General features: G+C 33.0%; 54 protein-coding genes and 1 other RNA gene (1 of these 55 cut by a window edge). 40 read left to right on the forward strand and 15 right to left on the reverse strand.

Annotation, left to right across the window (positions count from 1 at the left end):
• The 4 genes from AR685_RS14785 to rpoN all read left to right on the forward strand — a co-directional run.
• Window positions 1-2,439, forward strand: the 3' portion of a protein-coding gene (locus AR685_RS14785; protein ID WP_059125009.1) for a hypothetical protein. 282 nt of this gene lie to the left of the window's left edge; 2,439 of the gene's 2,721 nt are visible here — the last part of the coding sequence; the start codon falls outside the window, past its left edge; its stop codon occupies window positions 2,437-2,439.
• A gap of 1 nt (window position 2,440) precedes the next feature.
• The gene (locus AR685_RS14790; protein WP_059125010.1) at window positions 2,441-2,974 is read left to right on the forward strand and encodes a hypothetical protein; all 534 of its coding nucleotides are present in this window, start codon (window positions 2,441-2,443) and stop codon (window positions 2,972-2,974) included.
• 9 nt (window positions 2,975-2,983) lie between these two features.
• Entirely contained in the window at window positions 2,984-3,559 is a 576-nt protein-coding gene (locus tag AR685_RS14795; RefSeq protein ID WP_059125011.1) for a hypothetical protein, read from the forward strand.
• 1,315 nt (window positions 3,560-4,874) lie between these two features.
• Window positions 4,875-6,338: an RNA polymerase factor sigma-54 gene (gene rpoN / locus AR685_RS14800; protein ID WP_059125012.1), complete on the forward strand. Its 1,464-nt coding sequence runs from the start codon at window positions 4,875-4,877 to the stop codon at window positions 6,336-6,338.
• Between the two features lie 58 nt (window positions 6,339-6,396).
• Here rpoN and AR685_RS14805 read toward each other — a convergent pair whose 3' ends face one another.
• Window positions 6,397-7,071 (reverse strand): hypothetical protein, encoded by a 675-nt coding sequence (locus AR685_RS14805; protein WP_047442406.1) that lies wholly within the window; start codon window positions 7,069-7,071, stop codon window positions 6,397-6,399.
• Window positions 7,064-7,555: an RNA polymerase sigma factor gene (locus AR685_RS14810; RefSeq protein ID WP_047442405.1), complete on the reverse strand. Its 492-nt coding sequence runs from the start codon at window positions 7,553-7,555 to the stop codon at window positions 7,064-7,066. Before AR685_RS14810 ends, AR685_RS14805 begins: the two co-directional genes overlap by 8 nt.
• 177 nt (window positions 7,556-7,732) lie before the next feature.
• Between AR685_RS14810 and rnpB the strand changes: the two genes are divergently transcribed.
• Window positions 7,733-8,061, forward strand: an RNA gene (rnpB, locus tag AR685_RS14815) — RNase P RNA component class A.
• 69 nt (window positions 8,062-8,130) lie between these two features.
• Here the strand turns inward: rnpB and AR685_RS14820 are convergent.
• A complete protein-coding gene (locus tag AR685_RS14820) occupies window positions 8,131-9,000 on the reverse strand; it encodes a PPK2 family polyphosphate kinase (protein ID WP_059125013.1) in 870 nt (289 codons plus the stop codon).
• 132 nt (window positions 9,001-9,132) lie between these two features.
• Entirely contained in the window at window positions 9,133-9,600 is a 468-nt protein-coding gene (locus AR685_RS14825; protein ID WP_059125014.1) for a DUF1573 domain-containing protein, read from the reverse strand.
• A gap of 215 nt (window positions 9,601-9,815) precedes the next feature.
• On the opposite strand from AR685_RS14825, the gene AR685_RS14830 reads away from it, so the two are divergent.
• The 7 genes from AR685_RS14830 (at window position 9,816) to AR685_RS14860 (ending at window position 16,979) form a co-directional block, all read left to right on the forward strand.
• Window positions 9,816-12,431: a valine--tRNA ligase gene (locus AR685_RS14830; RefSeq protein WP_059125015.1), complete on the forward strand. Its 2,616-nt coding sequence runs from the start codon at window positions 9,816-9,818 to the stop codon at window positions 12,429-12,431.
• A gap of 96 nt (window positions 12,432-12,527) precedes the next feature.
• Entirely contained in the window at window positions 12,528-13,004 is a 477-nt protein-coding gene (locus AR685_RS14835) for a hypothetical protein (protein WP_059125016.1), read from the forward strand.
• A gap of 44 nt (window positions 13,005-13,048) precedes the next feature.
• Window positions 13,049-13,690, forward strand: a complete 642-nt coding sequence (locus AR685_RS14840) for a DUF4241 domain-containing protein (RefSeq protein ID WP_059125017.1) — start codon at window positions 13,049-13,051, stop codon at window positions 13,688-13,690.
• Window positions 13,691-13,792: 102 nt separating this feature from the next.
• Window positions 13,793-14,683, forward strand: coding sequence for a ribokinase (locus tag AR685_RS14845; protein WP_059125018.1), 891 nt, complete (start codon window positions 13,793-13,795; stop codon window positions 14,681-14,683).
• Window positions 14,684-14,772: 89 nt separating this feature from the next.
• Window positions 14,773-15,615, forward strand: a complete 843-nt coding sequence (locus AR685_RS14850; RefSeq protein ID WP_059125019.1) for a serine aminopeptidase domain-containing protein — start codon at window positions 14,773-14,775, stop codon at window positions 15,613-15,615.
• 84 nt (window positions 15,616-15,699) lie between these two features.
• On the forward strand, window positions 15,700-16,344 hold the full coding sequence (locus AR685_RS14855; RefSeq protein WP_059125020.1) for an HD domain-containing protein: 645 nt from the start codon (window positions 15,700-15,702) through the stop codon (window positions 16,342-16,344).
• Window positions 16,345-16,382: 38 nt separating this feature from the next.
• Complete coding sequence (locus AR685_RS14860) at window positions 16,383-16,979, forward strand: hypothetical protein (protein WP_082002061.1); 597 nt, start codon at window positions 16,383-16,385, stop codon at window positions 16,977-16,979.
• Here the strand turns inward: AR685_RS14860 and AR685_RS14865 are convergent, their stop codons facing one another.
• From AR685_RS14865 to AR685_RS14905, 9 genes are all read right to left on the reverse strand, one after another.
• Window positions 16,980-17,546 carry a hypothetical protein gene (locus AR685_RS14865; protein ID WP_059125021.1) on the reverse strand — a complete coding sequence of 189 codons (567 nt, stop codon included), beginning with the start codon at window positions 17,544-17,546 and terminating at the stop codon, window positions 16,980-16,982.
• A gap of 12 nt (window positions 17,547-17,558) precedes the next feature.
• Window positions 17,559-18,449 (reverse strand): DUF72 domain-containing protein, encoded by an 891-nt coding sequence (locus AR685_RS14870; protein WP_047442395.1) that lies wholly within the window; start codon window positions 18,447-18,449, stop codon window positions 17,559-17,561.
• 38 nt (window positions 18,450-18,487) lie between these two features.
• Complete coding sequence (locus AR685_RS14875; RefSeq protein ID WP_059125022.1) at window positions 18,488-19,057, reverse strand: hypothetical protein; 570 nt, start codon at window positions 19,055-19,057, stop codon at window positions 18,488-18,490.
• Window positions 19,058-19,093: 36 nt separating this feature from the next.
• Window positions 19,094-19,294: a helix-turn-helix transcriptional regulator gene (locus tag AR685_RS14880; RefSeq protein WP_059125023.1), complete on the reverse strand. Its 201-nt coding sequence runs from the start codon at window positions 19,292-19,294 to the stop codon at window positions 19,094-19,096.
• The gene (locus AR685_RS14885) at window positions 19,291-19,740 is read right to left on the reverse strand and encodes a hypothetical protein (protein WP_131777637.1); all 450 of its coding nucleotides are present in this window, start codon (window positions 19,738-19,740) and stop codon (window positions 19,291-19,293) included. Before AR685_RS14885 ends, AR685_RS14880 begins: the two co-directional genes overlap by 4 nt.
• A gap of 115 nt (window positions 19,741-19,855) precedes the next feature.
• A complete protein-coding gene (locus AR685_RS14890; RefSeq protein WP_131777638.1) occupies window positions 19,856-20,464 on the reverse strand; it encodes a hypothetical protein in 609 nt (202 codons plus the stop codon).
• A gap of 130 nt (window positions 20,465-20,594) precedes the next feature.
• A complete protein-coding gene (locus tag AR685_RS14895; protein WP_047442391.1) occupies window positions 20,595-22,253 on the reverse strand; it encodes a ribonucleoside-diphosphate reductase subunit alpha in 1,659 nt (552 codons plus the stop codon).
• A 440-nt stretch (window positions 22,254-22,693) separates the two neighbouring features.
• Window positions 22,694-22,981: a hypothetical protein gene (locus AR685_RS14900; RefSeq protein WP_047442390.1), complete on the reverse strand. Its 288-nt coding sequence runs from the start codon at window positions 22,979-22,981 to the stop codon at window positions 22,694-22,696.
• Window positions 22,982-23,256: 275 nt separating this feature from the next.
• Window positions 23,257-24,231 (reverse strand): ribonucleotide-diphosphate reductase subunit beta, encoded by a 975-nt coding sequence (locus AR685_RS14905; protein WP_047442389.1) that lies wholly within the window; start codon window positions 24,229-24,231, stop codon window positions 23,257-23,259.
• Window positions 24,232-24,660: 429 nt separating this feature from the next.
• Here AR685_RS14905 and AR685_RS14910 point away from each other — a divergent pair, with 429 nt between their 5' ends.
• The 5 genes from AR685_RS14910 to AR685_RS14925 all read left to right on the forward strand — a co-directional run bounded on the left by AR685_RS14910 (window position 24,661) and on the right by AR685_RS14925 (window position 30,047).
• Entirely contained in the window at window positions 24,661-25,350 is a 690-nt protein-coding gene (locus AR685_RS14910; protein WP_047442388.1) for an ABC transporter ATP-binding protein, read from the forward strand.
• A 172-nt stretch (window positions 25,351-25,522) separates the two neighbouring features.
• On the forward strand, window positions 25,523-25,756 hold the full coding sequence (locus tag AR685_RS17900) for a four helix bundle protein (RefSeq protein WP_262483881.1): 234 nt from the start codon (window positions 25,523-25,525) through the stop codon (window positions 25,754-25,756).
• A gap of 204 nt (window positions 25,757-25,960) precedes the next feature.
• A complete protein-coding gene (locus tag AR685_RS14915; protein WP_059125026.1) occupies window positions 25,961-27,190 on the forward strand; it encodes an ABC transporter permease in 1,230 nt (409 codons plus the stop codon).
• Window positions 27,191-27,272: 82 nt separating this feature from the next.
• Complete coding sequence (locus AR685_RS14920) at window positions 27,273-28,541, forward strand: ABC transporter permease (RefSeq protein ID WP_047442386.1); 1,269 nt, start codon at window positions 27,273-27,275, stop codon at window positions 28,539-28,541.
• Window positions 28,542-28,850: 309 nt separating this feature from the next.
• On the forward strand, window positions 28,851-30,047 hold the full coding sequence (locus AR685_RS14925; protein WP_047442385.1) for an efflux RND transporter periplasmic adaptor subunit: 1,197 nt from the start codon (window positions 28,851-28,853) through the stop codon (window positions 30,045-30,047).
• Window positions 30,048-30,165: 118 nt separating this feature from the next.
• Here AR685_RS14925 and AR685_RS14930 read toward each other — a convergent pair whose 3' ends face one another.
• Window positions 30,166-30,459, reverse strand: coding sequence for a hypothetical protein (locus tag AR685_RS14930; RefSeq protein ID WP_047442384.1), 294 nt, complete (start codon window positions 30,457-30,459; stop codon window positions 30,166-30,168).
• Window positions 30,460-30,736: 277 nt separating this feature from the next.
• Between AR685_RS14930 and glyA the strand changes: the two genes are divergently transcribed.
• The 23 genes from glyA (at window position 30,737) to rfbA (ending at window position 56,966) form a co-directional block, all read left to right on the forward strand.
• Window positions 30,737-32,002: a serine hydroxymethyltransferase gene (gene glyA / locus AR685_RS14935; RefSeq protein ID WP_059125027.1), complete on the forward strand. Its 1,266-nt coding sequence runs from the start codon at window positions 30,737-30,739 to the stop codon at window positions 32,000-32,002.
• A gap of 214 nt (window positions 32,003-32,216) precedes the next feature.
• Window positions 32,217-32,684, forward strand: a complete 468-nt coding sequence (locus tag AR685_RS14940) for a regulatory protein RecX (protein WP_059125028.1) — start codon at window positions 32,217-32,219, stop codon at window positions 32,682-32,684.
• 470 nt (window positions 32,685-33,154) lie between these two features.
• Window positions 33,155-35,152, forward strand: coding sequence for a polysaccharide biosynthesis protein (locus tag AR685_RS14945; RefSeq protein WP_059125029.1), 1,998 nt, complete (start codon window positions 33,155-33,157; stop codon window positions 35,150-35,152).
• A 176-nt stretch (window positions 35,153-35,328) separates the two neighbouring features.
• On the forward strand, window positions 35,329-36,138 hold the full coding sequence (locus AR685_RS14950; RefSeq protein WP_059125030.1) for a polysaccharide biosynthesis/export family protein: 810 nt from the start codon (window positions 35,329-35,331) through the stop codon (window positions 36,136-36,138).
• 24 nt (window positions 36,139-36,162) lie between these two features.
• A complete protein-coding gene (locus tag AR685_RS14955; RefSeq protein WP_059125031.1) occupies window positions 36,163-38,544 on the forward strand; it encodes a GumC family protein in 2,382 nt (793 codons plus the stop codon).
• Between the two features lie 3 nt (window positions 38,545-38,547).
• Entirely contained in the window at window positions 38,548-39,516 is a 969-nt protein-coding gene (locus AR685_RS14960) for an SDR family oxidoreductase (protein ID WP_059125032.1), read from the forward strand.
• The gene (locus AR685_RS14965) at window positions 39,516-41,351 is read left to right on the forward strand and encodes an acyltransferase family protein (protein ID WP_059125033.1); all 1,836 of its coding nucleotides are present in this window, start codon (window positions 39,516-39,518) and stop codon (window positions 41,349-41,351) included. Before AR685_RS14960 ends, AR685_RS14965 begins: the two co-directional genes overlap by 1 nt.
• A complete protein-coding gene (locus AR685_RS14970; protein ID WP_059125034.1) occupies window positions 41,344-42,657 on the forward strand; it encodes a nucleotide sugar dehydrogenase in 1,314 nt (437 codons plus the stop codon). The genes AR685_RS14965 and AR685_RS14970 overlap by 8 nt, the downstream gene beginning before the upstream one ends.
• Window positions 42,658-42,669: 12 nt before the next feature.
• The gene (locus AR685_RS14975; RefSeq protein WP_059125035.1) at window positions 42,670-43,575 is read left to right on the forward strand and encodes a hypothetical protein; all 906 of its coding nucleotides are present in this window, start codon (window positions 42,670-42,672) and stop codon (window positions 43,573-43,575) included.
• Between the two features lie 9 nt (window positions 43,576-43,584).
• The gene (locus AR685_RS14980; RefSeq protein ID WP_059125036.1) at window positions 43,585-44,187 is read left to right on the forward strand and encodes a hypothetical protein; all 603 of its coding nucleotides are present in this window, start codon (window positions 43,585-43,587) and stop codon (window positions 44,185-44,187) included.
• A 1-nt stretch (window position 44,188) separates the two neighbouring features.
• A complete protein-coding gene (locus AR685_RS14985; protein WP_059125037.1) occupies window positions 44,189-45,598 on the forward strand; it encodes a lipopolysaccharide biosynthesis protein in 1,410 nt (469 codons plus the stop codon).
• Window positions 45,595-46,770, forward strand: a complete 1,176-nt coding sequence (locus AR685_RS14990) for an EpsG family protein (protein ID WP_059125038.1) — start codon at window positions 45,595-45,597, stop codon at window positions 46,768-46,770. The genes AR685_RS14985 and AR685_RS14990 overlap by 4 nt, the downstream gene beginning before the upstream one ends.
• A 1-nt stretch (window position 46,771) precedes the next feature.
• Complete coding sequence (locus tag AR685_RS14995; RefSeq protein WP_059125039.1) at window positions 46,772-47,944, forward strand: right-handed parallel beta-helix repeat-containing protein; 1,173 nt, start codon at window positions 46,772-46,774, stop codon at window positions 47,942-47,944.
• The gene (locus AR685_RS15000; RefSeq protein ID WP_059125040.1) at window positions 47,941-49,092 is read left to right on the forward strand and encodes a glycosyltransferase family 4 protein; all 1,152 of its coding nucleotides are present in this window, start codon (window positions 47,941-47,943) and stop codon (window positions 49,090-49,092) included. Before AR685_RS14995 ends, AR685_RS15000 begins: the two co-directional genes overlap by 4 nt.
• A 79-nt stretch (window positions 49,093-49,171) precedes the next feature.
• Entirely contained in the window at window positions 49,172-50,335 is a 1,164-nt protein-coding gene (locus tag AR685_RS15005; protein WP_059125041.1) for an acyltransferase family protein, read from the forward strand.
• A 47-nt stretch (window positions 50,336-50,382) separates the two neighbouring features.
• On the forward strand, window positions 50,383-51,174 hold the full coding sequence (locus tag AR685_RS15010; RefSeq protein WP_059125042.1) for a glycosyltransferase family 2 protein: 792 nt from the start codon (window positions 50,383-50,385) through the stop codon (window positions 51,172-51,174).
• Between the two features lie 2 nt (window positions 51,175-51,176).
• The gene (locus AR685_RS15015; RefSeq protein WP_059125043.1) at window positions 51,177-51,773 is read left to right on the forward strand and encodes an acetyltransferase; all 597 of its coding nucleotides are present in this window, start codon (window positions 51,177-51,179) and stop codon (window positions 51,771-51,773) included.
• A complete protein-coding gene (locus tag AR685_RS15020; protein ID WP_059125044.1) occupies window positions 51,773-52,600 on the forward strand; it encodes a glycosyltransferase in 828 nt (275 codons plus the stop codon). The genes AR685_RS15015 and AR685_RS15020 overlap by 1 nt, the downstream gene beginning before the upstream one ends.
• 367 nt (window positions 52,601-52,967) lie before the next feature.
• Window positions 52,968-53,873, forward strand: a complete 906-nt coding sequence (locus AR685_RS15025; RefSeq protein ID WP_059125045.1) for an NAD-dependent epimerase/dehydratase family protein — start codon at window positions 52,968-52,970, stop codon at window positions 53,871-53,873.
• Window positions 53,874-53,892: 19 nt separating this feature from the next.
• Complete coding sequence (locus tag AR685_RS15030; protein WP_059125046.1) at window positions 53,893-54,441, forward strand: sugar transferase; 549 nt, start codon at window positions 53,893-53,895, stop codon at window positions 54,439-54,441.
• 9 nt (window positions 54,442-54,450) lie between these two features.
• The gene (gene rfbB / locus AR685_RS15035; RefSeq protein ID WP_059125047.1) at window positions 54,451-55,533 is read left to right on the forward strand and encodes a dTDP-glucose 4,6-dehydratase; all 1,083 of its coding nucleotides are present in this window, start codon (window positions 54,451-54,453) and stop codon (window positions 55,531-55,533) included.
• A gap of 1 nt (window position 55,534) precedes the next feature.
• Window positions 55,535-56,092 (forward strand): dTDP-4-dehydrorhamnose 3,5-epimerase, encoded by a 558-nt coding sequence (gene rfbC / locus AR685_RS15040; protein ID WP_059125048.1) that lies wholly within the window; start codon window positions 55,535-55,537, stop codon window positions 56,090-56,092.
• 13 nt (window positions 56,093-56,105) lie between these two features.
• Window positions 56,106-56,966 carry a glucose-1-phosphate thymidylyltransferase RfbA gene (rfbA, locus tag AR685_RS15045; RefSeq protein ID WP_059125049.1) on the forward strand — a complete coding sequence of 287 codons (861 nt, stop codon included), beginning with the start codon at window positions 56,106-56,108 and terminating at the stop codon, window positions 56,964-56,966.
• A 259-nt stretch (window positions 56,967-57,225) separates the two neighbouring features.
• Here the strand turns inward: rfbA and AR685_RS15050 are convergent, their stop codons facing one another.
• Window positions 57,226-57,513 (reverse strand): helix-turn-helix domain-containing protein, encoded by a 288-nt coding sequence (locus AR685_RS15050; protein WP_059125050.1) that lies wholly within the window; start codon window positions 57,511-57,513, stop codon window positions 57,226-57,228.
• Window positions 57,514-57,671: the final 158 nt, after the last annotated feature.

Here is a 57,671-nt window from a genome sequence, read left to right on the forward strand (position 1 = left end):
ACTTTAAAAGTTTTTAATAAAAATACAGGAGAAGAAACCAATATTACAAACGAATTTATAGTTTTAGGACATCGAAAACTAACGCTAATATCTATTAATTCTCAAGAGTTTGTAAAAGCCGGAGAAACTATAAAATCAACATTTCTACTAAAAAATCATGGCAATATATCTGAAAAAATAATTTTAGAAAGTAAAAACGCCATTGTAAACGGAAGTAAAGATTTAACCTTGACTCCAGGTGAAGAAAAGCTGGTAACAGTAACAAAAAACACAAATCCTGATCTAGGAAAAAATGAGGTTGAGAATATTAATCTTTCAGCTATTTCAAAAAATAAATTAGACGAAATTATAATAGCTTACACCAGCGTAAAGGTTATTTCCACAAAACCTGTCGAAGAAGATATTTTCCACAGAATGCCAGTTTCTGCTTCCATTTCATTTGTAGGAATGCAAAATAGAGGGATATATAAAGACGGTTTCCAGGGAGAAATTTATGGAAAAGGCAGCTTGGATGAAGAAAACAAAAATCTTGTAGAGTTTCATGCAATAACTAAAAATCCTGTGGAATTTAATTCTTTCACACAATACGAAGAGTATTTTTTCAGTTACAAAAGAGATAAATTATTCGTTCATCTAGGTGACAAAAATTATTCATCTTCTTTCTTAACAGAGTATGCCAGATATGGCCGCGGAGCTGAAATTCTTGTAGATATACAAAAGATAAGAATTGGAGGCTTCTATAATCATCCAAGATTTTTCAGAGATATAAAAGATGAATTTAATATGTATACAAAATATAAATTCACCAAAGATTCTGAAATTACGTTTGGCTATCTTTATAAAATACCGAGAATAGAGCAGACAAATTTCACTTTCAGCAATGTGAGATTAGACTCAAATGCTCATTTGCCTTATATTGCCGGAAAATTTAAAATCAATAAAAATATTGCAGTTTCTGGGGAAACTTCTTACAGCAAAACAGATAAAACAGATGGAACAGCTTTTATGCTGCAGACCAATGCACACTTTAAACTAATCACCGGAAACGTAATGTACACAAGAGCAAGCAGAGATTATGCCGGCTACTTTAATAACACGAATATATTTAACGGGAATATACAGCTGAAAGTTTCAAATAAACTAAATCTGATATCTATGTACAATCAGGATGCAAGAAATTTCCAGAGAGATACTCTTTTTTTGGCAGCTCCTTACAGAAAATACTTTCAATACGGTATTCAATACAGATATTTATCAAATGGCTCTATTTTTTTGTACAATGGTTTTCAAAGATATGAAGACCGTATGATGGCTAAAGCATTTGACTACAAAGAAAATTTTTTCAAAGTAAGTATTGATCAGCAACTTGGGATTTTCCAACTCAATTTTGAAGGTCAATTTGGTAAAACAACTAACTTTTTATCAAATTTTTCCGGAAACTCTAGTTTCTATACCGCAAACATCGGGTTTGAAAAATTTAAAACCTCATTTAATCTTTACGGAAGCTATGCGCTTTCTTCCAGATATCAGCAACAAAATCAAAAGCAATTCTATTATGGAGCAAGAGTGTTCACGCGCTTTGCAGACAAAACGAGTTTGAGTTTGTTTTATCAAAATAATTACATACCTGAAGATTATTATACCGACAGAAATCTTTTTGAATTACTTTTTCATCAACAAGTTTTCAAAAATCAAGATTTTGATCTGTCTGCTCGTTACAATTTACAACGTGGAGAAATGGGGACTAAAGATTTTATATTTTCCTTACGTTACACATTAAGAATGAATGTACCTACTCAGAAAACAGCGGAATACACCACACTTTTCGGAACAATAAGTAATCTGGGTGTAAAAAAAGTAGATGGCGTACGGTTGCTGTTAGGAAACCATCTATCAGTAACTGATAAAAGAGGAAATTATATTTTTAAAAATGTAGCGCCAGGAGATTATGTTTTAGAGATAGATAGAACTACAACCGAACTTAATGATATTGCGGATGTTAATTTACCGGCTTCTTTAGTGTTAGATAAGAATGAAAATATCTTTAATTTTGGATTAACAAGCGCTGGAAATATTCAAGGTAATGTTGAGTATTCTGAACATGAAAACAGTGTAACTTTTGCTCAACAACGAAATAAAAAAGATAAAAAGAAAAAAGAAAATTTAATTATTGAAGCTACAAATGGTGATCAAATCTTAAAAAAAATAGCAGTAATAGGACAAAATTTCGACTTTACCTATCTACGCCCCGGAAACTGGAAAATAAAAGTATACAGAAATGGTTTAGATAAAAGGTACAAAATACCAATTGACCAATTTAATTTGGAACTTAAACCCTCAGAATCAAAAACCATTACCATTCATGTGATAAAACAGCAAACGGAAATAAAATATCAGAAGGAAAGCATTAAAGTTAGTTATAACGAAAATAAAAAATAAGATGAATTATTCTAAATTATCATTACTCGTTTTTTTTGCATTTTCTTGTAACCTATTTTCTCAAACTACAGGAAGTAAAAATGCTTCTGTAACTTTGCCTGTTGTAACTTTAATGGATATTGAACCTGCAGGAAATATTGTTTTGAACTTTACCGCACCTACAGAAGCAGGAAATACCCTAATAAATCCTGTAAACAATACGACTAAATGGGTAAATTATACTTCAGCAGTTGCTCCCGGAGGACTTAGCAGAAAAATTACAGCTTCTGTTAACCAAGTTATTCCTGGGGTTCAAATTAAGATACAAGCTGCTGCAGCTTCTGGTGCTGGTGGTGGAACAATGGGCACTTCTTCCGGACTGGTTACACTTTCAACTTCTCCAGTAACAATCATCAGTGGAATCGGAGGCGCTTACACAGGAACCGGTGCCAGTAATGGGCACATGCTTACTATTTCAGTTTCACCTACTACTTACGCTAATCTATCTGCCGTCATTAATTCGCCAATAACTATCACATACACCATCACAGAATAAAATTGAAAAATGGAATCGAAAAATTTATATAGTTTAAAAAATTCACTCATAGCAAAATGTTTATTTTTGATATCCATACTCATTCCCCTTAACTCTTTAAATGGTCAAACAATCACTGTAGGTGGGAGTAATTGGACTGTAACTGTACCCACTATTACGGAGGCAGGCAGTAATTATACAGGAACTTATCAAAGTGCTACTGATTTAATAATACTTTCTGGTACATTGCCAGGATCATTTTTAAATCTACTTGCGGGTGGAGCCGCTAGAGTGAGTATGCGCTATAATAATATTTCCTGGAATAATTCTCTACGTCTGTATGCGAGAAGAAGCGGTGGATCTGCGACGATAGGCGGACTTTGTATTGCTTGTAGTGCAACAATCAATGGAGGAACTACTTACATAGAAATACCACAAGCTGTGGACACAGCATTTTTCACTATAAACTTTGTGGGAGTTTTAGGACTTGGAAACAGTGTAACTTACTCTGGTATTAATACGCAATTACAAATAAACGGAGTTTCTGTCACACTTCCCGCTACTACATATAATGCACAAATAGTTTTTACTATTGGACCAAATTAAGCCCATTTCTTCTGCGTCGACTGTAGCAATTCAACATCCAAACCATACACCGATAAAGGAAGATATCTCATCTTACTCAATTATTACATAGTAAAGCTTTTGTAAATCCATTATTGATACTCTTGTGTAGAATACAATTAGCATTGAGGCAACATACTTAGACAGTAAATTTTATCTAAAATATGATGAAGCTCCGTAGGAGAGCAGTAGTTATCTATTAACTCAACATTACTGAAATTTTAGAATTCTTTCTTATATTAAATCTGTTTCAAACTCAATTTAAAATGATTCTGTTTGCCGATCATTGTTTTATAAATCAGATTGATGCACAGAACTTCCAGCTAATTGACTCAAAACCCATTTTCTGCATTCACTTGGCTCTTTGTTCTTTTACTTTCTAGTTTGTTTACCCGCTACTCTGTATGTTCATACAAAAGTTGAGCACAAAAAAAAGTCTCACACAAATAAATGTATGAGACTTTTTTTTGTGCTCAACTTTTGTATGAACATACAGAGTAGCGGGTAAACAAACTAGAAAATAAAAGAAAAAAGTAAAAGAACAAAGAGCCAAGTGATTGTAGAAAATGGGTTTTGAGTCAATAGATTTTAGATCCGAGTAGCTATAGGAGATTAGCGATTTCCATCATCACGTTTAAAGAGATAAGATTGCTAAAGTTTTGAATCAACTAAACCTATTAAACCATTTTGTAGGCATTGCTTAGAAAGGGCAGAATCTGTAAAAGATGTTATGGCTTAAACGGTATGTTACCCAAGAGCTCTATGTGTTTACCATCTAAAAATTGATTTACTGATAGGTTTTATACTGATAGGTTTCTCGTACGGAGCTCACATTGTTACAAATTGTAATTAAAAAATCAATGATTATCTTGACGAATTGTGTTGACGGTAATCTTCCCTAGCCCGGATCGCAACGACATCCTTTTTTGTGTGCACAGCCAAAGCAAAGGCGCAAAAAAGATACAGTGGAGAGCCGGAATAAGCTTCTGGAAAAACTTGTAATTTGAAACATAGAGACATCATTATTGTCGAGTCATTCAAGATACAAGTTCGTGAAATTTTCATATCGATAAAAAATGTCTTGCCCTCAAAACTAAACTAGTTTAAAATTCTTTATTTGAAAATTAGCATCGGATTGGAGTTTCGGAAAAAGGCATAAAAAAAGTCCATTTTTACTAGTTGTAAAAAGGACTTTTCTGATTATATGGTCTGTAGTACAAAAATCGTGCTAAAAGTTATTTTTATCAAAAAATATTTACTAAATTCGTAGAATACGTTATATTAAATCACAGTAGATATGCTAAAACAACATTTACAACTTAAATTAGGACAGAAACTTGCTCCTCAGCAAATCCAACTGATGAAGTTAATTCAACTTCACACTCTAGAGTTTGAAGAAGAATTGGAAAGAGAATTAGAGGAAAATCCTGCTTTAGAAGTCATAAAAGAAGAACCAAAAGAAGATGAATATTCTTCTTTGGAAGATTCATACGAAACTGAGGGTACAGAAAGCATTGAAACAGATTTTGATGTTAATGACTATATTTATGATGATGAGCCTAATTATAAAACAGCATCAAGTAATTATTCGGCTGATGATGAAGATTTTGACAACGAGAGCCTTTTAACTGAAGGTCAGTCGCTGTACGATTATTTGATGGAGCAAATTAATCTGATCAATATCAGCCAAGAAGATTTAAAGATTGCAGAATATATCATTGGTAATCTTGATACTGACGGTTATCTAAGACGTGAGGTGAAATCTATTGTTGATGATTTGGCATTCTCTCAGGGAATCTATACAACGATTGAAAAAGTGGAAGATATTTTGGAAAACTACATTCAAAAGCTTGATCCTTCCGGTGTGGGAGCAAGAGGTTTGCAAGAATGTCTTCTGTTACAAATTGAGAAGAAGATAAGTTCTGATAAAGCTGTTTCGCTAGCTGCAAATATTCTAAGGTTTCAATTTGATGCTTTGACTAATAAGCATTACAACAAAATCATTCAAAAATATGATATTGAAGAAGAAGATTTAAAAGATGCATTAGAAGAAATTGCGAAACTTTCTCCTAAAGTTGGTGGTAATTTTGACACGCAAACAATTACAATAAATCAAGAAATCATTCCCGATTTTGTTATTTCTGTGAAAGATGGAGTTGTTATTCCTATGCTGAACAGCAAGAATGCTCCAACGTTAAGAGTTTCTGAAGAGTATAAAGATATTTTAACTACGTATTCACATGATAAAAAGTCGTCTGAGCACAAACAGGCAGCTTTATTTATCAAACAAAAATTAGATGCTGCAAAATGGTATATTGATGCTATTAACCAGCGTCAGAATACATTGTTGCAAACCATTAATGCAATTGTGAAATTTCAGCATAATTATTTTATTACAGGTGATGAAAAGTCCTTAAGACCAATGATTCTAAAAGATATTGCGGATATCACAGGTTTTGATATTTCTACTATTTCAAGAGTTGTAAAAAGTAAATATGCAGATACTCCGAACGGAATTCTTTATTTAAAGGATTTGTTTTCTGACAGTTTAACGAATGATGATGGAGAGGAAGTTTCAACCAAAGAAATTAAAATGCATCTTCAGGAAGTTATAGGCAAGGAAAATAAAAGAAAACCGCTTACAGATGACGCTTTAGTTGTCATTTTAAAGGAGCAAGGTTATAACATTGCACGAAGAACAATCGCAAAATACCGAGAGCAACTCAATATTCCTGTTGCAAGGCTAAGGAAAGAATTATAACTAAAAAAGCATTTCAAATTTGAAATGCTTTTTTTATGTTGATATTTTTTAGAAATAATTAATCTTCCTGAGAATCTATTTCTTTTAATTGATTCAGATTTTTATCGAGCCTTTTAATAAGAATTCCATAAACAAGCCTGTAGTATACCCAAATTAGCAGAACACAAAGAACTGTACTGATAATAAAACTTACTGTAAAAGCAATCATTGAAGAGTCTGCGAGAGCGGTATTTTGATTATGAATAGCATACATACCGAAAATGGTGAGAGCAGAGGTAAAAACAACAACAATTAGAATATTTATTAAAATAAATGCATTAACCGTTTTTTTGAATCTTATGATTCGGGAAATAAATTCTTTTAAATCTTCTTCAATTTTTATTTTACGGTAATTCTCATAAAATTTTACAACAAAATAACCAGTGACAAATAATGTCAGGACTTTTATAATTAAATAAATATTATTAAAAATATCTTGTAGTTGCTCATTTTTTTCAACACCTAATTTTTGTAAAGAGGCAAGAAAAGTATTTGATTCTTTGTTTTGTATAATATAAAATAATCCGAAAGCGGAAAATAATAAAAACTCGATGATGCTAATCCATAATATATATTTCACGTAATTGCGTGATTTTTTATTCAACATCTGAAGAATTTCATCGTTGTCATATTTTGGCTGAACAGGCTGTTCCTGCCAGGTTTTTTTAAAGCTATCTAAATCAAATTCAGGCATTTTTTTCCATTTTTTCTTTAAGGACTTTCTTTAGTCTGTTCATTTTCACACGTGCATTCACTTCGGTAATCCCAAGGTTTTCGGCAATGTCTTTATAAGGGAGATCATCTAAATACATCATTACAATTGCTCGTTCTACATTCGGAAGGGTTTTTATCACAGTATACAACAAGGATATTTGCTGTTGTTTGTCATCGTCATCTTCTATGAAATCTCTATGGTTGATGTCTAGTTCGTTGGTGGGTAAGCTTTTACTTTTCTTTCGGAAAAGAGTGATTGCCGTATTAAGAGCCACACGATACATCCAGGTAGATATTTTTGAGTTTCCTTTAAATGAATCATAACTTCGCCATAATTGCAGAACAATTTCCTGAAAAAGATCTTCTTCATCCTCAAGAGAATTGGTATACAGCCGCGACACTTTGATAATCAAACCTTGATTATCCTTTATAAGCTGTGCAAATTCTTTCTCTTTAGAAATCAAAATGATGTATAATTGGCACGAAGATATGATATAATTTGAAAATTTGAAAATTTAATAATTTGAAAATGAATGAACAAAAGCCTTTTTTGTAAACAATATGAAGAATTATCATCCTCTTAGAAATATTCAAATTATCTCATTGCCAAATTTTCAAATTAACACGTATCTTTGCAGTCACGAGAAAATCGGCTTGTTGATTCTTACTTCGGTAAGGGTAGGAAAGTCCGGACACCATAGAGCAGCAAAGCGGATAACATCCGTCATCCGTGAGGATAGGACAAGTGCAACAGAAAGCAGGTACAGTTCGGCTGTAGTGAAACCAGGTAAACTCTTTGCGGTGCAATGATAAGTATATCGGTTCTTTTCAGCAATGAAAATAGGGGCAGCTCGTCCTGAAAGCCGAGGGGTAATCAGCTCAAGTTTTGCAGCAATGTACAACGTAGATAAATAACAGGCATCCCGACTTGTTCGGGATACAAAATCCGGCTTATAGATTTTCTCGTGATTTTTTAAAGCTGGATGATAGATACTCTAACTTAATTATCCGCAACTTTAGCTTGTTTTTCTTGCTATCTCTATTCGCTTTCTAGCTGCTTTTTAGCATCATCCAAACCAGCTTGATCTTCTTTTGAAAGCTGCGGAAACTGTAAATCCATTTTTTCTAACGTATCAATAATAATCTGTAAAGCAGATAATCTTGCAAACCATTTGTTATCTGCCGGAATGACGTACCATGGGGCTTCATTTTTTGATGTTTCGTTAATAGCAGTTTCGTAGCATTTCATGTATTCATCAAATAAAGCTCTTTCGGGAAGATCTCCTGTTGAAAATTTCCAGTTTTTTTCCTGTTCGTTGATGCGGTCCAGAAGTCTTTTCTTTTGTTCGTCTTTTGAAACGTGAAGGAAAATTTTAATAATGGTTGTTCCGTTTTGAGAAAGATGTTTTTCAAAATTTCTAATACTTTCGTAACGGTTTTTCCAAAATTCCTTATCGAAATCTTTTACTGAGTTCCAGGTTTTCTCACTCAAATTATATTCAGGATGTACTTTACAAACGAGTACACTTTCATAATGCGAGCGGTTGAAAATTCCGATCATCCCTTTTTGGGGTAGTGCTGAATAATGTCTCCACAGAAAGTCGTGAACATATTCTTTGGAACTGGGAGTTTTAAAGCTTGTAACATTGCATCCCTGAGGATTTACACCTCCAAAAACATGCTCTATTAAACTGTCTTTCCCTGCTGCATCCATTGCCTGAATTACAACTAAAAGAGATTTACTTCCGTCAGCATAAAGTTTCTCTTGCAGTTCACGAAGTTTTTCTTTCTCCTGAATTAAAATTTGAATTCCTTCATCTTTGGTAAGTGTACCTTGATATACGGTTGAAGTCTTTTTTATTGAAAACTTCCCTTTCACCAGAAAGTCATCTGAAAAATTATTTAACATATTGTAATTGGTTAAAATGAGTTGCTTTAATTTTTGAATGTTGAAAATTTCAATTAAATATTTTAAACATTACATAAATATAACAAAAAAACCGCCTCTCTTGAGACGGTTCAGTATTATTTAAAAATAATATTAGTTTGTTGCAGCTACTTTTTTCGCAGCTTTTGCACCTTTTTTATCAGCTTTTGCTTTCGCTTTCAACTCTTCAGGAGTCAAAGGTTTTGGTTCAGGAGCATTTGCATTTACATCACCTTTGATATAAATTACACTTCTGCTGTTCACTGGGTCATTAGAAAATACTTCAATCATTTTGTTAAAAGGTCCAGCGTTAGCTGTTGCATACCCAACTTTGATTTTGGCAGTTTTTCCCGGTGCGATAGGATCTTGATTGAATTCTGGAGTTGTACATCCGCAAGATGCTTTCACATTAGAAATAATCAAAGGCTTGTCACCAGTATTGGTTATGTTGAAAAATCTGTGACCATCAGAATTTGGTTTAATTACACCATAATCAAAAGTGGTTTTGTCGAATGTAATTGTCTGTGCAGATGCCAAAGCGATTGTTCCGAATAATGCAATTCCTGCAAATAATGTTTTCATAAGTAGATATTTATTAAATTTTAAGGGTATATGTTATCGTCTAACTAATTGATTTTTCGTCATTGGCGATTTCATATTCTTGAATTTTAACTTGAATGTTAATATGTTTGTTAGATAAATTTTGAGAAACAAAGTTAAAAATTATTTTAATTAATGCTTACATTTTTTTACTTTAAACTATTTTTGCAGATTATAAGATAAAGAAACCAGAATTTATGCAGATTTCAGAAAAATATAATCCACAGGAAACAGAACAGAAATGGTACAACTACTGGCTGGAAAACAAATTTTTCCATTCAGAACCCAATGAGAAGCCTCCGTACACGGTAGTGATTCCACCGCCAAACGTCACCGGAATTCTACACATGGGTCATATGTTGAATAACACCATTCAGGATGTTTTGGTACGTCGTGCAAGAATGCAGGGCTTCAATGCCTGTTGGGTTCCTGGAACAGATCACGCTTCAATTGCTACTGAAGCGAAAGTTGTTGCTAAACTGAAGTCTGAAGGAATCAATAAATCTGATATCACTCGTGAAGAATTTTTGAAACACGCATGGGACTGGACTGATAAATATGGAGGAACTATTCTTGAGCAGCTGAAAAAATTAGGTTGCTCTTGTGATTGGGACAGAACCCGATTTACTCTTGAGGATAAAATGTCTCAGCAGGTTATCAAATCTTTTGTTGAGCTCTACAACAAAGGTCTTATATACAGAGGATACAGAATGGTGAACTGGGATCCTGAGGCAAAAACCAATATTTCTGATGAAGAGGTAATCTTTAAAGAGCAAAATGGAAAACTATATTTTCTTAAATACAAGATAGAAGGGACAGAAGATTTCCTTTCTGTGGCTACAACACGCCCTGAAACGATTTTTGGAGACACCGCAGTTTGTATCAATCCGAATGACGAAAGATATGCCCATTTGAAAGGTAAAAACGTTATTGTACCGATTGTCAACAGAGTGATTCCGATTATTGAAGATGAATATGTTGATATTGAATTCGGAACGGGAGCATTGAAGATTACTCCTGCTCACGATATCAATGACTACGAAATCGGACAAAAGCACAACCTTCAAATGATTGATGCTTTGGATGACGATGGAAATCTCAATGATCACGGTTTGCATTACTCCGGAAAAAACAGATTTGATGTTAGAAAACAAATTGCAAAAGAATTAGAAGAAAATGATCTTTTGCTGAAAGCAGAAGATTATGTAAATAAAGTAGGAACTTCTGAAAGAACTGGCGCCGTGATTGAGCCTAAGGTTTCGGTTCAGTGGTTTCTAAAAATGTCTGATATCGCAAAACCTGCTTTGGACGTTGTCATGGATGACGAAGTAAAATTCTATCCTGAAAAATTTAAAAATACCTATAAACACTGGATGGATAACATCCGCGACTGGAATATTTCACGTCAGCTTTGGTGGGGCCAGCAAATTCCTGCGTTCTATTATGGTGATGGAGAAAATGATTTCGTAGTTGCAGAAAATATTGAAGATGCATTAGTTTTAGCAAAACAGAAAACAGGCAACGATCAACTAACAACTGACAATCTAAAACAAGATGAAGACGCTTTAGATACTTGGTTCTCCTCATGGTTGTGGCCAATGTCAGTTTTCGATGGTTTGCTTGATCCTGATAACAAAGATATCAACTATTATTACCCTACTTCAGATTTGGTAACCGGTCCGGATATTATCTTTTTCTGGGTTGCCAGAATGATTATGGCTGGATTGGAATTCAAAGGTGAAGTTCCTTTCAAAAATGTTTATTTTACAGGAATTGTACGAGATAAGCAGAGAAGAAAAATGTCTAAGCAATTAGGGAATTCCCCAGATCCACTAGATTTGATTTCTCAGTATGGTGCAGATGGAGTACGTGTAGGAAGTTTATTGAGTTCGGCTGCCGGAAACGATTTGTTGTTTGACGAAGACTTAATGGTTCAGGGAAGAAATTTCATGACTAAGATCTGGAATGCTTTCCGTTTGACCCAAAACTGGAATAAGGAGGATAAGCCGCTTATTGCTTCAGATCATCAGGCTATTGAATGGTTTGATAATCAATTGAATAAATCAATCGCTGAAATTAATGACCAATTTGACAAATTCAGAATTTCTGATGCACTGCATTTGATTCAAAAATTGGTGAAAGATGATTTCTGTGGATGGTATCTTGAGGCAATTAAACCAAATTATGGAGAAGGAATTTCTAAAGAAGTATATGATCAGACAATTCTCTTCTTTGAAGAATTGATGAAACTTTTACATCCGTTTATGCCTTTCTTATCAGAAGAATTGTGGCAGTTGATTACAGAAAGAAAACCTGAAGAAGCTTTGGTCATTGCTCAGCAGAAGATGGCAGAAGAATTTAATGAAGAGATCATTAAAAACTTTGAAACTGCAGAAGAGATTATTTCAGGAGTAAGAAATTACCGTCAGACAAAAGGAATTTCGCCGAGAGAAGCTGTTGAAGTTTATACGAATGCTGAGAATTTTGAAAACGAAGCGGTAGTTAAAAAATTAGCAAGCATTTCTGAAATTCACTTTGGTGAAAAAACAGATAAACCGAGCTTTACCTTCTTGGTAGGATCGACTGAAGTTTCAATTCCTTTAAGTGAAAAATTAGATTTAGAAGAAGAAAAAAAGAAAACAGAAGAAGAAGTGAAGTATCTGAAAGGATTTTTAATCTCTGTTGATAAAAAGCTTTCCAACGAAAAATTTGTTGCCAACGCAAAACCTGAAGTGGTAGAAGTGGAACGCAAGAAACAAAAAGATGCGCAAGATAAGATTGCGATTTTGGAAGAGAAATTGAAGACACTTTAATATTTTATATTTCAGAAGGTGTGTAGATATGCTTTTAAAACATATAAATTCCATTATGTCTGTTTTAGATGTAGAAAAACATTTAAACAAACTCCTGTGGATGATATTTTGTTAAGAATAAAGAAAGATAAAGTATATCATGAACTCAACGGAAAGTCTATCAGAAAAGTTGGACAAGTATTCACAAAAAAAGAAAAGATCAGCTTAAAAGAATTAAGTGATGAAATTGAAAATAGAACTGTAAAATGCCCTGAATGTTCTAATGTGATGGCTAATTTGGGACATGATTTTAAAGCTCCAAAAATATCTGCCAAAAAAGAATGGGAAATTATAAAAGGACTTTATAGAATTGGTAAAACTTTTTTCAGTTGTGGATGTGACGGGACTGGATATATTCCGCAGAATGAAATAGATTACAAAGATTATTTGGAAAAAGTTTTCTCAGATTATGAAGATTCTATTAAATTTTATCAAAATAGTACTCCTGAAGAATATCCTGATAAAATAGAAAGGATAAATTATTGGAGCCAGAAAAAGCTGAAAATAAAAACTGAATTAAAAACATTAAAATAAGGTTTTAGATTTAGACTTAATCTAAAACCCTAGCCTGATAATAAATGACACACCTAGAAAACATAAAAAAACTATTCTCAAAAAACTTCGTTGAAAGTCCGCTGCTTGAAAGTTTTGACGTTGGGAGAATATATCTTTCAACCGGAAAACTGGTAGCGTGCGATCCTTTGATTACCAATGATATGCAGGCTTTTACAGATGTTTTCCCAAAAGGAGATTTTGCAGTTTTACTTCATAAAGAAAGAGAAAGCAATTGCGTCGCTTATGCTGAAATTATTTTTAGCGAAGCTGATATTGTATCTTGGAAATTAGCGACAACAGAAAGTCAGAACATCAAAGATTTAGCCGAAGGTGAAGTTTTCGGGTATCCTGTTGAAAGTGGAATGGGCTGTTTTATGGATGTTGAAACGCAGAAAAGCCTTAATGATCTGGAGCAAAAATTATATCGTAGAAAAGGAGATGATTTCATGGGGATTTACGAAGAGTTTTTCCATGAACATTTTTTTGACGAAAATGGAGCTATTGACCAATATGCATTTCTGAAGCCTTCAGAAGAACTTCCTGGAACTATTTTTGGTTTTGAAACAGGATATGGAGAAGGTTTTTATGCTAGTTATATTGCTTATGATAAAGCAAATGCACCTGTGAAAATTGTAACAGAATTTATTGAGATTCTTGTGAATTAAAATCTTTCAGTTTCGATTTTAATTAATTTAATCAAGATTTAAAATTTTTATTTTTTGTAACAGTAAGTTGTTTAAATTTACTGAAAGCTAAATGTACTCAATATGAATTTTACTTCTACACAACCCAAAATAGTCGTTGTTGGCAGCTGCTCATTAGATTTGGTTCTTTATACAGATAAGATTCCGGGTTGTAATGAAACGGTCATGGCAAGTCACTGTGATAATTATTTTGGTGGTAAAGGTGCAAATCAGGCGGTGGGAACTGCGAGATTGGGAGCAAGCGTTTATTTCATCGGTTGTGTGGGCGTGGATCCGCTTGGGCAGCAGATTATGAGAAATCTTGTTGAAGAAAATGTGAATGTTGGTTTTGTTAGCGAAACAGATAAAGATGCCACGGGTACTGCATATGTTACAAGCGCAGATGGTGATGCTGCAATTGTGGTGGTTCCCGCTGCGAATAAGTATCTTACTACCCAAAACGTTGATGACGCAGATCGGTATATTAATGCTTCAGAAATGGTTCTCCTGCAGTTGGAAATACCCATGAATGTAGTTGAACACACCATTAAAAAAGCCAAAAGCTATGGTAAAATGGTTGGCTTATACGCTTCGCCCGGTCGGCCTTTAAGTAATGAAGTCATTGAAAATACTGATTTTATCGTAGCTAAAAGCAGCGAACTGGAAATTATTTTTGGAGAAGACCAGAGAGAGAAAGTTTTGAAGAAGTATTTTAATAAAGTTTTTATCAGAGACGAAACCAATTCTACAGTGTACTTTGACGGAATAGAAATGAAATACTTCAGGAATGAAAACGAAAGTATGGTCTACAAAATGGGAATGGGAGACGCATTTACATCTGGTTTTGCCATCGCATTGTGTCATCAAAATACAATTGAAGAATGTGTAAAGTTCGGAAATGAAGTTTCATCAAAAGTTTCATTGGGAAAAGGTGCTCAAACAGCGCTTCCGAGGTATTCAGAATTATTTAAGTAAATTATTTACCGCATATCGAAAATTTTAAAATCGATTGAAGTTCATTATAAAAATATCCACTTTTACAGTGGATATTTTATATTAATCCTATGGAAAATCTGATTCTCCAAACCGATGACACGATTGAGATTGTTGCACATCTTTTTAAACCTGAAAAAAGCAATCATAAAATTTTGCTAATCAATTCTGCAACCGGAGTAAAGCAGCAGATCTACTTCTCTTTTGCTCAATTTTTAGCTGAAAAAGGTTTTACAGTCATCACTTATGATTATCGTGGAATTGGTCTTTCAAAGCCTCAAAAAATAAGAAATTTCAAAGCTTCTATGAGAATTTGGGGAAGCCATGATTACAAAGCTTTAACTCAATTTATAAAAGTGAATTTTCCTGATTATCGGAAATTTTGTCTAGGGCATTCAGTTGGTGCATTGATTCTAGGAATGAATAAAGATTCTGAAATATTTGATGAATTTTTCTTTGTGGGAACTCAAAATGCATTCATCGGACATTTAAAATGGCGGACAAAAATTGAAGCTTTGTTGGGTTTTGGAATTGTTCAGCCTTTATTTACAGAACTATTCGGTTATTTTCCAGCACATTGGTTCGGACTCGGAGAAAGTCTACCAAAAAATTGCGCTTATGACTGGAGAATCTTAATTTTGAACCGGAAATCCACCAATAAATTATTATTTCAAACTGAGGATTTTTCAAAAGATTTAAAACAAAAAGTTTTTGTGATTCAGGCTGCAGATGATGTTTGGTTAACTGAAAAAGGAGTACAATCTTTGTTAAACGATACGTACCCTAATCTACAACCTACATACAGACTAATCAAAACTTCAGAATCTGAAAAAGGAGAGATCGGACATGTCAATTTTTTCAGGAGTTACAATAAGAATCTTTGGAAAATTATTTTGAATGAATTTAAGCATTAAAATTTTCCTCCCTTGAAAGGGGCAAAAAATTCAAAGAATTTTTGACGGGGTGGTTCTATGGTAATTTTTAATTAAAATCAAACAATGAATAACATCATACAAAACACGGTACAATTTGTAAAAGAAAAACTCGAAGGTGCTGAAGCCGGTCACGATTGGTTTCACATCGAAAGAGTTTGGAAACTTTCAAAGAAAATAGCACAAACTGAAAACTGTAATATTGAAGTGATAGAGCTTTCAGCATTGCTCCATGATATCGCTGATCCCAAGTTTCATAATGGCGATGAGACTTTAGCATTGAAAATCTCAAGAGAATTTCTTGAAGGTCAGAATGCCAACGAAGAAATTATTCAGCAGGTGTTGTTTGTTATTCAGAATATTTCGTTCAAAAATAGAGAGGAGGCGCCGAAAGATCTGCCGATCGAACTAAAAATTGTACAGGATGCGGATCGTATTGATGCGATTGGTGCGATTGGAATAGCAAGAACATTCAATTTCGGAGGTTTTAAAAATAATTTGATGTATCATCCTGAGCTTAAACCTCAGTTGAATATGTCAAAAGAAGAATATAAAAAATCAAACGGAACTACAATTAATCATTTTTACGAAAAACTGTTGTTGCTCAAAAATTTAATGAATACTGAAGAAGGGAAAAAAATAGCAGAAGAAAGACATACATTTATGCTGAATTTCCTCGACCAATTTTATAAAGAGTGGAATGTTGATTAACATTCCTGTAAAACATCTCTATTGATTATCTTTGCAGTATGGGATTTATCATTTCTATCATTTTCTTTTCACTGATTCTTTCGCTTTTCCTTTATAAAGTGAAAACCGGAGAGTTTGCTAAATGGGCAAAAATTTTTCGGATTTTTACGTTGGTATTTTCCATATCGCTTTTTACTTATTGGTTTATCAAAAAAAGTTCGATTGGTATTGTGAGAAATTCTGTTTCATTGCAGGTGATTAATAAGCTTCCACAGCCGCTTGATTTTTATGTAATTAATGTCAATAATCTTGATAAAAGTGGGACTTTTGAGACAAAACATATTGGAAATGTTCGTCCTGAATATTACAGAATTGAACATCTTAAAATGACTAAATCTGACCAATATTGGATTGTAGGATATCTTGGAAAGAAAAATATGGTATACTTTTCCCAGCACGCCGTTCCGAATAAAAATATGGATCAGATTGTTGAAGTTCAAAACTACATTATTCAAAGTGAAAAGCTTGCGGAACAGGCAAAAAAGCATGTCGAAACATACAATTTTGAAAATATGCAGACAGGAATTTGGGTTACTTTGTGCTTTCTCCTGATATTTTTAAATGTTTCTCTGATGTTGAGGAAGAAAGGACTCTGATTATTGATGTATGATTGATAAATGCATCGGATTTTTATCATTCTTATTATTGTAAATAATGATTTCACTTTCTTGTTTATCAATAATTGCAAACGCAGGATTGAATGAATTTCTTGTTGTTTTGGTGAAGTAAATGGTATCCTTAATTATTTTATATTCACCTTTTGATCTTTCAATTCCAAAACAAATACTTTCAAAAGTAAATTTTTCGCTGTCTTTTAATTTTAATCTTGAAGAACAATTTGCTGTACCTTCTGCAGATGCGACTATCCGGTCTGCACCTTCCAATCTGTCAAAATCTATAATCCCATTAGGTCTTATAGTCGTTATTAAGAGACAGAGAGATATACAAATTAACAGTATGTTCCGTGCTTTGTTAGCAAATTTGTCCCTGAAAGAAATGTAAATCTGTCTAATCAGTTCAATCGCTAATATGAAGTAAACAACGAATAAAACTAAAAAAGCAGGAAAAGCCATTAAACCCAAATTACCTTCCCAGTAAAAGGAAGTATTTACAAAAATAAACAGCAGAAATGTAAGCGTAAATTGAAGTGTGTATTTTTTCAAGTACGTTTTTGTTTAAAACAAACTCGGCATATTTTCCTGTCCCATCACCGGAATATGAATATCTGTTTTCCACTCATCATTCATATTTTTAATAAGATAAGAAGAAAGCAGCGGTGAAGCTTTTTCAAGGTTTTGATGAACGAAAAAATACAGATTATGTAAACCTTCTTTCTTCCATTTCGTAAGATGTTTCAACCAGTCATCCAATCGTTCATAATCGCTTTCGTGATTGGCTCCAACGTATCTGATAAAAGCGTTAGGAGTCGTCAGTCTCATATGAAGCATATCTCTTCTTCCGGCGGTGTCGACGATAATGTTTGTAATATTGTTATCTTCAAAAAGCTGGCAGGTTTTATCTAAAATTTCTTCATCAGTAAACCATTCCGTATTTCTGAGTTCGATCGCTAACGGCACTTCTTTGGGCCATTTCGTCACAAACTGTTCCAGTCTTTCGTAATCTTTCGGTTTGAAATTATCATGAAGCTGAAGAAAAACCATTCCCAGTTTTTCATCAAAATTTAAAACGGCTGTTGCAAACTGAGTGACGACATCATCAATATTCAAAAGTCTTCTGAAGTGGGAAACGGTATTGGTAATTTTTGGGAAAAATTTAAAGTCTTTCGGCGTTTTTTCTTTCCACGTTAAAACCTGTTCTGAAGTCGGCATTCCGTAGAAAGTTGCGTTCAATTCAATCGAATTAAACTGTGTCGAATAATATCCCAATTCGTCTTTCGTACCCTTTGGGTAGAAACCTTTCAAATCTGTTTTATTCCATTTTGCGCAACCGATAGAGATATTTTCAAGCCCTTTTTTATTGTGCTTTAAAATTTCTTTGGTTCTCGAATGGTCTTTAGGTAAAGCGAAATCTACTTTTGACGGGTCTTCTACTTGTCCGAATTTCATAACTGTTGATTAGTTTTGGATTATTAAAAATAGTAAATCTAATTAGATTGATAAAGTTTTTCTGCTGATTTGAGATATTTAATCTCAATTTTATTTTTACCGATTCGTGAGAAGAATTGTTTTGGATAAAAAGCATTAATAAGCCATTTTTTCTTTATTTTTTCTTGAAAAACGGTCTTTCCAACCACCAGATTTTTTCTGATATTAAGGTGCTCATTGTTCACAATTTCGTATTGATCACTGTTATTATCGGACTTGTCAAAGCCATACCACACTCCATTTTTCTTTAAAATTATCGGTTTGTAATAAGTTCTTCGATGAACCAATTCACCAATATCGTTTTTGACAAGGTAGATTATAGCGTAATCATAAACAGAATATTGAATTTGATTCATGTGCGTGTAAGAATTAAAAACAAGAGTGTCTGACTTAATCTCTTTATCAAACGACTGTTCCACCTTGTAAACATTTTTGTATTTTAAATAGAAATTGTTTTCAGATTTTACTCTTTCGACGGAAATCTTCTTACCTACGAAAGCATAAATTTTAGATTGAGAATACGATAGCTGTATTATAAAAATTAGTACAACGATAAAGAGTTTTTTCATCAAATTAAAATAAAACTAATTTACTAAAATTTAAACTCAATCCCCATCCTCCAACTCAAAAATATCATCCACCTTCTTCCCGAAATATCTCGCAATCTTCAAAGCCAAAACCGTAGACGGAACGTATTTTCCCGCTTCCATAGCATTGATGGTTTGCCTCGAAACGCTGATTGTTTTCGCTAAATCTTCCTGAGTAATACTTTTTAAAGCTCTCTCAATTTTTATTGTATTTTTCATTTTTTAAGCAGTAAATAATTAAATCTGAAAACATACAAAACCATAGGCAGAAACATAATGAGAATTATGACGGTAAGAAACAGGCTTCCGAAAACGGTAACGAATAAAATAAAAACGATAGAGTAGGAGACAATAAGACTCCAGAAGACGGATTTTAAACGCAGACTTGAAATATATTCATCCTCAATTTTTTCTTTGGAAAATCCCACCAGAATTCCACCGATGATAATTAAAAGACCAAATAAATTCGGAAATAAATCAATTTCTGCATTCTTCAAAAAACCTTGTTCTTCATCATTAAAAAATCCGGAATTGTAGATTACAGGCAAAGAGATTTCAAAATTCATTACTCCCGAAAGAGAAATCAATCCTAAAATTAGCGAAGGAAGAAAAATAAACCATCCAATCATCTTAAAACGGTTTGGCAAAAGTTGTAATCTATTCATGTTGTAAAATTTTATTGAAACAAATGTAAAGAATATTTTACAATATGTAAAGTTTATTTTACTTTTTTTTAAAAAAATAAAAACCACGGCAAATTCCCGTGGTTTTAGTTAATATCTACATAGTATAATTTTCTGTTGTAGTATTAAACACTTTTTCCCAATTATGTTCTCCTCTAAAGATAATATAATTTCCATCCGGAAAAATAACAACTGCAGAATCGCAGGGATATTCCATCTTAAAAAATAGATTTTCTATTGCACCTGAAGTATCATCTATCCAGGTTGTTATATCAAGCCTGTTTTTTAAACCTTTTGTTTCTTTGTAAACAAAATACAGATTAGAATTTGATTTTTTGAATTTTCTGTTGTATGTCCTAATATCATCAATTACAAACTCATTTTTATCGGCATGCTGATTACACGCATCCAAGCCTTGATAGTAATGAATTACGATATTTTTTGTATCAGTTTCTGAAACACTAAGTGATTTTTTTAATTCACTGAATTCTGTGGTTGTAAGTTTTCCTTTGCCTTCATGCTCCACACGAACTTTATACAGAACAGAATCAGTTTCAATGTTTTGAAGACGGTAATTTACTCCACGCTTTTTATAATCTTCTTTTGAAATGATTTCCAGATGATCATTAATGTAAATCTCTATTTTCTGTGAAAATAAAATTTGATTTAAAGTAAGCAGAATTATGGCTGTTAGTAGTTTTTTCACCGTGCTCAAATGTATAAAAAATACTTAAATTTTATTGTTTCTGAAAACAAAAAAACCGCAGAAAAAATCCTGCGGTCATATATTAACAGCCAAAAACATGGCTCTTTTTACTTTTTACTTGTATCTTCTATTAAGCTTCACAAGCCGAACAGCTCACAAAATTCACCATCATTTCCTTAGAAACAGACGAACTTCTTTGGTAATACAAAGTTTTCACACCTTTTTTCCAAGCTTCAATGTAAAGATAATTTACATCCTTCACTGGCATTGTAGATGGAATCTGTAGGTTCAGAGACTGTGCCTGGTCGATGTACTGCTGTCTTTGTGCAGCCTGAGAAATAATCTCCATCGGAGAGATTTCTTTGAAGGTTTTGAACACTGCTTTTTCTTCGTCAGTCAGTTCATTCAGGTGTTGTACAGAACCGTGGTTCAACATAATCGTTCTCCATGTTTCTTCGTTGTCAAGGCCTTTTTCCTCAAGCAATTTGGCAAGATACTTATTCTTACGCATGAAGTTTCCTTTTGCCAAACCAGCTTTGTAATAATTTGAAGCAAATGGCTCGATTCCTGGAGAAGTCTGTCCCAAGATCGCTGAACTTGAAGTGGTAGGAGCAATGGCCATTACCGTTGTATTTCTCATTCCGTAACCTTTCAATAATTCCGGTTCACCGTAAATGTTTGCCAATTCTTTTGATGCAATATCCGCCTGAGCTCTGATGTGTTTGAAAGCTCTTGCATTAAACTGCGTCGCCTCAAAACTCTCAAAAGGGATCATGTTTTTCTGAAGATAAGAGTGGTAACCCAAAACTCCCAAACCAAGCGCTCTGTGACGCATTGCGAAATCTCTTGCTCCCTGAAGGTAATAATTCCCCTCAGTTTTCTCTATAAATTCAGATAATACAGCGTCTAGGAAATAAATAGCCAATTGTACCGCGTTGGTATCTTTCCACTCGTCATACAATTCTAAGTTCATAGAAGAAAGACAGCAGATGAAAGATTCTTGTCTTGTAGACGGAAGCATAATTTCAGAACAAAGATTACTCGCATTAATGGTTAATCCAAGGTCTTTATACACCTGAGGTTTGTTTCTGTTCACATTATCAGTAAAGAAAATGTACGGAAGACCTTTTTGCTGACGACTTTCCAAAACTCTCGCCCAGATTTTACGCTTGTCGGCATCACCGTCGATCATATCCTGCATCCAGTAATCCGGCACACAAATTCCTGTAAACAGGTTCTGAATCGGACTTCCAATGTCTTTAATTGATAAAAATTCTTCTATATCACCGTGGTCAACATCAAGATACGCTGCAAAAGCACCTCTTCTTACACCTCCCTGAGAAACGACATCCATAGAAGTGTCAAACAGCTTCATAAACGAAACTGCTCCCGAAGATTTTCCGTTATCGGTTACCGCAGTTCCTCTGTTACGAAGTTCCCCGAAATATCCTGAAGTTCCGCCACCGATTTTCGTCTGCATGATGACTTCACCCATTTTGTGGGTAATTCCTTCAATGCTGTCAGGAATATGCACGTTGAAACAAGAGATTGGAAGACCTCTCTGCGTTCCCATATTCGCCCACACCGGAGAAGAAAAACTGATCCATCCTTTCATGATCATCTCCTTGAAAGCCGGCTGCAGTTCAGGTTTGTATAATTTTTTTGCCGCAGCAGTCGTGATTCTGTCGATTGCACCGTCTACAGTTTCCCCCTTCAGAAGGTAACCTCTGTTCAGCATTTGCTCAGATTCTTCGTTGAGCCACCAGATATCGCTTTTTTGTTCTTCCATCTTTTTATATTGTAAAATGTACAAGGTACATTGTGTTATTATTTTTTTAGGAGCAGAAAATTTTGTCTTTCTCCTCATTGGTCTACCTGCTTTCGCTACTCGCTTTTTTCTTTTGTCAAGAAAAAAAGCTCAAACATGTCGCTCAATCAGGGCTAGGACGACGTTTTGTTTTTCTTTACTTCTGAATCACGTCATTGCGAGGAACGAAGCAATCTCTCTAAGTTTTGGCTAAAGCCAAATACATTTTATCTTTTTGAAAACGGGCTTTAACCCGTTTCTATTGATGCTTTCCAGTTTGTCATTCCGAGGAACGAGGAATCTCAATTATGTTTATATCAAATTACTTTTTAGAGATTCTTCACTACGCTTTGCTACGTTCAGAATGACATGCCTCTAATACATATGTTTCGACGCTCGCTTCGCTCGCGCCCTTATTTATTTCAAACAGGCTTTAAAAATTCTACTTTATGAGAATCATTAAGTCCGCTCTCGTCTCTTAATCTCTGAAATTCTTTGAAGGACGGAATGTTTAAAACTTCATTCTGAACTTCTTCGCTTTCATAATTTGAAAAATGAACGAACGTAACACCATCTTCTTTTACAAAAACTTTATACTCAAATTTTGTCTGATCTAAATTTTTAAAATCATTCAAAAATTTCTGAATGTTGCTTTTGTTTTCAGAAACAAATTCAGGTTTTACGGTATAACTTACGATTACATTAATCATATTTTTATCTTTTATTCAGTGCGAGGAACTAGGCAGTCTCATTTTTTTTGCAGATGCTTCGATAGGCTCAGCATGACATCTCTAATACTAGCTGTTTTGACGCTCGCTTCGCTCGCTCCCCGACTTGAACGGAGCTCTTTTTGTTATGGTGATTTACAAATAGTTCAAAGATTGCTTCACATTGTTCGCAATGACAACAAAGCATAAATTTTAATAAAGCCTTGAAGTTCTCAGGTGCCCAAATAATCTAAAATCTAAAATTTGAAATTCATAATTTAGAAAAGATCATTCGCCGTAATACTCTTATCATGCTTCGTATAATCCACCGGTCTTTTTGCGAAGAAATCATCCATAGAATTGGCGAAAACTTCCTCTTCAAACCATTTCATCGGACTGTATTGTTCTGCTGTAGTATTGTAACGTTTTTCCATGTTGATTTTGGTTAAACTTTCGTCAACACGGTATTTCATAAAGTTGATCAAATCTTGTTTTGAGAATTTGTCCAATTCGCCCATTTCAAAGATCCAGTCAAGAATTTCTCCTTCAAGCTCGATCGACTGGTCTACCAAAGTGTAAATATCTTCAATATCAGAATCAGTTAAAAGATCCGGCTGCTCTTCACGGATTTTATTGATCAGATAAATTCCGCCGTTCGCATGAATCTGCTCATCAATAGACGTCCACGCAATAATATTGGAAACATTTTTCATGAAACCTTTAAATCTTGTGAACGATAAAATAATCGCAAACTGCGAGAACAAAGACACGTTCTCAATCAGAATACTGAACAGAAGCAAAGAAGAAACGTACTCTTTCGGCGTTGCAGAATTGGCATGTTTCAGCACGTTGGATAAGAAATCAATTCTTTTCTTCAATGCAGGAACTTCTACAACATGAGTAAATTCCTCGTTATATCCTAAAACCTCCAGCAAACGCGAATAGGCTTCAGAATGACGGAATTCACATTCAGCAAAGGTAGATCCTAAACCGTTCAATTCAGGTTTTGGTAAGTGATGATAAAGGTTTCCCCAAAATGACTTTACCGAAACTTCAATCTGAGCAATCGCCAAAAGTGCATTTTTTACCGCATTTTTTTCGTGCGGCTCCAGCTGCGACTGAAAATCCTGAACGTCTGCCGTGAAATCAACTTCTGAGTGTACCCAGAAAGATTTGTTGATCGCTTCTGTAAACTGAAGAACTTCAGGATACTCAAATGGCTTATAGCTTACTCTTTTATCAAAAATTCCCATATTGAATGTAATGTCTTAAAAATTATAAAAATAGATCACTGTGTATAAAACCCGGAAAATGGATAACTTTCTGATTCGTTGTAAGTTGTCTTTTAAACTTACAAACGGAAATTATTATTCATCTCTCGTACCGTGCGAAGCACAAAGTTCGAAAAAAAGAACTGATTTGGAAAGGGGTAAAGACTAATTGGCTGACTTTTAACCGTAAAAGTTTTCCACATTTACATGGAACTCGCTCTGATATTGGTTTAGAGATACTTAACCTGTGGAAATCTAAGTTCTGTGACGATTGAAGTTAAACACTTTGTTTTATTAATTTGATTTTAAGTAAATTATATATTAAACATTAATTTTTTTAAAGTTTTTTTCAAACTTGTAACAAAACCAAAATATATACTACTTATTGGAAATAAAAACAGCAATCACTTAATGTTAGTAATTCAGGATCTACATAAATCATACGATACGGGCAAGAGTAAACTGCACGTTCTCAAAGGTATTAACCTTACTATTGAAGAGGGTGAATTTGTCTCCATTATGGGAAGTTCGGGCTCCGGTAAATCAACTTTGTTGAATATTATCGGGATTCTGGATGAAAAAGACAGTGGTGTTTACAACCTCGATGGAATTCCGATTGAACATCTGAATGAGATAAAAGCTGCGGAATACCGTTCGAAATTTCTTGGCTTTGTTTTTCAGTCTTTTAACCTGATTGGGTATAAAACGGCTTTGGATAATGTTGCATTACCTTTGTATTACCAAAATGTACCGAGAAAAGAACGTAACCAGAGGGCAATGGAATATCTCGAAAAGGTAGGCTTGGCACAATGGGCAACGCATCTTCCGAATGAGCTTTCCGGAGGACAAAAACAAAGGGTTGCTATTGCGAGAGCGTTAATTACAAATCCAAAAGTGGTTTTAGCTGATGAACCGACGGGGGCATTAGATTCTAAAACGACCCATGATATTATGAAGCTTCTTCAGGACATCAACAACGAAGGAAAAACCATCATCGTCGTTACCCACGAACCTGATGTTGCTGCTCAAACCAAAAGAAATGTCGTTTTACGAGACGGAATCATTGAAAGCGATGAGTTTATTAAGCAGATTGTGCTTTAAAGGTAATTGTGAATGGTCAATTTTGCTTCGCAAGTTAATATGAATGCAAGTTTCATAATTTTAAAGTAAACACGAATGAATTTTAAAAAGAGAAAAGATTTTTTTAAATCTCAATCACTATAAACTTGATGTTTATAAATCAGCAAGAGAATTAAGATTTGAATGCTATAAAATATTAAAAGAACTTCCAATAGAGGAGAAGTATAATTTAACAGATCAAATACGAAGAGCATCTACTTCTGTAGTTTTAAATATTTCAGAAGGCTGTTCAGGAAAATCTGAAAATGATAGAAAAAGATATTTTGAAATCGCAAGAGGTTCTGTGATAGAATTAGATTCTTATTTTGATATTATTGTTGAATCTGAATATCTTGTTTTATTTAATTTTAGAAAAAGCAGGAAATAAATTAAACACAACATTCATTCTTTTGAGTGGAATGTTAAAATAGAGAATTGTAAATGGTGAATTTTGCTTTGCAAGTGAGTTTAGCAGAATTTAATTAACAATTGACTCAAAGAAATTAAAATTGACATTGAAAATAATTGACTTGCTAGCAAAATTCACTGCGAAGCAAATTGACTTTTTTTACAAAGTAAAAAAAATAAAATTATGTTTGACCTAGATCGTTGGCAGGAAATATTCAGTTCTATTCGCAGTAATGTATTGCGGACGGTGCTTTCAGGGTTTACCGTGGCGCTGGGGCTTTTCATTTTTATTGTTCTCTTCGGAATCGGTAAGGGCTTACAGAATGCTTTTACAGAAGGTTTTGCAAGAGATGCTCAGAATCTTATTACGATTGTGACGGGCAAAACAACCATTGCTTACAAAGGTTTGCAATCTGACCGTGAGGTAACCATGAATAATGATGATTACGATTTTCTTGTTAATTCAGATAAAGAAAAAGTAGGTTACGCAAGTCCGAGATATACAGCCAATCTGCTGGTGAAATATGGAAAAGAAAGTGGTAACTATCAGATCAACGGGGCAGATACGGAAGAAAAATTTATTGAAAACAGGAAGTTGTTAGATGGAAGGTATCTTTCGCCGAATGATTTGAAAAATAAACAGAATGTAGCGGTAATTGGTAGAATGGTGCAACGGGATTTAATTAAAAACGGAAACCCTGTAGGAAAAGATATCGACATCAATGGTACCATGTTCAAGGTGGTCGGCGTTTTTTCAGATGACGGTGGCGACTGGGATGAAAGGCATATTTCTGTTCCTATTTCAACACTTCAGCAGATGAAAAAAGGATCAGATACGGTGACGACAACTTTTATTGCATACGACGAAAAATTGACACCCGATGAGGCAATCAAATACGGAGATGAACTGAAGGAAAAGCTCAAGTCGAGAAAAAACGTTTCACCTGATGACGAGAACGGTATCCGTGTGTGGAACAATGCCCAAAACATGAGCGATACATTCGTGTTTATGGCGGTTCTTACTGCAATTGTCGGTTTTATTGGGCTCGGAACTTTACTTGCCGGAATTATCGGGATCAGCAACATCATGGTCTATATCGTAAAAGAACGAACAAAAGAAATCGGAGTAAGAAAAGCGATCGGAGCCAAACCCTCAAGTATTGTAGGGTTGATTGTTCAGGAAAGTGTTGTCATTACCGTAGTTTCAGGTCTTGTAGGCGTTGGGGTAGGTATTTTAACCTTACATCTTATCGGTGACAGTCTTGAAGAATACTTTATCAAAAACCCGAGTGTCGGCACTACAGAAATTGTAATGGCCTTTGTAGCATTGGTGCTTTCAGGTTTGATTGCGGGATTTGTTCCGGCCTACAGAGCTTCAAAAATAAAACCGATTGAAGCGTTGAGAACGGAATAATTTAATTTGAAAATTTGATAATGAGTTAATTTGAAAATAAATGACTCATAGCCCATAATTAATAACTTATAACTCAATAAAAGTGAATATTCTATTTAGTAAAGATACATGGCAGGAAATTTATTATTCTTTGAGAAATAATAAGCTTCGTACCTTTCTTACCATGATTGGCGTAGGATGGGGAATGTTTCTCTATGTGAGTCTTCTGGGTGCTGCAAAGGGCATGGAAAATGGTTTTGATAAACTTTTTTCGGGATTTGCAACCAATACCATTTTTCTGTGGGCACAAAATACTTCTATACCTTACGACGGCTTTCCAAAAGGGAGAGAAATGGATCTGCATCTTTCAGATATTGATCTATTGCAACGAAAAGTATCGCAGGTGGATTATATTTCCCCGCAAAATTCGCGTGGTAATTTCGGAACTGCAGGCGAGCAGATGTCAAGAAACGGAAAATATGCTACTTACACACTGACTGGAGATTCACCCATCGGAAATAAAATTTCAGAGAAAAAACTGATCTTCGGAAGATATTTAAATGATGCTGATTTATCTCAAAATAAAAATGTAGCCGTCATCGGAGAAGAGATTTACAAAAACTTTTTTGACGCGAAGAAAAATGAAAATCCACTTGGGAAATCCATTAATGTAAAAGGGGTTTTCTTTAACGTTATCGGGGTTTTCAGGGTGAAAAGAGGCGGCCCCATGGAAAATGACCGAACTGTCTATATTCCGCTTTCTTCTTTTACTAGATTATTCAATAACGGGGATAAAATTGATGTTTTTTCGGTGGTAAGTAAGCCGGATGCTGAGGTAAGTGAAGTGGAAGTAAAAATTAAAGACGTTTTAAAAAATAAAAACAAAGTTTCCCCTGAAGATACCAATGCTTTTGGAAGTTTCAACCTCGGAAAGGAATTTAAAAAATTAACCGGATTTCTAGACGGAATGCAGCTTTTAACCATCATCGTAGGAACTTTAACAATTCTTGCCGGAGTAATTGCCATTTCAAATATCCTTCTGATTACCGTTAAGGAAAGAACCAAAGAAATCGGAATCAGAAGAGCACTAGGGGCTAAACCTTCAGAAGTCCGCAATCAGATTCTGCTTGAAAGCGTAGTAATTACGCTGTCCTCGGGTCTTTTAGGGTTTATTTTCGGAATACTTTTGCTGATGGGATTGGATTTGGCAACGCAAGGTCAGGACGAGTTTCCATTCTACAATCCAACTGTCAATTACGGAAACGTTTTTTCAGCCATGTCTGTAATGGTTTTCTTAGGCCTGATCATCGGAATGATTCCTGCGCAGAGAGCTGTGAAAATACGACCGATAGAGGCGTTGAGATCAGAGTAGGTTGTTAAAGAGTCAGGGTAAAAGTAAAAAAAACCGAAAGGAAGGAATAAGATAAAAGTAAAAAGAGCCAAGTGTGATCTGACGTTTTACGAAGTCTCTTCGAATAAATAATAATTCATGAAAGGACGATCTAAACAAACACAGGGTGAAACCCTGTAATTTGAAAAAGAAATTAACATAAACCCTGAATCGAAAATTAGACGTAGTCAAGGGGCGAAATCAAAGGAAGGGAGAAACCTAATTATATAATTATAAATTGTAGTTAATCACAATTCAATTTAAATAAAAATTAAAAAAAATAAACTATATATGAAAAAGAAGTTCAGCTGGAAGAAAGCGATCTACATCGTCCTCGGAATTATTTTCGCAGGCGTCCTTATCATGGGAATCAGATATCTGGTGAAATCAAATTCTAAGGAAAGTGTAACCTTTTTAACGAGAAAGCCTACCGTTCAGAATATGGATGATAAAGTAATGGCAACAGGGAAAATTGTTCCTAAGGAAGAAATCGAAATCAAACCCAATATTGCAGGCATTATCGATAAAATCTTGGTTGATGAAGGAGATAGGGTAGAAGCAGGTCAGCTGATTGCTACAGTAAAAATCATTCCTAATATTGCTGAGGTAAACAATGCTCAGCAGGAAGTGATGAATTCTCAGCTTCAGATCAGCAATGCAAAGATGAATGTTGAAAATATGCAAAAACAGTTTGCTATGCAGCAAAAACTGTTTAGTCAGGGAGTGATTTCAAAACAGGAATATTTAAATTCTCAGCAGCAGTTGTTTGCTCAACAACAGGGTTTGAAAAACGCCAATCAGCAGCTTCAGACTGCGCAAAAAAGATTACAGATTGTAAAGACAGGGGCAACTCCTGAATTGCAGGGGCTGGCAACGACTCAGATTCGTTCAAAAGCTTCAGGAACCGTTCTTGAAGTCCCTGTAAAAGTGGGAAGTCAGGTGATTGAAGCCAACTCTTTCAACGCAGGAACTACTATCTGTTCGATTGCGGATCTTAATTCATTGATTTTCCAAGGGGAAATTGATGAGGCGCAAGCCGGAAAACTGAAGCAGGGAATGGATATGAACATCGTGATCGGAGCGTTGCAGAATAAATCTTTCCCTGGAAGGCTGACGATGATCGCTCCAAAAGGAAAAGATACCAATGGAACCATAAAATTCCCGGTTGAAGGTGATGTTGATAATCCAAACAATGAGTACATCAGAGCAGGATTTTCAGCAAACGGAGAGATTGTGATGAGTTCTCAGAAAAACGCTTTGTTGTTGGATGAATCTTTGATTCAGTACGAAAAAGTCGGTGGCAAAGACAAGTCTTTTGTTGAGGTAAAACAGAAGGATGGGAAATTCAAAAAAGTCTTTGTAAAATTAGGAGCGAGTGACGGTATCAATGTTCAGATTCTATCAGGAATTGACAAAAATGCCGAAGTAAAAGTCTGGAATCCTTCTGATAAAGATAAAGAAGAATTAAAGGAGAAAGCGAAGAAATAGTTTTTTTAGTTTAATTTGAAAAGCAAAAGTCCCGGATATTCTGGGACTTTTTTTATTAAATACGTAAACCGGATAAATTATTTTCCTAAGTTTTCTTTAACCGAAACTCAGTTGAGAACTAGCTCAAAAACTTAATTTCTTTATCCTTAAATTTATTTTTCACCACCAATTTATTCATTGTTTTCAACATTTGTCGGCGAAGTTTGGCTAATTTTCTCACGTTTTTATCTTCGCTGTAATCAAAAATATTATCCTTGAAACTGAATGTGTCACCATCTTTGAACGTGATGTTATTTTTTTTCAACTCACGCTGTATCATAAGATTGGTCATGCTTTTTAGGATTAAATATTCAGATTTACCAAGAGATTTTAAAGAATTGAGCAATTGTTTTTTGTATTTTTTCTTTCCCATAATTCAGACTATTTTTTCCTTTTTAAGATTTGTTCAAATATATATTTTTCTTAAGAAACTTTTTAAAATTAGTCAAAATTTATTCTTCATTCTCTACAAAACACAATCTTAACGAATTTTAAGAATTCCCCTTACTGTGATTGAGAAGCAAATTTCTTTGAAATACCTTTTAAATGCTGAATGATTAATCAATTATAAATTAATGGGTTGATTGATAACGAATAATTCTCTGAAATTCCGTATTTTTGACACTCAAAATCTAAAAATCTAAAAGTAAATGGACATTATTTTTGACCTTATCGAAAAAGAAAGAGAAAGACAATCCCACGGATTAGAGCTGATTGCTTCAGAAAACTTTGTTTCTGAAAACGTAATGAAAGCCATGGGAAGTGTATTGACTAATAAATATGCAGAAGGATACCCCGGAAAAAGATATTACGGAGGTTGTGAAGTGGTAGATGAGGTTGAGACGTTGGCAATCGAAAGAGCAAAACAGCTTTTCGGGGTCGACTATGTAAATGTTCAGCCACATTCTGGTTCTCAGGCAAATGCTGCAATTTATCTGGCAGTTTTAAAACCGGGAGACAAAATCATGGGGATGGATCTTTCGATGGGTGGTCACCTTACTCACGGTTCTGCGGTGAATTTCTCAGGAATTCAGTATGATGTAGTTTCCTACGGGGTGCAGCAGGAGACAGGTTTGATTGATTATGATCAGATGAGAGAAGTGGCATTGAGAGAAAGACCCAAAATGTTAATTGCAGGATTTTCAGCATACTCAAGAGATTTAGATTATGCGAAATTCAGAGAAGTTGCAGACGAGATCGGCGCTACACTTTGGGCAGATATTGCACACCCTGCAGGTTTGGTAGCAAAAGGTCTTTTAAATAATCCATTCGAACATTGCCATGTAGTGACAACAACAACTCACAAGACTTTGAGAGGTCCAAGAGGGGGAATGATCATGATGGGGAAAGATTTTGAAAATACGTATGGACACAAAACTCCAAAAGGAGAAATCAAGCAGATGAGTCAGGTTTTAGACGGAGCAGTATTCCCGGGAATACAGGGTGGTCCTCTGGAGCACGTTATCGGTGCAAAAGCTGTAGCATTTGCTGAAGCGATTGATGATCAGTTCTTGACGTATGCTAAGCAGGTGCAATCTAATGCTCAGGCTTTATCCAAAGCAATGGTCGGGTTAGGTTTTGACATTGTAAGCGGTGGAACAGATAATCACCTAATGCTGGTTGACCTTAGAAATAAGGGCGTAAACGGAAAAGAAACTGAAAAAGCTTTGGTAAAAGCGGATATTACTTGTAATAAAAATATGGTTCCTTTTGATGATAAATCTCCGTTTACCACTTCTGGGATCAGATTGGGAACTGCAGCAATCACCACAAGAGGTCTTAAAGAAAATGATATGAATACAATCGCAGAGTTAATTTCTGAAGTGGTTGATAATATCAAAAACGAAGAAGTAATTTCTGGTGTAAGAAAAAAAGTAAACGGATTGATGGAAGGCAAAGCTTTGTTCAACTATTAATAGGCTTTTGGCAGGATCTTTCGCACTTAGAAAAGTTCAGTGAGAAAGGTTTTTGCTTTAAATAGATAATAAAGAGGCGCAAATTATTTTGCACCTCTTTTTTGCAAATTGTAATTTTGAACTATCAACTATCAACTATCAACTATCAACTATCAACTATCAACTATCAACTATCAACTATCAACTATCAACTATCAACTATCAACTATCAACCATGCAGCCGGAAAAAAAACTTTTCACTTTTGAAGAAACCAAACAGAAACTGGTTAATTATTGCGTATATCAGGATCGCTGTCATGCTGAAGTTGAGCAGAAAATGAGAGAATTTGTGTTGATTCCCGAGGCGAAGGAAGAAATTATTCTGTATTTGTTAAAAGAAAATTATCTGAATGAAGAACGGTTTACCCGAAGTTACATTCGTGGGAAATTTAATATCAAACATTGGGGGAAAACAAAAATCAAGATGCATCTGAAGCAGAAAGGCATTACAGAAAAGTTAATAACCCGTTGCTATGACGAAATTGATGAAGATGATTACATTAAAACAATCCAAAGGTTATACGAAAATTATGAATCTAGACTAACGGGTTTGAAAGATTATCAAAAAAAATCAAAAACGATTAAATATCTTTTAGGCAGAGGTTTTGAGTATGAGAATATTTTGCAGGTGCTTGATCATTAACACAAGAATTATTTAAGAAAGGTAAAACTTTACAACTGCCATTAGAAATTCTCATTCAGTTTATGCTAACTATCTCATTTTATATTGTACATCATTTTTAAGCTGTCATCTTGAGCCCATCAAACGAACTGTCATCCTAAGCCTGTCGAAGGAGGTGCCTGGGAAATTTTTTATTAAGTTCTAAGGCAAAGCTGATTTTTTTAGTAAAATAAGATTTCGGCGCAGTTTTTGCAATCAAAAATTTTCAGGAAAACTCATTTTTACAATAATCTTTATCATAATGAGAATTATGTGTAAATAAAGTGTAACTTTTTAATTATTGTAAATTATTGAGAAGCATATATTTACATGATGATAATATTAAATTTTGTTATCATAGTATACACATAATAATTCTCTGTGATAAGTCATTTTTTTATAAAAATAATATGATTACCTTTGCCAAATATAACAAAACACCAAAATGTTGAATGAAAAAGCTTAGTGACGCTTTTAATGCTCTCTATAATGGGGATAATATTCTAAAACTAACAGAATTAAGATATATCCCTAGATGGATAGTTATTATTATCGATATTTCCATTATTTTAATGTCAATATTTTTGTCGTATGTTTTTTTGGAAGAACTCCATGTACAGGTGAATTTTCCAGCTCATCGTTGGGAAAAAAGAATGTTTCTTATTGCGGTTAATCTGCTGTTTATGTTTGTTTTTAAGACCTATGCGGGGATTATCAGGCATTCTACTTTTTTTGATTTTTTTAAAATTATTCTTGCATCTGGAAGTACGTTGTTTACGTTGATTCTCATTAGCTTTTTATTTGAGATTTTTGCAGGTAAGCCATTGTATTTATATCCATCTCTTTTTCTTTACTTTTTCGTGTCTGTGTCAATGATGTTTTTTTTCAGAATGCTCATTAAGCAGGTTTTTAATCTTTTAATCGATTATAAAGGGTCTTCTTCAAAAACCAAGGTGGCGGTTGTTGGGGTGGGAGACGCTTCTGTGTCTTTGGCCAGAGCTATTCTTCATAATCCCAATTACCCGTATCGTTTAGCTGGGTTTCTTACAAAAAGGTCAGATTCTAATAAAGCGGTGTTGCTCGGACATAAAATTTATAATATCGATTATTTTTTTCATAACCCAAATATTATCAGCCAGTTTGATGCGGTATTGATTATTAAAGAGATCATGTCAAAACATGAGCTTGAAGAGTGGATGACCTTGGCATTAGATAATGGTTTAAAAGTACTGAAGGCTCCTACCGTAAGTAAGATGAGGGATTCTGATTTAGTGGGGGGGATTCGTCAGCTTCAGATTGAAGATTTACTGAACAGAAAACCTATTAAAATTGAGAATACAGATGTTATTATCAGACATGCTGAAAAAAATATTTTAGTAACGGGGGGTGCGGGTTCTATTGGAAGTGAAATTGTAAGGCAGGTGGCACAATTCAGCCCTTCTCTTATTGTTGTTTTAGATCAGGCAGAGTCTCCGTTGTATGAATTGGAACTGGAATTACTAGAGAAATTTCCGGAACAGAAATTCAAGTTTGTGCTTGCGGATATTTCCAATATTTACAGATTAGAAAAATTATTTGAGATCTATCAGTTTTCAATGGTGTACCATGCTGCTGCGTATAAGCATGTTCCCTTAATTGAAGAAAACCCACATGAAGCTATTTTTGTGAATGTTTTGGGAACAAGGAATGTGGCTTTGCTTTCAAAAAAATATAAGGTCAACAGGTTTGTTATGGTTTCTACAGATAAGGCTGTGAATCCTACCAATGTGATGGGAGCCTCAAAAAGAACCGCTGAATTATTCGTGCAGTCCTTGCAGAATTCTGAAGGGAATATCACGAAATTTATTACGACCCGTTTTGGGAATGTATTAGGATCCAATGGTTCGGTGATTCCTCATTTCAAAAAGCAGATAGAAAAAGGAGGTCCTGTTACGATTACCCATCCTGATATTATCAGATATTTCATGACGATTCCGGAAGCTTGTGAGCTGGTTCTTCAGGCGGGAACAATGGGAGGGGGTGGTGAGATCTATGTGTTTGATATGGGAGATCCTGTCAAGATTTTAGATTTAGCGAAGAGAATGATTAAATTGTCAGGTTTCACACCTGATTTGGATATTAAAATTAAATTCATAGGATTGCGTCCTGGTGAGAAGTTATATGAGGAATTGTTGAGCAATGATGCCAAAACAGTTCCTACACATCATGAGAAAATCATGATCTCTAAAGATCCTACGGTGATTTTTGAAGAGATTGAGGAATTATTCGCCCAAATTATCAAATCGGCGGTAAAACGCGATAAAGTGGAGGTGGTTACTTTATTGAAAAAGATTGTTCCTGAATTTATCAGCAACAATTCTGAATATGAAAGCTTAGATAAAAAGCAGTCAGACGGATCAGAAAATGTAAATTTAGAGGTACAGAATACTATAGAGTCAATGTCATCCTGAGTCTGTCGAAATGAATTGTCATCCTGAGCCTGTCGAAGGAACCGTCGGAAGAAATTAATTTTGGTGAAATGTAAACAGGCTCTTAAATAAAGCCCCTATAATTAAATTAAAAAAGAATATAAAACGAACAAATTTTGAAGAATAATAATCCTATTTTTGTGAAAAATTTATTAAGAATGAATTTAAAAAAATACTGCATATACGGAGTTCTGTCTTTAGCCGTATTCTCCTGTACACCTAGGCAGGAGATCAATTATATGACGGATATTGAAAACATAGCGTTAGATAATTCTATAAAAAACAGCAGGAGTACTTTACAGCCCGGTGATCAATTAATTATCATGGTAACGGCTAAAGATATGGACGTTGTACAGCCATTCAACCAAAATTACTCGTCAAGCGCCACGATTACTCAGTATTCTTCACCGAGTTCTAACAACCTTCCGCAACAAGTACCTGTTTCTGGACCCACATATATTGTAGATACAGACGGCAATATCACTTTCCCGCAAATTGGAATGGTGAGTACAAAAGAGGAAAATATTGAGAGTATGAAAATTAAATTGATTGATTTAATTTCTCAGTATGTAAAGAGCCCTGTAGTGGATGTAAAATTAGTCAACTTTAAGGTTTCAGTATTGGGCGAGGTTAATAGACCTGGAACGTACGTAATCCCTGATGGAGGGACAACATTATTGGGAGCATTAGGTTTGGCTGGAGATTCAACGCCTTTTGGGGTGAGAAGCAATGTGTTGATTGTTAGAAATATTGACGGACAAATTACGAAAGGAAGGGTAGATTTGTCAAGTGCTCAGTTTATCAATTCACCGTATTATTATCTGAAGCAAAATGATATCGTCTATGTGCAGCCTAATGCAAACAGAGAAAAATCAGCAAGAGTAGATCCAAATACAGGCTTGTACATTTCGGTAGCATCTGTAATTGCCTCATTGGTCATAGGAGTTCTGGCGCTTACAAAAAATTAATACTATCAATAATCATTTTTTATAGTGGATTATAACCAAACACAGGAAGAGACTCAAGAAGAATCTCTAAATATCAGAGAAATTTTAAAACCTTACATTCACCGTTGGTATTGGTTTATTGTAGGTGCAATTGCAGCAGTTATTATAGCATGGTTCTTTTTAAGATACAGTATTCCTGTATACAATACAGAGTCAACCTTACTGATAAAAGAAGTGAAGAAATCTTCTGCCGGTCAGCCTGAATTGTCTGTAATATCAGAATTGAGTGGTATCGGCGGGATGGGGACTAGTTCTGTCGATAATGAAATAGAAATCTTAAAATCTAAAAAATTGATGCTTTCTGTAGTAAAAGAGAAAGCATTGGAAACCAATATTTACTCTAAGGGAAAAATAAAAGAAACAGAATTATATAAAGATACATCTCCCTTTCTTGTAAGAATAATAAGTGAAAACATAAAAGCCAAATATCCAAAAAAGGAAGTTTTGGCTAAGGTAAATGGAAATAAAATAGTCGTAAAATCGGAGGATTTTCACAACAATATAGAGACCGAGTTTAATAAATCTGTAACAATGCCTTTTGGTGTCATCATGTTTCAGAAGAATGTTGACTATAAAACAAATATTAGAAACAAAGAAGGCAGTGAGTTTAGATTGCAGTTTATGTCTGGGATGGACAGAGCCAGATATTATTTGACTAAACTCAATGTAAGTTTAGTGCAGAAAGAAGCTACGGTTCTTAAAATAACAATGAATGATCCGGTTCCGGAAAAAGCAGTGGATATTATCAACGGATTGGCAGTAAATTATAACCGGGAAGCTATTCTAGACAAAAATTCTGAGGCACAGAAAACAGCTAGTTTTATTGATGAAAGAATTAGGCTGATCAGCAAAGAACTTGGAACAGTAGAGACAGAGAAGGAAGACTTTAAGCTTCGAAATAATATTGCGGATATTCAGACAGAAGCAGAATTGTCTTTGCAAACTGTAATGAGTGGTCGCCAAAAGCAATTGGAAAATGAGTCCCAGCTTGAATTGGTAAATGGTTTGTTGAATTCGGTAACCCGACAGGGAACATACCAGGTTTTACCACTTAATGTAGGACTCTCAGATCCTGGAATTGTTTCTAATATTGCCACGTATAACCAGTTGGTGATTGATAGAAACAGGTTACTCGAGAGTTCAACCATAGCAAACCCTGTTGTTCAGAATATAAGCAGTCAGATTAACAGCATGAGAAGTTCTGTTATTCAAAGTCTGCAGAAAAGTAGATCTGCATTACAAATTTCAAAAAGTATAATTCTGAGCGAACAAAACAGATTATCTGGAAGAATATCGAAAATTCCTGTACAGGAAAAATTGTTCAGAAGTATTGAAAGACAGCAGAATATTAAAGAGCAGCTATATCTTTTATTATTACAAAAGCGCGAGGAAGCCGCAATTTCATTAGCTATTGCGGCTCCTAAAGCAAGAATTGTGGATGATGCTTTGACCAATCCTGTTCCTGTTTCTCCAAAAAAAATGATTATATATCTAGGAGCCCTTCTTGTTGGATTGTTAATTCCTTTTGTTATCATTTATCTTTTAGAACTATTCAACAATAAAATTAAGAGTAAGCAAGACTTAGAAAATCTTCTTAGTGGTGCTGCTGTTCTGGGAGAGCTTCCATCCTTGGAAAAAGGAGAGCCTGAAATTGTACAGCTTAATGATTTATCACCTTTAGCAGAATCGTTCAGAATTTTAATTACCAATATAAATTTTATGTTGCCTAAGAACAAAAAGGGACATGTTGTTTTTGTGACTTCTACAGTGAAGGGAGAAGGGAAAACGTTTACTTCAGTAAATTTGGCGTTGACATTGGCTACTCCTCGAAAAAAAGTGGTGATTATCGGCTCCGATATTCGTAATCCCCAATTACAAAGATATAATGAGGGTAGAAGAGGCTTAGTTGGTCTTTCAGAATTTATGTACGATGACGAGCTGGAGCTATCTGACATCCTACATCCGACTTCGTTTAATCCATTTTGCGATGTGATTTATTCGGGTGCAATTACACCCAATCCTACAGAATTGCTGTCAAATGGAAGATATCATGAATTGATCGAAAGTCTTAAACCTTTATACGATTATATTATTCTAGATACAGCTCCACTAATGTTGGTGACAGATTCTTTCTTATTCTCAGATGTTGCTGATGTAACGGTTTATGTGACCAGATCAGGATATACAGAAAAAGAATTGATCAGCTTTATCAACAAGCAAATTAGAGAAAAGAAAATTAAAAATGTAGGTTTGGTGTTGAACGATGTTAGTAAAATGAACAGTGGATACGGATACGGCTATAAATATGGATATGGTTATGGTGTAGATTCTAAAAAATCATGGTGGAGAAAAATGCTTAAATCATAAATAATGAATAAAATTTTAATTACTGGCGGTGCAGGATTTATAGGTTCAAATCTTACAGAATATTTTTTAAATAAAGGATATAATGTTGTTTGTCTAGATAATTTTGCTACGGGACATCGTCACAATGTAGAATCATTTCTTACAAATCAGTGTTATCAGCTAATAGAAGGGGATATTCGTGATTTTTCAACCTGTCAAAAAGCGGTGGAGGGAGTAGATTATATATTGCACCAAGCAGCTTTAGGATCTGTTCCTCGTTCCATAAAAGATCCAATAACCAGCAATGATGTAAATGTATCTGGTTTTTTAAATATGTTGATTGCTGCAAGGGATGCAAATGTAAAGCGTTTTGTATATGCAGCATCTTCTTCTACCTATGGTGATTCAGAATCTTTACCAAAAGTGGAAGAAGTAATTGGAAAACCATTATCTCCTTACGCAATTACAAAATATGTAAATGAATTGTATGCAGATATTTTTAGTAAAACCTATGGTTTATCTTGCATAGGTCTGAGATATTTCAATGTATTTGGTCGCCGACAAGACCCTAACGGAGCTTATGCTGCGGTCATTCCTTTATTTGTGAAACAATTAATGAGCTATGAACCTCTTACCATTAACGGGACAGGGGATTATTCGCGTGACTTTACTTATATTGACAATGTCATTCAGATGAACGAATTAGCAATGCTTACTAACAACCAAAATGCCGTCAATACTGTATACAATACAGCTGTAGGAGATCGGACGACCTTGAACAAACTTGTAAGTTATCTAAAAAAACACCTTAGTAAATTTGATGAAAAGATAGCCGATGTAAATGTAATACACGGTCCCAATCGTGTAGGGGACATACCGCACTCTTTGGCATCTATTGATAAAGCGAAAACATTGTTGGAATATAAACCTTCACATGATATTGATAGAGGCTTAAAAGAAGCCGTAAAGTGGTATTGGAAAAATTTACAATAATGCAGTTTAGATACGATATTCAAGGTCTAAGAGCGATTGCTGTACTATTAGTATTTATTTTCCACTTAAATTCGGGTTATTTATCTGGAGGATTTGTGGGAGTAGATATCTTTTTTGTGATTTCTGGATATCTCGTATCTGGTATAATATTGTATAAAATTAAACACTCGACATTTAATTTTATTGATTTCTATGTTGGCAGAATTAAAAGGTTGATTCCTGTTTATGCATTTTTTCTATTATTTGTTATAACAACAGGTACTTTAGTTTATCTAAATATTGATATGAATTCGTTGAGGATGAATTTGTTTTGGTCATCAATTTTTGGATCCAATCAATATTTGGCTACTCAAGATAATTATTTCGGAGCAAAAAGCAGTGAAAATCCATTCCTTCATACATGGACACTATCAATTGAAATGCAATTTTATCTGCTATTACCAATTTATCTATATATAGTAAAAAAGGAATATCTGTTTAAACTAACGTTATTTATTATCATAATGTTAACTATGTATTCTTATTATAACATACATTTCTTAGGTAATAAACAAATAATATATTTTTCATTAATCGCTAGAATTCCTGAATTTTTAATTGGATTAATATTTGGAATGAAAGAAACTAAAATTAATAATTTCTTCAGTGAGAAAATTAAAAGTTTTATCACAATAGTAAGTTTAATATTAATTTTAATTTCAAGTGTAGTTTATTCGGAAAATTCAGAATTTCCAGGCTTGATGATGCTTGTTCCTTGTCTAGCAACAGGGTTTTTATTAATATTTAAGGATGGTTTTTTAAATGCGAAAATTTTAACTAATAAGATTTTAGTTCATATAGGTCAAATATCTTACTCAATTTATTTATGGCACTGGGCTATAATGGCATTCATAAGATATTATAACAGTGAATATCAATTTAATATTAAGGAAACTATTTTCATTATAATACTAACATATGTCTTATCATTAACTTCCTATAAATTTATTGAAGAAAAATATAAAAATTTATCCAAGAGAAACCTTTTTATTAATAGTTGTATTTTAGGAATTTTATTGTTCGTTTTATTTAAATATTCAAATCCGGTTAACGAAAAATTATATAATCTTTCAGATAATATCACAAAACCTACATTTGGAATAAAATCGCATGCAGAAACTTTTACAGGTCTAGAGTTTTTTGGTGACATTGATAAAGCAAATGATTCTATTTTGTTAATAGGCGATAGCCATGCTTTAGTATATAAGGGGATTCTAGATGAAATAGGAAAGAATAAGAGATTTAATTTTCTAACAGTAACAAATAATGTTTATCCAAATATTCCAGGAATAAACAGAAAGGATTTTAAAAGTAATAGCTCCTATGCTAATTATTTAGAATTAACAGAAAAAGCAGAAAATGCAATAAAAAAATCTAAATTTATTATTATTTCTTCAGTATGGTCTGATACAATTAGTTCATTGCCTGAGGCATTTAAATATTTTGTAAATAAGGTACCAAAAGAAAAGAAAATAATAATACTTTCTGACTTTCCAATTTTAGATAAGAATCCTGTTAAAGTTAATAGAGGGATAATTCGTGACAATAATAAGGACAATGATTATTCAATAAAAATAAATTCTTTGCCACATTATATCACTAAATTATTAAAAGAAAATAATAATGTTTATTTATTACATATAAAATATGAAGATGTAATAAAAGATATTCCTTTTAACAATGATACCATAATGTATTATGATGCGGGTCATTTAAATTATTATGGCTCTAAAGTAGTAGCTTCAGAAATTAAAGATGATTTTTATAAGAAATTAAAGACAATAGTGTATGAATAAAAATTTTAAAATTGCAGTAATTGGTTTAGGATATGTAGGTTTACCTCTAGCCCGACTATTTGCAACCAAATATCCGGTAATTGGTTTTGACATTAATAAAAAACGTATTGAAGAATTAAATCAGGGAACTGATCATACACGAGAGGTGTCTAATAATGTTTTACAGTCAGTCCTCGTAAAAGAAAATCCTTTTAATGTAACAGAATTACAAGATCACGATTCTATAGGGCTATTCTGTTCTTCAAATTTAGACGACATTAAAGATGCCAATGTCTATGTGGTCACAGTTCCAACACCAGTAGATAAACATAATCGACCAGATTTAACACCCTTGTATAGGTCTTCAGAGACTGTAGGTAAAGTTCTATCACAAGGTGATATTGTAATTTATGAATCTACAGTATTTCCCGGTGCAACAGAAGAAGAATGCATTCCAGTGTTGGAAAGTGTTTCTGGAATGAAGTTTAATCTGGATTTTTTTGCAGGATATTCTCCCGAACGTATTAATCCTGGGGATAAAGAACATACTGTAGAAAAAATTTTAAAGGTAACCTCAGGTTCTACAGAAGAAATTGGAAAAATAGTTGATGCATTATACAGTTCTGTCATAACAGCAGGGACACATTTAGCACCTACTATCAGAGTCGCAGAAGCAGCAAAAGTTATTGAAAACTCACAGCGTGATATCAATATTGCATTTGTAAACGAATTGGCTAAAATCTTTAATTTATTGGGTATCGATACTCATGCGGTTTTGGAAGCAGCCGGAACTAAATGGAACTTTTTACCATTCAAACCAGGATTAGTCGGAGGACATTGTATCGGCGTTGATCCTTATTATTTAGCGCAAAAAGCCCAAGAATATGGCTATCATCCTGAAATAATTTTAGCAGGACGAAGAATGAATGATTCAATGGGACAATATGTTGCGAGCGAAGTTGTTAAACTCATGCTAAAACATGATCTAAAAGTTAAAAATTCCAAAGTGTTAATGCTTGGATTTACTTTTAAAGAAAATTGTCCAGATGTAAGAAATACAAAAGTGGTGGACGTTGTGAAAAGTCTGGAAGAATACGAAACTCAAGTAACGATTTTTGATCCTTGGGCAAATCCTGAAGAGGTTAAGCATGAATATGGTTTAACGACATTTACCGACCTTCCCGATGAAAAATTTGATGCTATTGTTTTCGCAGTTTCTCATAATGAATTTAAGAATTTAGATTTAACTGAAATTTTAAGTGAAAATGGAATTGTTTACGACGTGAAAGGGACGGTGACAAATTATGCTAAACGTAATAGACTCTAAATAAATATTTTTATGGATGATTATGATAAGAATAAAATTATTGTCTTATATGATTCTATAACGTATTTTCGGCAAAATTTTAAAAAGAAAGGAGTTTCCGTTTGTGATAGCTTTAAAAAAGTTAATAAAGTTGGTAAAGTTTTCAGAAAATTTTCTGAGTTTACTACAATAGGAAGGAATTACTGGTTTGGAAATTGGAAAAACAAGCTCGAACACATAAATACAGTTATTGTTTTCGCCGAAAACCGTATTGATCATTTGATATATATAAAAAAAAAATATCCTAAAATTCGGATTATTTTATGGTATTGGAATCCTGTGTTTAGATGTATCCATCCAGACAAAATACCCGAAGGATTGTGTGAAAAGTGGTCTTTTGATTTTGATGATTGTAAAAAGTATAACCTACATTATAATAATCAGTTTTATTTTGACAACATTGAGCTCGATAAAAAACAATTGATTTATGATGGATTTTTCTTGGGAAATAATAAAGGAAGAAGGAATTATTTAAATGATATTAAATGTATTTTTACAGATAATAAGCTTGTTAGTAGTTTTTATATTATTCCTGATGAAGGAGAAAGTAATGTTGAACAGTTTATTCCTATATCATATGAAGACTATTTAAATAGATTTGTATCTTCTACAAAGGGATTGATTGATGTTCAACCAACAGGACAATCAGGCCTTACCTTACGACCTCTTGAAGCAATTTTTTTCAAGAAGAAACTTATTACAAATGATAAAAAAATTAAGAATTATGATTTTTATCATTCTTCAAATATTTATATTTTAGGTATTGATGACAACAAATCTCTTGTAGATTTCATGAATAAGAAATACGAGAATATAAATACAGAAATCATCAAAAAATATGATGTTTCCAACTGGTTAAATAATTTTTATTTAAAATAATATATTAAGATGAATTTCCTTAAAGCTTTATCATATGTTTTCGGATATAGGTTTTTCAAAAAAATATCAATTATAGTTGATAGATTATTTTCGTATTCTTTAAATCGAGGACTCAAGAAAGTTGATGGTTACGCGTTATTTCAGTTTCCATCTCGCGTAGAGGGAACGGAATTTATTGAAATTGGGAAAGATTTTCAAAGTGGTAAAAATCTTCGTTTGCAAGCAATAAACGTTTATAAAAAATTTCGCTTTAATCCAGAAATCAAGATAGGAAATAATGTTACTATTAATCCTAACTGTCAGATTTCAGCCATTAATAGTATTAAAATAGGAAATGATGTTTTAATAGCGAGTTATGTTTTTATTTCAGATCATTCGCATGGGAAACATGATTTTAGCGATATTTCGGTAAAGCCAATTGAGAGAATTTTAGATTCAAAAGGAGGCATAGTTATCGGGGATAATACTTGGATTGGGCAGGGAGTATCTATTTTATCTAATGTAAAAATCGGAAAAAATGTTATTATAGGGGCAAATTCTGTGATTGTGAAGGATATCCCAGATAATGCCATCGTTGTGGGAGTGCCAGGAAAAGTCATTAAATTTACATAAGATGAAAGATTTTTTAAAAGCTTTTTTATCTTTTGGACTGGCAACTTCTATTGAGAAATTAATAGGGTTTATCATCTTGCCAATATATACCCGCTACTTTAATAGCGTAGATTATGGTATTATTGATATGATTGGTACTTTTCTTGCGGTCTTATCGATATTTGGGCTATTGCAATTCGAAACTTCATTACAACGATATTATTATCAAAGTAATATTGTCAGAAAAAAGCTGTTGGTTTCTGCAATTTATTTTTGGGTGATTTGTTTTTCTTTAATTATGGGGCTTGTAATATACATAGCAGCTCCTTTTATGTCTTTATATTTTTTTAAATCAAAAGAGTATATGTGGATGATAAGAACACTATCTTTTCAATTATTACTTACAAATTTAAGCATACTTGGTCTTATTGTTTTACGTTTCGAAAAAGAGAATGCAAAATTTCTGTTTGTTATTCTTGTTAAAGTTTTGTTTTCTTTATTATCTGTTTACTTGCTTGTTATCAAATTCAAAATCGGAATGATGGGGGTATTTTATGCTCAAGTTTTTTCTCTTCTTTTTTCTACGATTTTAGTAACCTTTTTTGTACGTAGATTTTTTGTCTTTCGATTATCACAAACATTTACTAAGAAAAGTATAAGATATTCGTTACCACAAATTCCTGCCAGGATAGGTAGTGTGCTTTTAGGGAATGCGAATAGATTTTTTATGCTAGGTTATCTATCATTGGCGGCGATAGGTATATATTCTGTATCGCTGAAGCTCGCATCGTCAATTCAGCTCGTTAATAGTGCGTTTATAATGGCTTGGACTCCTTTCTTATATACTCAGTTCAAGAAAGAGAATAATAAAATAATTTTTTCGAATGTATTCCCTTTGATTTGCGGCGTTACTTTTTTGTTTGTTTGTTTGCTGAGTTTATTTTCTAAAGAAATAGTAATATTATTAACCACAGAGGATTTTTATAGTTCATATAAATATGTAGGTGGGTTAACACTTTTTTTCTCATTATATATTATTAAAGAAACGGTAGATATAGGGCCGCGGATTATGGAAAAAACCAAATTTTTGACTTATACATTTGCATTGTCATTAATTGTAAATTTGCTTTCACTTTATTTTTTTATTAGGATTTACGAACTGGAAGGGGTGATTTTTTCAATGATTATTACCAATTTGTTTCTAGTGATTATATCTTGGATTGTTTCGAATAAACTTTATTATATTCCTTTTAATCCTTATACTTTTATATTATTACTATTTCCTGCACTTAGTTTAGTCATAACTATTATGTATGTTGATATTAATCTTGGTTATAGAAGTACAATAGGTTTTTTATGTGTAATCTTCTACTCTGGTCTCTTGTACAGGTTTTATAGAAATTTTATCGTGATCATAAATAAACAAGAATGATATATATTGTTATTTTGATACTTTTAACAGTATTTACATTGATTTTTGATTTTAGAAAAATTAAAATTAAAGACAATAGTATCTACTATTTTTTGCTTTTTATTTTTATCCTTATTTCAGGGCTTCGGTGGAAAGTAGGAGGTGATACAATTGCTTATCAATCTGTATTTAAAGGTATTCCAACCCTCAAAGGTTTGGTGAACGATTTTTCTAACTCTAATTACACTTTTGAGCCTTTATTCACCATTTCATTATCTATAGTCAAAACCTTTACTGATGAGTTTTGGGTATTTCAAATAATTCATGCCGTTTTTGTAAATACCATTATTTTTAGATTTATCAAAAAATACTGCGAATATAAATTCTTTGCTTTACTACTGTACTTTTTCTTGTATTTTGTGTATTTTAATATGGAAATCTTACGCGAATCAATTGCAGTATCAATTTTTTTATTAATGTATCCTTTAATGGAAAAAAAGAAATTAAAAAAATATTATGTCCTTAATATTATAGCCATACTATTTCATTATTCCTCAATTATTTTATTAGTATTTCCTTTGTTAAATAAGATCAAATTAACACCAAAAAGTGTTGTTCTGCTTATATGCATTGTTTTGGCGTTATCAGGAATATTCATTTTTGTACCAGAAGCCATTCAAGCTTTCTTGTTCACAGAATCGTTATCAAATAAATTTAATGTATATTCGATAATGACCGCAAATATTAATGGGACAATTCTCAATACTTTATTATTTATAATTTTACCTGCTTATGTGATAAAACTTAATAAGAAAAATATTAATCGAAAGTTTGACAATTTAGTATTTGCCTATTTTCTTATCGCTGCCATTTTTGTTTTGATAGCAGGGTTTGGAAGATTCCTGAATTATTTTGGAATATTTATGATTATATATTTTACAAATACTCTTAGTAATTTAAATAGAATTTATCGCTTTAATTTTAAGAGATTCGGGTTTGTAATGCTTTCACTTACAATTATTTGTTATTATAAAGTATCTTATTATTTAATATCTTATGATCATTTGGTAAAAGATTCTCATAAGTATAATATGTATTATCCTTATTACTCAGTATTTAATCCTGTAGAAGATAAAGATAGAGAAACATTATATTTTGACTCGATGTGGGAATCTTTTAATAAAGAAAAGTAAAATGAATAAACTATTACTTAAGTTAAAACTTTTATTATTATTATTTATAATAAGCAATGGAAGCGCCCAAAATTTTGGGGATAAGAATATCCCAGAAATTGTTTTAAAAACATATCTTTCCCAACGCGCTGCTAATACAGTGAAATTTCAGGTTAATGCTTCCGCTAAGGATATTACAGCATATTTACCCAAAAGACATTCTGAGAGAGGGGATATAGACTATACGGATTATATACAAAAAGGGATTGATAATCATAGTATTGTACTTCTTCCCAATTTCCCTATCGCTGTAAATGTTAAAGGAATTAAATTAAAAAGTAATTCCACGGTTATTTTTCAGAGCAATACCGTACTTAAAATTTTACCAAATAACCAAAATACCTACCATATTCTTCTTATTGATGGTATAAAGAACGTAGATATTTTTAATGCTAACATTGAAGGTGATAGAAATGAACATCTCGATAATAAGGGTGAATGGGGAATGGGAGTGTGGATTAAACATAGTGAAAACATCAACTTATTTTCGCCAAAGATTTCCAATTGTTGGGGCGATGGGATCTACATAGGCAATCAGCATAAAATTACGTCCAAAAATATACTCATAGATAATGCATTTATTAATAGTAATAGAAGAAATGGAATATCTATTATAACTGGAAAAAATATTACAATAAAAAACTCAATAGTATCCAATACCCATGGAACAGAACCACAGGCAGGTATAGATATTGAACCGAATACCAATAATGATGAACTAGACAATATTATTATAGAAAATCTATATACTTTTAACAATGCAAATAGAGGTTTATTAATGGTTTTTGATAATTTAATTGGTGATAACGAAAAAAACATTAATATTCTCGTCAATAAACATAAGGATTACGGTTCAGGAATAGCTCTAGAATTTTATGTTGACCGAGGTTATAAGAAAATACTTGATAATAAATTAACGGGTAGTATTATAATGAAAGGATTAAATTATAAAAATAATTCAAAATTTCCTATAGCCACCAACTCTGGTAAAAAAAGTAAAATCACATTAAAAATGGGGGATGTAGTTATCGCTAACAAACAAAACAAAGAAAATATATTAACCTCTATAAAAAAGAAAGAAATTTCAGATTCTTTCAAAAGCGGTAAAAAATTAATTCTAACCAATAGCTTATGAATATTATTTTTTTAGAAGCAGTTCAAGACTATGGTGGTGCAAGAATCAGTACTGTAGAACTTGCTCAAAGGCTATCCGAAAAGCATAATGTTAAAATGCTTGATTTTTATGGCTCATGCAAAGCCTTTGTTGAAGATATTGAAATTAGAAATATTAGTCTTGAAGTAATTGAGCAAAGAGATAAACCATATATTATTAATACATCAAAATCTTTACCTCTTAAGTTGATCAATTATTTTTTATTTGTACCACATTGGTGGAAGATGCGAAAGGAAACAATTAAAAGGATTAAAAGATTAGAACCTGATTTTGTTATAATTAATAATTTCAAAGTGCTCTCAGCTTTAATGTTTTTTCCTGCAAAGAACTTCAAAACTTTATTTTTTGCCAGAGGTTGGTTTATTCCTGCTCAAATCTCAACGATTGAAAGTAAAATGCTTAAAAAATGGATTGACAATTATTTATGTGTTTCTCAGGCAACAAAAAATGCCTTGTTTGCCGGAGGGTTTGCTTCTTTAGAAAATCTATATGTGGTTCCTAATGCCATTAATGAGACTAAAATATCTAAAGAAAAAGCAAAAATATCCAAAGGGCCAAACACTACAGTAATCCTCCATGCCGGAGGTTTTCTTAAAGATAAAGGACAATTAGTTTCGCTCGAAGCTGCTAAGATTTTAAAAGAAAGAGGTGTAGATTTTAAATTACTTTTAGTCGGAATAATTTACAAAGGGGGTGAATCGGAAATTTTTTATAATCAAGTGAAACAAATAATTGCGAGAGATAATTTAGAAAATTACGTGGAAATAGTTCTAAACAAGCCTAATGTAATTTCGTATTTTAATACAGCAGATATACTAATTCATCCATCTGAGACAGAAGGATTACCACGCGTAATAATGGAAGCAATGATTCTTAAAAAGCCTGTTATTGCAAATGCAGTGGGCGGAGTAACCGATTATATTTTAAATGGATTCACTGGATTTTTGCCTCATCACAATTCAAGTTTAGAGTATGTGAAATATATTGAAGCATTAATTAATAATAAAGAGTTATATGAACAAATTTCTAGCAACGCTTATAATTTAGTAAGTGAAACATATACAGAACAAAATCAATTGGAATCTTTGTTTAGGGTTTTTGAAAGTTGAAAGTATACTGTAAATAACTTCTAATAATTGGTAATTAAATTTTAGTATGATTGAGAACTTTCACACATAACTATATAACATGAACAAAAATTTAAATACATACTTCAAAAGAATTACTTCTTCTGGAAACTTTATACCGGAAATTGACGGTTTACGCTTTATTGCAATATTAAGTGTTGTAATTTTTCATCTTTTTTTGTTTATCACAAACAAAGATTATCATTTATATGATGATAATACAGACTATTTTTTATTAAAAAAAATTGCTTCACATGGAAAACTAGGTGTACCTCTATTTTTCATTATTAGTGGTTTTATTTTAGGTTTACCTTTTGCAAAATTCTATATCATAAATGGCAATCCAATAAATATAAAATCTTACTTTTCAAGGCGACTAACCAGATTGGAACCTCCTTATATCTTAGTTATGTTTTTATTATTTATTGGTTCAGTATATGTCGTGCGAAATTTAGAGTTTGCAGAGGCTTTTAAAAGTCTACTAGCCTCTTTGTCATATACACACAATTTCTTTTATCCTGGCGAATATCCCTTACTTAATGTATCTGCGTGGAGTTTAGAAATAGAAGTTCAGTTTTATATTTTAGCTCCCTTACTTGCATTGTTTTTTTCTATTAAAAAAGTGTCAATAAGGAGGCTTTCAATGATATCTTTAATAATTGTTTTAATTGTTTTTAATCATTATTGTCGATTATCTTTCTTATCACTTCTCAATTATCTTCATTATTTTTTAATAGGCTTTTTGCTTGTAGATATTTTTTTGATGGAAAAAAATATTTTGCCAAAAACAAAATTTGACAAAATAATATCTCTTTTGCTTTTTGTGTCTATTTGGCTTTTTGAATCTAGTGACTTTAATAGTTCTATAGCATTAGGGTGGGAATTTCTTCAGGTTTTGCTAATTTTCTTGTTTTATTATTATGTACTGATTCATAATGTATTTAAATTTCTACGGAATCCAATAGTTACAAATATAGGAGGAATGTGTTATTCTATCTATTTACTACATTATGCAATTATTAGTATGTTTGGAAATCAATTGTTTAAATACCAAATTTCAGGCTACTCATTTTTAAATGTAGGTTTTTATATTTTGATATTGATAATTTTTATATTATTAATATCTAGTGTTTTCTATCTTTTAGTTGAAAAACCTTGTATGAATAAAAATTGGCTTCTTGATTTAAAAGATAAGATAATAAAGGCGAAAGCAGTAAAAACATAAGAAAAGTTTTTTTGAAAGTTAATTTAATAATTTTAAAAAGATATCTAATGACAACAGTGTCAGTTGTAATCCCGATGTATAATTCAGAAAAGTCGATTTTAAAAACTTTAGAATCTGTGTTTTCTCAAACTTTTTTACCTTCAGAAATTATTGTTGTAAATGATGGAAGTACTGATAATTCTAACATGCTAGTAGAAGAATTTATTAGTACAAATACGGAAATTAGAATTAAATTAATAAATAAGTCTAATGGAGGTGTTTCGAGCGCTCGAAATAAAGGAATAGAGAATGCTTCTTCCGAGTGGATTGCTCTTTTGGATTCAGATGACGAGTGGTTGCCCAATAAGTTGGAAAGACAGGTGAAGATTTTAAAAGAAAACACACATATTGAATTTTTAGGAACAAATCGTAATGGAGAATATTTTAATAAGGTTCTTTGGAAAAAGTTAGGTCATCTAACAAGAATTTCTCCAAAATTATTATTGGTAAAGTTTTTGTTTGTTGTTCCGACAATTATTTTCAAAAAGAAAATCGTAGATAGTATTGGTTATTTTGATGAATCGCAGAAGTTTGCAGAAGAAGGGAATTATTTCATACGAATTGCTCAAAAACACAATTGTTATTTATTAAATGAAAGTTTGGTAATAACAGGAGGAGGAAAAGCTCATTTCGGACATTCAGGTCTTTCTGGAAATTTAAAAGGAATGGAATTAGGAGAACTTAAAAATATTAAAGATGCATTACAATTAAAAATAATAAATTCTTTAGAATATATTGTTTTGGTTGTTTTTTCTTTAATTAAGTATTTTAGAAGAATATTAATTGTTAAAATAAGATAAATATGTTGGAAAAATATGGTTTAATCAGTATTTGTCAGTTAATAATTTTTAAAATTAGAACTTATTTTATATTTTCAAATGCAAGATTAATAAGATTTCCTTTTAGATTAAGAGGTAAGAAATTCATTAGTGTAGACGATAACTTCACAACAGGTTATAATTGCAGAATTGATGCTTTTTCGCTAACCGGAAATAAAAAAACACTTATTAGAATAGGAAAGAATGTTCAAATAAACGATGATGTTCATATAGCTGCTGTGGAAAGTATTTATATTGGAGACGATGTCTTGATTGCAAGTAAAGTCTATATTTCAGATCATAATCATGGAAGCTATAAAGGAAAATTTCACGATTCACCAACAACACCACCGAATTCACGAAAAATATATAGTGATCCGGTAAGAATTGAAAGAAATGTATGGTTGGGAGAGTTTGTTTGCGTTTTACAAGGAGTGACCATTGGAGAAGGTTCAATTATCGGAGCAATGAGTGTAGTAAGCAAAAATATTCCGGCGCACTGTATAGCGGTTGGCTCACCCGCTAAAGTGATAAAAGTATATGATTTTAATTTAGATCAATGGATAAATGTTAATAGATAATGGAAAAATATATAAATAAAGTTACTGCATCCATAGTTTTATATAATACAGATAAAAAAGAATTAGAAAGAATAGTAAAAAATTTATTTGATAATTATAAGTCACTAATTCTATATTTAATAGATAATTCTCCAACAGATGTTTTAAAGATGCAGTTTGAACGTGAAAATATTATTTATATTTTTAATCCGTCGAATCCTGGTTTTGGAGCAGCACATAATATAGCTTTAAAAGAAGCACTTCTTATAGGTTCAGAATATCATTTGGTTGTAAATCCGGATACTTATTTTAATGAAGATATTATTTCCCCTATGATTGAATATATGCAACAAAATCCTGATGTAGGAATGATGATGCCTCGTATTTTAAATGAAGATGGTACAATACAAAATCTTCCCAAATTGCTTCCATCTCCCTATAGTGTTTTAATGCGAAAATTAAAAAAACCTACTACAATATATAAACGTTTTATAAATAATTATGAGCTCCGCTTTATCGATGAGAATCTTATTTATAATGCGCCAATTCTTTCGGGTTGTTTTACAATTATAAAAATGAGGGTACTACAGGAATTGGGCTGCTATGATGATAAATTTTTTATGTATTTTGAAGATTGGGACTTGTCTAGAAGAATTCATCGACATTATAAAACCATTTATTTCCCAAAAGTATCTGTATATCACGGTTATCATTCAGGTGCAAATAAGAGTAGAAAATTATTTAAAATCTTTATAAATTCAGCAATTACATATTTTAATAAATGGGGATGGTTCTCTGATAGGGAGAGAGCTTTAATCAACAAAGAGACATTGAAACAATTTTTGTGAAACAAATGCTTATTTTTTATTAGTTGTACACCTCGATTCAAGCTCAGTGTATTTCAAAAAAAATATAACGATCTATAATAAATAAACTAGAATTTTTTTAGTTTTTGAACAATTCAAATCTACTCACTAGGAATTAATATAAGTAATTATAGATGGCCAAATTGATGTTATTCTCAAAATGGTATATTGTTTTTTGAATATTTAAACGCTAAAAAGTGTAAATATTTGTTTGGGTTATTAGTTTATTTAAGACATATTACAAAAACAGTAAAACCTCATATTACTTTTATAATTCTAATTTATCAAATATTAAATTAAAGAAATTTGATCAAACTTTACAAGCTGAATTCAATTCCTATAATATCAAATGAAAATACTTATAACCGGTTCATCCGGATTCGTCGGGAAAAACCTTTCTGCCTTTTTTCAAAATAAAGGGTTAGAAATTGTACCTATATCTTTGAGAAATGATGGATGGAAAAATAATTTTCAAAAAAATTGTGGGGTTATTATTCATCTTGCAGGGAAAGCCCATGATACAGAAAATACTTCAGCGGAAGAGGAATATTTTAAAATAAACAGAGATTTAACCATTAAGATTTTTGAAGAGTTTTTAAATTCAAATAGTAAAGATTTTTTTTATTTTAGTTCTGTAAAAGCGACTGCGGATACTATTGATGGTACTTTGAATGAAGATCATTATTCAAATCCTAAAACACCCTATGGAAAGTCAAAATTAGAAGCTGAAAAGCATTTACTATCACAGGAATTACCTGAAAATAAAAGACTTTTCATCATTCGGCCATGCATGATTCACGGTCCTGGTAATAAAGGAAATCTTAATCTTCTGTATAAAATTGTTGAGAAAGGTCTGCCTTGGCCTTTGGCAGCATTTGAAAATAAAAGATCTTTTTTAAGTATTGATAATCTAAATTTTTTAATTAATCAGATGATGGTTCAAGAAGATTTGCCATCTGGAATCTATAACTTTGCAGATGACGAGGCAATTTCTACAAATGAATTAATCTCAACTGTAAACGTAGCGCTGGGAAAAGAGGCTAGATTGTGGAATATTTCTAAGAATTGGATTGAAAAAATTGCGGTTTTTGGAGATAAGTTACACTTACCTTTAAACTCAGAAAGATTGAAAAAGCTAACCGAGTCCTATGTGGTTAGCAACCAGAAAATAAAATCTGCATTGGGAATTGAAAAACTTCCTATGTCTGCGGAAGAAGGATTGATAAAAACCATAAAAAGTTTTAAAACTAAATAACTTAATTTTAACTAAGCATATGATACGTATATTTGATTTTCTTTTTTCTTTCTTTGGACTTCTATTTTTGTGGCCGGTTGGGATAGTATTGTATATTATCGGATTTTTTGATACAGGATCACCGATTTTTGTACAGGAAAGAGTAGGACGCTATAAAAAGCCGTTTAAGCTTTTGAAATTCCGTACAATGCCTGTTAATACTAAATCTGTGGCTACACACCTGTCTAAAGACATTACGATTACCAAATTCGGAAGCTTTCTTCGTAGATCAAAGCTAGACGAATTGCCACAACTTATTAATGTTTTATTAGGTGATATGAGTTTGGTAGGACCAAGACCTAATCTATTTAACCAAGTTGAATTGATTGAGGAAAGAGATAAGAGAGGGGTTTATAATGCTGTTCCGGGAATTACAGGTCTTGCTCAAATTAATGAAATTGATATGTCAACTCCCGTTCTCTTAGCTGAAAAAGACGCTGAAATGCTGACTAACTTAACAATAGCTGATTATTTTAGGTACATACTTTCGACGGTAGGTGGAAAAGGTCAAGGCGATAGAATTAAATAAACATTAAATATGAAAAACATCATCATCACCGGCGGAGCGGGATTTATAGGTTCGCACGTTGTAAGAGAATTTGTAAAAAATAATCCTGATTCTAAGATCATCAATCTTGATGCGTTGACTTATGCCGGGAATCTTGAGAATTTAAAAGATATCGAAAACGAGCCTAACTATGTTTTCGAGAAAGCAGATATCACTAAACCTGAAGAATTACGAAAGGTCTTTGAAAAATACAATCCGGATGCAGTAGTGCATTTGGCAGCAGAAAGTCACGTTGACCGAAGCATTACAGATCCAAACGCATTCATCAACACCAACGTCAACGGAACGGCCAATCTTTTGAATCTATGTATTGAATTCTGGACATTAAACCCGGATCACACACACGGAAGATTTCCAAATGAGGCGAGAAAAAACTTATTTTACCACGTTTCTACAGACGAAGTGTATGGAAGTCTTGGCGAAACAGGATTTTTCTTAGAAACTACACCTTACGATCCGCAATCACCTTATTCTGCAAGTAAAGCAGCGTCAGACCATTTGGTGAGAGCTTACGGGAACACATATGGAATGCCGTTTATTTTATCAAACTGCTCCAATAATTACGGCCCCAATCATTTTCCGGAGAAGTTGATTCCGCTTTGTATTTCTAATATTATTAATGAAAAACCACTGCCAATTTACGGTGACGGAAAATATACAAGAGACTGGCTGTTTGTGATTGATCACGCCAAAGCGATTTACCAGATTTTCAATGAATCTAAAACCGGAGAAACCTACAATATCGGAGGTTTCAACGAGTGGCAGAACATTGATTTGGTGAAAGAATTAATTAAGCAGATGGATGAAAAGCTGGGAAATCCTGCAGGTCATTCAGAAAAACTGATTACGTACGTAAAAGACAGACCAGGTCATGACAAGCGTTATGCAATTGATGCTTCAAAACTGAATAAAGATTTGGGTTGGAAACCAAGTGTAACATTTGAACAAGGTTTAGGAAAAACAATCGATTGGTTCCTAGAAAATAAAGAATGGCTGGAAAATGTGACTAGCGGAGAGTATCAGAAATATTACGACGGACAATATAATAATTAATATGAAAGCTACAGAAACAAAACTACAAGGCTGTTTTATTTTGGAACCAACAATTTTTGAAGACTCAAGAGGATACTTTTTTGAATCTTATAATGAAAATAAGTTGGAAAGCATTTTAGGATATAAACCCACATTTGTTCAGGACAATCAGTCAAGTTCATCATACGGAGTTGTTCGAGGTTTGCACATGCAGGGAGGTGAGTTTGCTCAGGCAAAATTGGTACGAGTGATTGAAGGAACAGTGATAGATGTTGCTATTGATGTACGTCCGGGTTCATCTACTTTTGGGCAGCATGTTGCTGTAGAACTTTCTGCAGAAAATAAAAAACAATTATTTATACCGAGAGGATTTTTACATGGTTTTTCTGTTATATCGGAAAATGCTGTTTTTTTCTATAAGTGTGATAATGTTTATGATAAATCTTCCGAGAACGGAGTCTCTCCAACTGACGAAACACTTGATATTGATTGGGGCATACATAAAGATAAAATGATTATTTCGGAAAAAGATGAGGATGCTTCTTCTTTCGATGTTTTTTCTAAAACACTTACTCATTAAATAGAGAATCATTATGAAAGGAATTATTTTAGCAGGCGGTTCAGGAACAAGATTATTCCCACTGACAATTGCCGTAAGTAAGCAACTGATGCCGGTTTATGACAAGCCGATGATTTACTACCCGCTTTCAACATTGTTGTTGGCAGGAATTAAAGACATCCTCATCATCACAACCCCTCATGATCAGGCCGGATTTGTGAAACTTTTAGGAGACGGTTCACAGATAGGGTGTAATATCGAATATGTAGTTCAGCCAAGTCCTGACGGTCTTGCACAGGCTTTTATTTTGGGTGATCAATTTATTGGTAACGATTCTGCTGCATTGGTTTTGGGAGATAATATCTTCTACGGTTCAGAAATGGGAACTTTATTAAAAAACAAAACCAACCCTGATGGCGGTGTCGTTTTCGCTTATCACGTTGCCGATCCGGAAAGATATGGCGTGGTAGAATTTGACGATCAATTTAAGGCTGTTTCTATTGAAGAGAAACCTACGCAACCCAAATCAAATTATGCTGTTCCCGGATTATATTTTTATGATAATGAAGTGGTAGAAATCGCTAAAAATATTAAACCTTCCCCCAGAGGCGAATTGGAAATTACGGACATCAATAACGTTTATTTAAGTAAAGGTAAGCTTGAAGTTGGTGTTTTAGACCGTGGTACTGCGTGGCTTGATACCGGAACATTTGATTCTTTAAATGATGCTTCAGAATTTGTACGCGTGATTGAAAAAAGACAGGGTTTCAAAATTGGATGTATCGAAGAAATCGCTTTCAGGAACGGATTCATCAATGAAGAAAAACTCCTCGAAACTGCTACAAAATATGGTAAAAGCGGTTATGGAGAGTATTTGAAAGAGTTGGTTAAATAAATAATTACAGAACATTATACAAAAATGAGATATATTACATATCTCATTTTTTATTGATTTTGTTTCTAATACGACACTCTATCGTAGCGATAGAACACTTGCAGATTTACACTTTGTACTATATAAATTATTTGGATTCTATGTCGAAGTAACTTATAAAGCGGAACAGAATAAGATTGTCACTAAAACTGTCTTTTTAAATTTAAAAGATTAAAGTAATATTTTTCAGCCTTATCAAAACAGGAGAATCTAAAGTAAATTAAGATTTTTTTAATTTGGCGAGTTTTGCATACTCTTCTATATTAAAATCGAAGAATTCTTGCATAGTAACATTAAGTTCTCTGAAAATAACAAGTAAAGTTTCGAATTCAGGGTTTGTATTTCCTCGTTCTAATTCACCAATTGTTTTCTTTACAAGACCCGTTCTTAATCCTAATTCCTCCTGTGAAATGGGTTTTTTTGTTTCTGGATTAATAATTTTCTGTCTTAATTCAAAAATCCTGTAACCCAGAGCTTTTTTAGCAATATTAAAAGTCTCATCTTTCATTGATTGTAAAATTCTTGCTTTAGATCTAAATTTTAGGATACTTATAAGTGTCTATTAAGATATTTTTTTTATATTTGTAAAATAAGTTACTGAAATGTAACTTTGCGATACTTCAAAGAAATTTAGAAGCTATTGCTTAGAGTCTCGGTTCGAAAACT

This window comes from Chryseobacterium sp. JAH, from assembly GCF_001507335.1.
Classification (GTDB): domain Bacteria; phylum Bacteroidota; class Bacteroidia; order Flavobacteriales; family Weeksellaceae; genus Chryseobacterium.

Bases quoted from the DNA above. Each gene is read 5' to 3' on its own strand.
- AR685_RS14875 (WP_059125022.1), bottom strand. From the start codon at position 19,057: ATGAAAAAACTCTTTATCGTTGTACTAATTTTTATAATACAGCTATCG.
- AR685_RS14895 (WP_047442391.1), bottom strand. From the start codon at position 22,253: ATGGAAGAACAAAAAAGCGATATCTGGTGGCTCAACGAAGAATCTGAG.
- AR685_RS14860 (WP_082002061.1), top strand. From the start codon at position 16,383: ATGGGATTTATCATTTCTATCATTTTCTTTTCACTGATTCTTTCGCTT.
- AR685_RS14885 (WP_131777637.1), bottom strand. From the start codon at position 19,740: ATGAATAGATTACAACTTTTGCCAAACCGTTTTAAGATGATTGGATGG.
- AR685_RS14820 (WP_059125013.1), bottom strand. From the start codon at position 9,000: ATGTTAAATAATTTTTCAGATGACTTTCTGGTGAAAGGGAAGTTTTCA.
- AR685_RS14910 (WP_047442388.1), top strand. From the start codon at position 24,661: ATGTTAGTAATTCAGGATCTACATAAATCATACGATACGGGCAAGAGT.
- AR685_RS14940 (WP_059125028.1), top strand. From the start codon at position 32,217: ATGCAGCCGGAAAAAAAACTTTTCACTTTTGAAGAAACCAAACAGAAA.
- rfbA (WP_059125049.1), top strand. From the start codon at position 56,106: ATGAAAGGAATTATTTTAGCAGGCGGTTCAGGAACAAGATTATTCCCA.
- AR685_RS15020 (WP_059125044.1), top strand. From the start codon at position 51,773: ATGGAAAAATATATAAATAAAGTTACTGCATCCATAGTTTTATATAAT.
- AR685_RS14985 (WP_059125037.1), top strand. From the start codon at position 44,189: ATGAAAGATTTTTTAAAAGCTTTTTTATCTTTTGGACTGGCAACTTCT.
- rpoN (WP_059125012.1), top strand. From the start codon at position 4,875: ATGCTAAAACAACATTTACAACTTAAATTAGGACAGAAACTTGCTCCT.
- AR685_RS14930 (WP_047442384.1), bottom strand. From the start codon at position 30,459: ATGGGAAAGAAAAAATACAAAAAACAATTGCTCAATTCTTTAAAATCT.
- AR685_RS15005 (WP_059125041.1), top strand. From the start codon at position 49,172: ATGAACAAAAATTTAAATACATACTTCAAAAGAATTACTTCTTCTGGA.
- glyA (WP_059125027.1), top strand. From the start codon at position 30,737: ATGGACATTATTTTTGACCTTATCGAAAAAGAAAGAGAAAGACAATCC.
- AR685_RS14970 (WP_059125034.1), top strand. From the start codon at position 41,344: ATGAATAAAAATTTTAAAATTGCAGTAATTGGTTTAGGATATGTAGGT.
- AR685_RS14960 (WP_059125032.1), top strand. From the start codon at position 38,548: ATGAATAAAATTTTAATTACTGGCGGTGCAGGATTTATAGGTTCAAAT.
- AR685_RS14830 (WP_059125015.1), top strand. From the start codon at position 9,816: ATGCAGATTTCAGAAAAATATAATCCACAGGAAACAGAACAGAAATGG.
- AR685_RS14950 (WP_059125030.1), top strand. From the start codon at position 35,329: ATGAATTTAAAAAAATACTGCATATACGGAGTTCTGTCTTTAGCCGTA.
- AR685_RS14945 (WP_059125029.1), top strand. From the start codon at position 33,155: ATGAAAAAGCTTAGTGACGCTTTTAATGCTCTCTATAATGGGGATAAT.
- AR685_RS15030 (WP_059125046.1), top strand. From the start codon at position 53,893: ATGATACGTATATTTGATTTTCTTTTTTCTTTCTTTGGACTTCTATTT.
- AR685_RS14900 (WP_047442390.1), bottom strand. From the start codon at position 22,981: ATGATTAATGTAATCGTAAGTTATACCGTAAAACCTGAATTTGTTTCT.
- AR685_RS15010 (WP_059125042.1), top strand. From the start codon at position 50,383: ATGACAACAGTGTCAGTTGTAATCCCGATGTATAATTCAGAAAAGTCG.
- AR685_RS14905 (WP_047442389.1), bottom strand. From the start codon at position 24,231: ATGGGAATTTTTGATAAAAGAGTAAGCTATAAGCCATTTGAGTATCCT.
- AR685_RS14855 (WP_059125020.1), top strand. From the start codon at position 15,700: ATGAATAACATCATACAAAACACGGTACAATTTGTAAAAGAAAAACTC.
- AR685_RS14980 (WP_059125036.1), top strand. From the start codon at position 43,585: ATGAATTTCCTTAAAGCTTTATCATATGTTTTCGGATATAGGTTTTTC.
- AR685_RS14925 (WP_047442385.1), top strand. From the start codon at position 28,851: ATGAAAAAGAAGTTCAGCTGGAAGAAAGCGATCTACATCGTCCTCGGA.
- AR685_RS15015 (WP_059125043.1), top strand. From the start codon at position 51,177: ATGTTGGAAAAATATGGTTTAATCAGTATTTGTCAGTTAATAATTTTT.
- AR685_RS15050 (WP_059125050.1), bottom strand. From the start codon at position 57,513: ATGAAAGATGAGACTTTTAATATTGCTAAAAAAGCTCTGGGTTACAGG.
- AR685_RS14850 (WP_059125019.1), top strand. From the start codon at position 14,773: ATGGAAAATCTGATTCTCCAAACCGATGACACGATTGAGATTGTTGCA.
- AR685_RS14990 (WP_059125038.1), top strand. From the start codon at position 45,595: ATGATATATATTGTTATTTTGATACTTTTAACAGTATTTACATTGATT.
- AR685_RS14975 (WP_059125035.1), top strand. From the start codon at position 42,670: ATGGATGATTATGATAAGAATAAAATTATTGTCTTATATGATTCTATA.
- rfbB (WP_059125047.1), top strand. From the start codon at position 54,451: ATGAAAAACATCATCATCACCGGCGGAGCGGGATTTATAGGTTCGCAC.
- AR685_RS14995 (WP_059125039.1), top strand. From the start codon at position 46,772: ATGAATAAACTATTACTTAAGTTAAAACTTTTATTATTATTATTTATA.
- AR685_RS14915 (WP_059125026.1), top strand. From the start codon at position 25,961: ATGTTTGACCTAGATCGTTGGCAGGAAATATTCAGTTCTATTCGCAGT.
- AR685_RS14965 (WP_059125033.1), top strand. From the start codon at position 39,516: ATGCAGTTTAGATACGATATTCAAGGTCTAAGAGCGATTGCTGTACTA.
- AR685_RS14870 (WP_047442395.1), bottom strand. From the start codon at position 18,449: ATGAAATTCGGACAAGTAGAAGACCCGTCAAAAGTAGATTTCGCTTTA.
- AR685_RS15025 (WP_059125045.1), top strand. From the start codon at position 52,968: ATGAAAATACTTATAACCGGTTCATCCGGATTCGTCGGGAAAAACCTT.
- AR685_RS14880 (WP_059125023.1), bottom strand. From the start codon at position 19,294: ATGAAAAATACAATAAAAATTGAGAGAGCTTTAAAAAGTATTACTCAG.
- AR685_RS14790 (WP_059125010.1), top strand. From the start codon at position 2,441: ATGAATTATTCTAAATTATCATTACTCGTTTTTTTTGCATTTTCTTGT.
- AR685_RS14825 (WP_059125014.1), bottom strand. From the start codon at position 9,600: ATGAAAACATTATTTGCAGGAATTGCATTATTCGGAACAATCGCTTTG.
- AR685_RS14805 (WP_047442406.1), bottom strand. From the start codon at position 7,071: ATGCCTGAATTTGATTTAGATAGCTTTAAAAAAACCTGGCAGGAACAG.
- AR685_RS14840 (WP_059125017.1), top strand. From the start codon at position 13,049: ATGACACACCTAGAAAACATAAAAAAACTATTCTCAAAAAACTTCGTT.
- AR685_RS14845 (WP_059125018.1), top strand. From the start codon at position 13,793: ATGAATTTTACTTCTACACAACCCAAAATAGTCGTTGTTGGCAGCTGC.
- rfbC (WP_059125048.1), top strand. From the start codon at position 55,535: ATGAAAGCTACAGAAACAAAACTACAAGGCTGTTTTATTTTGGAACCA.
- AR685_RS15000 (WP_059125040.1), top strand. From the start codon at position 47,941: ATGAATATTATTTTTTTAGAAGCAGTTCAAGACTATGGTGGTGCAAGA.
- AR685_RS14795 (WP_059125011.1), top strand. From the start codon at position 2,984: ATGGAATCGAAAAATTTATATAGTTTAAAAAATTCACTCATAGCAAAA.